General features: G+C 46.9%; 56 protein-coding genes (2 of these 56 cut by a window edge). 16 read left to right on the top strand and 40 right to left on the bottom strand.

Annotated elements, in window-relative coordinates:
• Together nifB and nifH are read right to left on the bottom strand one after the other, a co-directional pair.
• Window positions 1-1,037, bottom strand: the 5' portion of a protein-coding gene (nifB, locus tag SPSPH_RS04985) for a nitrogenase cofactor biosynthesis protein NifB (RefSeq protein ID WP_075753808.1). 247 nt of this gene lie to the left of the window's left edge; 1,037 of the gene's 1,284 nt are visible here — the first part of the coding sequence; the start codon lies at window positions 1,035-1,037; the stop codon falls past the left edge of the window.
• A gap of 84 nt (window positions 1,038-1,121) precedes the next feature.
• Window positions 1,122-1,997, bottom strand: a complete 876-nt coding sequence (gene nifH / locus SPSPH_RS04980) for a nitrogenase iron protein (RefSeq protein ID WP_075753806.1) — start codon at window positions 1,995-1,997, stop codon at window positions 1,122-1,124.
• 422 nt (window positions 1,998-2,419) lie between these two features.
• Here nifH and SPSPH_RS04975 point away from each other — a divergent pair, with 422 nt between their 5' ends.
• Entirely contained in the window at window positions 2,420-3,592 is a 1,173-nt protein-coding gene (locus SPSPH_RS04975) for a MalY/PatB family protein (RefSeq protein WP_075753804.1), read from the top strand.
• 107 nt (window positions 3,593-3,699) lie between these two features.
• On the top strand, window positions 3,700-4,482 hold the full coding sequence (locus tag SPSPH_RS04970; protein ID WP_075753802.1) for an alpha/beta hydrolase: 783 nt from the start codon (window positions 3,700-3,702) through the stop codon (window positions 4,480-4,482).
• A gap of 110 nt (window positions 4,483-4,592) precedes the next feature.
• On the opposite strand, the gene SPSPH_RS04965 is transcribed toward SPSPH_RS04970, so the two are convergent.
• The 3 genes from SPSPH_RS04965 to SPSPH_RS04955 all read right to left on the bottom strand — a co-directional run bounded on the left by SPSPH_RS04965 (window position 4,593) and on the right by SPSPH_RS04955 (window position 8,109).
• Window positions 4,593-5,261 carry an ABC transporter ATP-binding protein gene (locus tag SPSPH_RS04965; protein ID WP_075753800.1) on the bottom strand — a complete coding sequence of 223 codons (669 nt, stop codon included), beginning with the start codon at window positions 5,259-5,261 and terminating at the stop codon, window positions 4,593-4,595.
• Window positions 5,262-5,279: 18 nt separating this feature from the next.
• Window positions 5,280-6,479, bottom strand: a complete 1,200-nt coding sequence (locus SPSPH_RS04960; protein WP_075753798.1) for an ABC transporter permease — start codon at window positions 6,477-6,479, stop codon at window positions 5,280-5,282.
• A 205-nt stretch (window positions 6,480-6,684) separates the two neighbouring features.
• The gene (locus SPSPH_RS04955; protein WP_075753796.1) at window positions 6,685-8,109 is read right to left on the bottom strand and encodes a HesA/MoeB/ThiF family protein; all 1,425 of its coding nucleotides are present in this window, start codon (window positions 8,107-8,109) and stop codon (window positions 6,685-6,687) included.
• A 485-nt stretch (window positions 8,110-8,594) separates the two neighbouring features.
• Between SPSPH_RS04955 and SPSPH_RS04950 the strand changes: the two genes are divergently transcribed.
• The 4 genes from SPSPH_RS04950 (at window position 8,595) to SPSPH_RS04935 (ending at window position 12,801) form a co-directional block, all read left to right on the top strand.
• The gene (locus tag SPSPH_RS04950; protein ID WP_075753794.1) at window positions 8,595-9,512 is read left to right on the top strand and encodes a cation diffusion facilitator family transporter; all 918 of its coding nucleotides are present in this window, start codon (window positions 8,595-8,597) and stop codon (window positions 9,510-9,512) included.
• 113 nt (window positions 9,513-9,625) lie between these two features.
• Window positions 9,626-10,090, top strand: a complete 465-nt coding sequence (locus SPSPH_RS04945; protein WP_075753792.1) for an MOSC domain-containing protein — start codon at window positions 9,626-9,628, stop codon at window positions 10,088-10,090.
• Window positions 10,091-10,236: 146 nt separating this feature from the next.
• Entirely contained in the window at window positions 10,237-11,922 is a 1,686-nt protein-coding gene (locus SPSPH_RS04940; RefSeq protein ID WP_075753790.1) for an FAD-dependent oxidoreductase, read from the top strand.
• Window positions 11,923-12,069: 147 nt separating this feature from the next.
• A complete protein-coding gene (locus SPSPH_RS04935) occupies window positions 12,070-12,801 on the top strand; it encodes a Rossmann-like domain-containing protein (protein ID WP_075753788.1) in 732 nt (243 codons plus the stop codon).
• Between the two features lie 31 nt (window positions 12,802-12,832).
• Here SPSPH_RS04935 and SPSPH_RS04930 read toward each other — a convergent pair whose 3' ends face one another.
• The 7 genes from SPSPH_RS04930 to SPSPH_RS04900 all read right to left on the bottom strand — a co-directional run bounded on the left by SPSPH_RS04930 (window position 12,833) and on the right by SPSPH_RS04900 (window position 21,060).
• Entirely contained in the window at window positions 12,833-13,837 is a 1,005-nt protein-coding gene (locus SPSPH_RS04930; RefSeq protein ID WP_075753786.1) for an NADH:flavin oxidoreductase, read from the bottom strand.
• Between the two features lie 163 nt (window positions 13,838-14,000).
• A complete protein-coding gene (locus tag SPSPH_RS04925) occupies window positions 14,001-15,539 on the bottom strand; it encodes a nitrogenase component 1 (RefSeq protein WP_075753784.1) in 1,539 nt (512 codons plus the stop codon).
• Between the two features lie 14 nt (window positions 15,540-15,553).
• Complete coding sequence (locus SPSPH_RS04920) at window positions 15,554-16,894, bottom strand: nitrogenase component 1 (protein WP_075753782.1); 1,341 nt, start codon at window positions 16,892-16,894, stop codon at window positions 15,554-15,556.
• Window positions 16,895-16,923: 29 nt separating this feature from the next.
• A complete protein-coding gene (locus tag SPSPH_RS04915; RefSeq protein ID WP_075753780.1) occupies window positions 16,924-18,195 on the bottom strand; it encodes an MFS transporter in 1,272 nt (423 codons plus the stop codon).
• Window positions 18,196-18,320: 125 nt separating this feature from the next.
• A complete protein-coding gene (locus SPSPH_RS04910) occupies window positions 18,321-19,328 on the bottom strand; it encodes an ABC transporter substrate-binding protein (protein ID WP_075753778.1) in 1,008 nt (335 codons plus the stop codon).
• Between the two features lie 11 nt (window positions 19,329-19,339).
• Entirely contained in the window at window positions 19,340-20,119 is a 780-nt protein-coding gene (locus tag SPSPH_RS04905; protein ID WP_075753776.1) for an ABC transporter ATP-binding protein, read from the bottom strand.
• The gene (locus SPSPH_RS04900) at window positions 20,113-21,060 is read right to left on the bottom strand and encodes an ABC transporter permease (RefSeq protein ID WP_075753774.1); all 948 of its coding nucleotides are present in this window, start codon (window positions 21,058-21,060) and stop codon (window positions 20,113-20,115) included. Before SPSPH_RS04900 ends, SPSPH_RS04905 begins: the two co-directional genes overlap by 7 nt.
• Window positions 21,061-21,429: 369 nt before the next feature.
• Here SPSPH_RS04900 and murI point away from each other — a divergent pair, with 369 nt between their 5' ends.
• Both murI and SPSPH_RS04890 read left to right on the top strand, forming a co-directional pair.
• Entirely contained in the window at window positions 21,430-22,203 is a 774-nt protein-coding gene (murI, locus tag SPSPH_RS04895; RefSeq protein WP_075753772.1) for a glutamate racemase, read from the top strand.
• A gap of 163 nt (window positions 22,204-22,366) precedes the next feature.
• Window positions 22,367-22,663: a hypothetical protein gene (locus tag SPSPH_RS04890; RefSeq protein ID WP_075753770.1), complete on the top strand. Its 297-nt coding sequence runs from the start codon at window positions 22,367-22,369 to the stop codon at window positions 22,661-22,663.
• 70 nt (window positions 22,664-22,733) lie between these two features.
• Here the strand turns inward: SPSPH_RS04890 and SPSPH_RS04885 are convergent, their stop codons facing one another.
• From SPSPH_RS04885 to SPSPH_RS04845, 9 genes are all read right to left on the bottom strand, one after another.
• The gene (locus tag SPSPH_RS04885; protein ID WP_075753768.1) at window positions 22,734-23,198 is read right to left on the bottom strand and encodes a chemotaxis protein CheX; all 465 of its coding nucleotides are present in this window, start codon (window positions 23,196-23,198) and stop codon (window positions 22,734-22,736) included.
• Window positions 23,189-24,046, bottom strand: a complete 858-nt coding sequence (locus tag SPSPH_RS04880) for a response regulator (RefSeq protein ID WP_198930889.1) — start codon at window positions 24,044-24,046, stop codon at window positions 23,189-23,191. The genes SPSPH_RS04885 and SPSPH_RS04880 overlap by 10 nt, the downstream gene beginning before the upstream one ends.
• Window positions 24,047-24,347: 301 nt before the next feature.
• Window positions 24,348-24,782, bottom strand: coding sequence for a DUF3887 domain-containing protein (locus SPSPH_RS04875; protein ID WP_075753766.1), 435 nt, complete (start codon window positions 24,780-24,782; stop codon window positions 24,348-24,350).
• Between the two features lie 164 nt (window positions 24,783-24,946).
• A complete protein-coding gene (locus tag SPSPH_RS04870; RefSeq protein ID WP_075753764.1) occupies window positions 24,947-26,185 on the bottom strand; it encodes an HAD-IIA family hydrolase in 1,239 nt (412 codons plus the stop codon).
• A gap of 240 nt (window positions 26,186-26,425) precedes the next feature.
• A complete protein-coding gene (locus SPSPH_RS04865; protein ID WP_075753762.1) occupies window positions 26,426-26,713 on the bottom strand; it encodes a Dabb family protein in 288 nt (95 codons plus the stop codon).
• Between the two features lie 58 nt (window positions 26,714-26,771).
• Window positions 26,772-27,011, bottom strand: a complete 240-nt coding sequence (locus SPSPH_RS04860; RefSeq protein ID WP_075753760.1) for a hypothetical protein — start codon at window positions 27,009-27,011, stop codon at window positions 26,772-26,774.
• A 64-nt stretch (window positions 27,012-27,075) separates the two neighbouring features.
• Window positions 27,076-27,987, bottom strand: coding sequence for a helix-turn-helix transcriptional regulator (locus SPSPH_RS04855; RefSeq protein WP_075755962.1), 912 nt, complete (start codon window positions 27,985-27,987; stop codon window positions 27,076-27,078).
• A 225-nt stretch (window positions 27,988-28,212) separates the two neighbouring features.
• The gene (locus SPSPH_RS04850; protein ID WP_075753758.1) at window positions 28,213-28,548 is read right to left on the bottom strand and encodes a pyridoxamine 5'-phosphate oxidase family protein; all 336 of its coding nucleotides are present in this window, start codon (window positions 28,546-28,548) and stop codon (window positions 28,213-28,215) included.
• 94 nt (window positions 28,549-28,642) lie between these two features.
• Window positions 28,643-29,314, bottom strand: a complete 672-nt coding sequence (locus tag SPSPH_RS04845; RefSeq protein WP_075753756.1) for a Crp/Fnr family transcriptional regulator — start codon at window positions 29,312-29,314, stop codon at window positions 28,643-28,645.
• 182 nt (window positions 29,315-29,496) lie between these two features.
• Here SPSPH_RS04845 and SPSPH_RS04840 point away from each other — a divergent pair, with 182 nt between their 5' ends.
• Both SPSPH_RS04840 and SPSPH_RS04835 read left to right on the top strand, forming a co-directional pair.
• Window positions 29,497-30,054 carry a DUF1638 domain-containing protein gene (locus SPSPH_RS04840; RefSeq protein ID WP_075753754.1) on the top strand — a complete coding sequence of 186 codons (558 nt, stop codon included), beginning with the start codon at window positions 29,497-29,499 and terminating at the stop codon, window positions 30,052-30,054.
• A 169-nt stretch (window positions 30,055-30,223) separates the two neighbouring features.
• Window positions 30,224-30,883, top strand: a complete 660-nt coding sequence (locus SPSPH_RS04835) for a flavodoxin family protein (protein ID WP_075753752.1) — start codon at window positions 30,224-30,226, stop codon at window positions 30,881-30,883.
• Window positions 30,884-30,925: 42 nt separating this feature from the next.
• Here SPSPH_RS04835 and SPSPH_RS04830 read toward each other — a convergent pair whose 3' ends face one another.
• The 11 genes from SPSPH_RS04830 to SPSPH_RS04780 all read right to left on the bottom strand — a co-directional run bounded on the left by SPSPH_RS04830 (window position 30,926) and on the right by SPSPH_RS04780 (window position 43,756).
• On the bottom strand, window positions 30,926-32,023 hold the full coding sequence (locus SPSPH_RS04830) for a GGDEF domain-containing protein (protein ID WP_075753750.1): 1,098 nt from the start codon (window positions 32,021-32,023) through the stop codon (window positions 30,926-30,928).
• A 371-nt stretch (window positions 32,024-32,394) separates the two neighbouring features.
• Window positions 32,395-33,405, bottom strand: a complete 1,011-nt coding sequence (locus SPSPH_RS04825) for an ABC transporter substrate-binding protein (protein ID WP_075753748.1) — start codon at window positions 33,403-33,405, stop codon at window positions 32,395-32,397.
• Between the two features lie 36 nt (window positions 33,406-33,441).
• A complete protein-coding gene (locus SPSPH_RS04820) occupies window positions 33,442-34,653 on the bottom strand; it encodes a 2-hydroxyacyl-CoA dehydratase subunit D (protein WP_158027046.1) in 1,212 nt (403 codons plus the stop codon).
• A 40-nt stretch (window positions 34,654-34,693) separates the two neighbouring features.
• The gene (locus SPSPH_RS04815) at window positions 34,694-35,902 is read right to left on the bottom strand and encodes a 2-hydroxyacyl-CoA dehydratase family protein (protein WP_075753744.1); all 1,209 of its coding nucleotides are present in this window, start codon (window positions 35,900-35,902) and stop codon (window positions 34,694-34,696) included.
• 38 nt (window positions 35,903-35,940) lie between these two features.
• Entirely contained in the window at window positions 35,941-36,960 is a 1,020-nt protein-coding gene (locus SPSPH_RS04810) for an ABC transporter substrate-binding protein (protein ID WP_075753742.1), read from the bottom strand.
• Between the two features lie 37 nt (window positions 36,961-36,997).
• Window positions 36,998-37,879 (bottom strand): acyl-CoA dehydratase activase, encoded by an 882-nt coding sequence (locus SPSPH_RS04805; RefSeq protein ID WP_075753740.1) that lies wholly within the window; start codon window positions 37,877-37,879, stop codon window positions 36,998-37,000.
• Window positions 37,880-37,912: 33 nt separating this feature from the next.
• Window positions 37,913-39,961: a 2-hydroxyacyl-CoA dehydratase gene (locus SPSPH_RS04800; RefSeq protein ID WP_075753738.1), complete on the bottom strand. Its 2,049-nt coding sequence runs from the start codon at window positions 39,959-39,961 to the stop codon at window positions 37,913-37,915.
• A 57-nt stretch (window positions 39,962-40,018) separates the two neighbouring features.
• The gene (locus SPSPH_RS04795) at window positions 40,019-40,903 is read right to left on the bottom strand and encodes an ABC transporter permease (protein WP_083945405.1); all 885 of its coding nucleotides are present in this window, start codon (window positions 40,901-40,903) and stop codon (window positions 40,019-40,021) included.
• Window positions 40,900-41,757 (bottom strand): ABC transporter permease, encoded by an 858-nt coding sequence (locus tag SPSPH_RS04790; RefSeq protein ID WP_083945404.1) that lies wholly within the window; start codon window positions 41,755-41,757, stop codon window positions 40,900-40,902. Before SPSPH_RS04790 ends, SPSPH_RS04795 begins: the two co-directional genes overlap by 4 nt.
• A gap of 397 nt (window positions 41,758-42,154) precedes the next feature.
• On the bottom strand, window positions 42,155-43,357 hold the full coding sequence (locus SPSPH_RS04785; RefSeq protein ID WP_075753736.1) for a threonine synthase: 1,203 nt from the start codon (window positions 43,355-43,357) through the stop codon (window positions 42,155-42,157).
• Window positions 43,358-43,390: 33 nt separating this feature from the next.
• Entirely contained in the window at window positions 43,391-43,756 is a 366-nt protein-coding gene (locus tag SPSPH_RS04780) for a NifB/NifX family molybdenum-iron cluster-binding protein (RefSeq protein ID WP_075753734.1), read from the bottom strand.
• A gap of 322 nt (window positions 43,757-44,078) precedes the next feature.
• On the opposite strand from SPSPH_RS04780, the gene SPSPH_RS04775 reads away from it, so the two are divergent.
• The 4 genes from SPSPH_RS04775 to SPSPH_RS04760 are packed head-to-tail and all read left to right on the top strand — an operon-like array spanning window position 44,079 to window position 47,069.
• Window positions 44,079-44,744: an amino acid ABC transporter permease gene (locus SPSPH_RS04775; RefSeq protein WP_075753732.1), complete on the top strand. Its 666-nt coding sequence runs from the start codon at window positions 44,079-44,081 to the stop codon at window positions 44,742-44,744.
• On the top strand, window positions 44,725-45,402 hold the full coding sequence (locus SPSPH_RS04770) for an amino acid ABC transporter permease (protein ID WP_075753730.1): 678 nt from the start codon (window positions 44,725-44,727) through the stop codon (window positions 45,400-45,402). Before SPSPH_RS04775 ends, SPSPH_RS04770 begins: the two co-directional genes overlap by 20 nt.
• Window positions 45,403-45,435: 33 nt before the next feature.
• Window positions 45,436-46,164 carry an amino acid ABC transporter ATP-binding protein gene (locus SPSPH_RS04765; RefSeq protein WP_181382912.1) on the top strand — a complete coding sequence of 243 codons (729 nt, stop codon included), beginning with the start codon at window positions 45,436-45,438 and terminating at the stop codon, window positions 46,162-46,164.
• Between the two features lie 29 nt (window positions 46,165-46,193).
• Window positions 46,194-47,069: a cysteine ABC transporter substrate-binding protein gene (locus SPSPH_RS04760; RefSeq protein ID WP_269147921.1), complete on the top strand. Its 876-nt coding sequence runs from the start codon at window positions 46,194-46,196 to the stop codon at window positions 47,067-47,069.
• A gap of 250 nt (window positions 47,070-47,319) precedes the next feature.
• Here the strand turns inward: SPSPH_RS04760 and SPSPH_RS04755 are convergent, their stop codons facing one another.
• The 8 genes from SPSPH_RS04755 to SPSPH_RS04720 all read right to left on the bottom strand — a co-directional run bounded on the left by SPSPH_RS04755 (window position 47,320) and on the right by SPSPH_RS04720 (window position 55,506).
• The gene (locus tag SPSPH_RS04755; protein ID WP_075753724.1) at window positions 47,320-49,350 is read right to left on the bottom strand and encodes a methyl-accepting chemotaxis protein; all 2,031 of its coding nucleotides are present in this window, start codon (window positions 49,348-49,350) and stop codon (window positions 47,320-47,322) included.
• Between the two features lie 510 nt (window positions 49,351-49,860).
• Window positions 49,861-50,292, bottom strand: a complete 432-nt coding sequence (locus SPSPH_RS04750; RefSeq protein ID WP_075753722.1) for a DUF4418 family protein — start codon at window positions 50,290-50,292, stop codon at window positions 49,861-49,863.
• Between the two features lie 25 nt (window positions 50,293-50,317).
• Window positions 50,318-50,488: a hypothetical protein gene (locus SPSPH_RS04745; RefSeq protein ID WP_158027045.1), complete on the bottom strand. Its 171-nt coding sequence runs from the start codon at window positions 50,486-50,488 to the stop codon at window positions 50,318-50,320.
• A 114-nt stretch (window positions 50,489-50,602) separates the two neighbouring features.
• A complete protein-coding gene (locus tag SPSPH_RS04740) occupies window positions 50,603-51,259 on the bottom strand; it encodes a corrinoid protein (RefSeq protein WP_075753720.1) in 657 nt (218 codons plus the stop codon).
• Between the two features lies 1 nt (window position 51,260).
• The gene (locus SPSPH_RS04735) at window positions 51,261-52,343 is read right to left on the bottom strand and encodes a uroporphyrinogen decarboxylase family protein (RefSeq protein ID WP_075753718.1); all 1,083 of its coding nucleotides are present in this window, start codon (window positions 52,341-52,343) and stop codon (window positions 51,261-51,263) included.
• A gap of 26 nt (window positions 52,344-52,369) precedes the next feature.
• Window positions 52,370-53,722: a nitrogenase component 1 gene (locus tag SPSPH_RS04730; RefSeq protein ID WP_075753716.1), complete on the bottom strand. Its 1,353-nt coding sequence runs from the start codon at window positions 53,720-53,722 to the stop codon at window positions 52,370-52,372.
• Window positions 53,719-55,206 (bottom strand): nitrogenase component 1, encoded by a 1,488-nt coding sequence (locus SPSPH_RS04725; RefSeq protein WP_075753714.1) that lies wholly within the window; start codon window positions 55,204-55,206, stop codon window positions 53,719-53,721. The genes SPSPH_RS04730 and SPSPH_RS04725 overlap by 4 nt, the downstream gene beginning before the upstream one ends.
• Before the next feature lie 15 nt (window positions 55,207-55,221).
• A complete protein-coding gene (locus SPSPH_RS04720; protein ID WP_075753712.1) occupies window positions 55,222-55,506 on the bottom strand; it encodes a DUF2325 domain-containing protein in 285 nt (94 codons plus the stop codon).
• 581 nt (window positions 55,507-56,087) lie between these two features.
• Here SPSPH_RS04720 and SPSPH_RS04715 point away from each other — a divergent pair.
• On the top strand, window positions 56,088-57,170 hold the full coding sequence (locus SPSPH_RS04715; protein WP_075753710.1) for a uroporphyrinogen decarboxylase family protein: 1,083 nt from the start codon (window positions 56,088-56,090) through the stop codon (window positions 57,168-57,170).
• Window positions 57,167-57,671, top strand: the 5' end (the start) of a protein-coding gene (locus SPSPH_RS04710; protein ID WP_075753708.1) for a uroporphyrinogen decarboxylase family protein. 536 nt of this gene lie beyond the right edge of the window; only the first 505 of its 1,041 coding nucleotides appear in the window; its start codon is at window positions 57,167-57,169; the stop codon falls past the right edge of the window. Before SPSPH_RS04715 ends, SPSPH_RS04710 begins: the two co-directional genes overlap by 4 nt.

Below are 57,671 nucleotides of genomic sequence, written 5' to 3'. Positions count from 1 at the left end.
CGGGTCTCACGGAGCTGAAACTGGAGTCCATCGCCCTGGTAAATAAGCAGTTTAGTGGCATGACCAAAATGCTGATCCACTAGTTTTCCATATTTTGAGGTAACAGCAATCCGGTAAAGCTTCCGGTTCCCGTTGTTTACCGTTACGCCGTCCTGAGGCCGGTCGCACATCCGGAATTCCTGCGAACGGTCTTCATACAGCAAGCCGATGGCATCGGCCCGGCATTGCTGGCAGTGGCGCATCTGGCGAATATCAAGCTGACAAACATCCCTTAAGGTATTCAGGTCTTTCATGCTGGTCTGGGGTAAGTGCTCAAAGGCACTGCCCGGCGCGGGAATGAGCGGCATAATATTGGTAACAAACACTCCCAGTTCCTTTACCTTTTTGACAACCGCCGGTATGTGTCTGTCATTAAGCCCTTTAATCATAACTATATTGATTTTAACCATAACACCATGTTTAACTAAATACGCTATGCCTGCCAACTGATTATGCAGCAACAGTCCTGCTGCTGCGACACCTGTGTACCATTTACCCTGATAGGATACAAACTGATAAATTTCTGCCCCGATCGCCGGATCCAGCGCATTAACCGTTACTGTAACATGACGGATACCTAAAGCCACAATTTCAGGCGCATATTCTGGCAGCAGCAATCCATTTGTCGATAAGCAGAAGGTAATCTCCGGATCCAGGGCTTGAATGTGTTTAATTGTCTGTTTGGTGAACAGCCAGTCAGCCAGCGCATCACCCGGTCCGGCAATGCCAACAACACTGAGGTGTTCCATTTTTTCTTTAACCCAGGCAAATTTATCTTTAGCATGCTCTGGTGTCAATACCTCGCTGGTGACTCCCGGACGGCTTTCATTGACACAGTCAAACTTACGATTACAATAATTACATTGAATATTACACCGGGGAGCCACCGGCAAATGCATCCGGGCATATTTATGATGAGCATCTGCCGAGTAGCAAGGATGCTTACTTGTTTTTTCCAGAACATCAGCATGTAGCGTACTGAAGCATACGCTGCCCATACAATTCACCTCGCTTTTTTTGCCCCCGTTTAAAGCAACATGTCAGCAGCGGCAGGGGAGGGCTTAACTTCCGGATAATCCCTCTTAGATACCAGCCGCCGCACTGCGAACCTCACCTGTTTCCATGGCCAGCAGGTGATCGGCCCATGTGGCGGCCCACTTGCGTAATTCGGCTGTTTCCAGCGGGGATGGAACTTTGGATTCTGTGGTTTCTATTACCTTTTGGGCTAAGCGGCTGTAAATTTTCGCCTGCTCAGAACCTGGCGACGCTTCCACTGTCGTTTTTCCCTGAAGCTCGGCCTGGGTTACGGTTACTGAACGGGGAATATACTCCACCACCCGGGTTTGCGTCCGCTGTACAAAATCATCCACAATCTCTTTTGCATAGGGAACATTGATTGAATTGGCAATCAGCCCTCCCAGCAGTGCACCACCGGAATTAGAGTATTTCTGAATTCCTTTGAATAAGTTATTGGCCGCATAAATTGCCATAAAATCGGCTGAAGATACGGTAAATACATGCTCAGCAATACCTTCACGGATAGGTACGGCAAAACCGCCGCATACCACGTCGCCTAAAACATCATAAATAACAACATCCAGTTCCAGTTCTTCATATACTTTTAATTGCTTAAGCAGCTGAACTGCCGTAATAATGCCCCGCCCGGCGCAGCCGACACCGGGAGCCGGCCCGCCTGCTTCCACACAATACACACCATTAAAACCCTTATAAATTACATCTTCGGCCTGCACCTTGTTTTTCTCACGCAGTGTATCAAGCACTGTAGGAATGTACGTACCGCCGCGCAGCGTATTGGTTGAGTCAGCCTTCGGATCGCAGCCAAACTGCATTACCTTATAACCCAATTTTGACAACGCTGCACTGATGTTGGAAGTTGTTGTCGATTTGCCAATTCCGCCTTTGCCATAAATGGCAATTTGCTTGATTTTTTTGCTCATGTGTTACCCCTCCCAGCTTGTTAGAGAATCCTGTTTTTAAGAATTTTTTTCTTTTAGAACAAAAAAAGGCCAGAATGACAGTCCTGCAGAACTGTTATCCTGACCTTTGGTTGATCCACCAATCAGTCTCATTTGTATTTTTTTATTAACTTGTAATTTATTATACTGACCACTTGCCAAAAATACAAGGTTTTTTTGTGGAATTTTTCATGAGTTTTTCTCTCAAATTCTTGACAATTCCCCGCACTAATGGTAGCCTATATTTATATATTATTTACTTCCATCTAGCTGATCAGAGAGACTGAAGGCTAAAGTATTGTCTGTCCCGGACGTACTTTAGCCTTTTTTGCATACCCTGATCCTGCTTCATAACCGGTATTTCTTAACTAATAGCTTATATTCTATGAATAAGGGTGATTACTATGACTACTCGATTTGATACTGTAATTGCGCGTCAAAACAGCGGCAGTACCAAGTGGGATGACGCTGCCACACTGTTTGGTTCAAAAGATGTGCTCCCCTTTTGGGTTGCCGATATGGATTTTGCTGCGCCGCCAGCGGTAACGGAGGCATTAGCTGCCCGCGTTGAGCATGGCATTTTTGGTTATCCTTCGCCCCATTCCTATGCCTATGATGCCGTAACTGCCTGGCTGGAGAATCGTCATAACTGGCAAGCCAATCCCGATTGGATGCTAAGTACCCCCGGCGTAGTAACGGCCATAACACTGGCGGTACAAACATTCACCAATCCCAATGATAAGGTTATCATCCAACCGCCTGTGTATCCGCCCTTTTTCTCCTGTGTGGAAAGTCAGGGCCGCACCGTGCTGGAAAACCCTTTAGTCTATGAAGACGGCGAATACCGCATGGACTTTGCGGACTTAGCCGCCAAAGCCAAGGAAGCTAAAATGCTAATCCTGTGCAGTCCGCACAATCCTGTTGGCCGGGTTTGGTCGCAGTCAGAACTAACCCAGTTGATAAATATCTGTCTGGAAAATAACGTATTAATTGTGGCAGATGAAATCCACGGTGATCTCGTATATAGCGGCCATCAGTATATACCGCTGGCCTCCCTGCAAACCGGCAATGAAGACAAAATCATTACCCTTACCGCTCCCAGCAAGACCTTTAACACCGCCGGCCTGTATACCTCGATTGCCATAATTCCGGATAGCAAATTACGCCGGCAATTTTCACAAGTTCTCCAGCAGCTAGGCATAAGCAAAAGCAACGTATTCGGCATCACCGCGCTGGAAGCCGCTTACCGCCATGGCGGTCCGTGGCTTGATGAGCTGTTAGTCTACCTTGAAGGCAACACCGAGTATCTGACAGAGTTTATTACCGGCAACATTCCGGCAATTAAGGTCAGTAAACCGCAAGGCACCTATTTAGCCTGGCTTGATTGCCGCAACCTCAATCTCCCACAGCAAGAGCTGGCAAAATTCTTTGCCAGCAACGCCAAAGTGGGACTAAATGACGGTGCGACTTTCGGCCGGCAAGGCAGCGGCTTTATGCGCCTAAACTTTGGCTGCCCGCGTCCGGTGTTGGCAGAAGGACTTAACCGAATCGCCCAGGCCGTCAATCAGTTGGGCTAACCAAAAAACCGGATAATATAATATGTAAAGCTGATTAGAAAAACTAAAGGCTCAAAAATGACTTAGGTCGCTTTTGAGCCTTATCTTAGTTAGGGAGGGATAGTACCATGAAACAACATGAATGGATTCTCAGTCAAGGCCGCAAATTATCTGCTATGATTCACGTCAACAGCTTCACTGTGACCCAGACACCGATCGTTATCTGCTGCCATGGCTTCACCAGCGAAAAAATCGGGGCAAATCAGCTAATGCTCCATGTAGCCAATGCTATTGAAGCTGCAGGGTTCATCGCCGTTCGTTTTGATTTTACCGGTTCAGGTGAAAGCGATGGTGAATTTGCCGTCGACACCACCATCAAAAACTGGCAGGCCGATTTACGCAATGTGATTGAATGGGTCAAAAACCTGCCGGAGTTTGATGGCTTACCCATCTATTTACTGGGACATAGTCTGGGCGGCCTTATTGTACTGAGTCATGAAGATCAGGCCATTGCCGGGCGGGTGGCTTTGGCTCCGGTAACTCAACCGATTGAAAATTTCCGGAACATTATATTAGGGCCTGACCTGTGGCAGCGTTCCCTACAAGGCGAGACAGTATCGAACTTTTTAGGTAAGGGGTTCAGCCTCACGCCCAACTTTGTCAACGACTTACTGGAAAATCGCTATGATCCTTTGGCCCGAACCCGGCATCACCGTTCACCACTGTTGCTTATTCATGGCAGCCAGGACATTGTTGTGCCACCGTCAGGGTCGGAAATTTTGTATGATGGCTACAGGGGCAAAAAAGAATTGATCCGTATGCAGGCAGACCACGTGTTTACAGGCAAACACGCCGAGCTTACATCCCAGGTAAGCAGATGGCTGAAAGCAGACTCGGTTCTGCAGGTCTGAAAGATACGGGGATTTTGCCTGGACTCATTGATTACTATTAGGGAGAGCTTGCCTTAAGACTTGATAAGGCAAGCTCTCCTTTGCTTCTGCCGTTATACGCTCAAACTAGTTTACTGGCAGGCAACAGAATGCAATGCCCCGTCTGCCAGACGGAAAGTTTGATCCGCTTGTGCCGCCAACCCCACGTCATGGGTGACAATAACTACACCACTGCCCGCCTGGCGCGCAGCAAGCAGGCAGGCAGCAACTTCTCCGGCCAACGCCGGATCCAGATCATTTGTCGGTTCATCGGCCAATAAGATTGGCGGTTTAAGCAGTAATGCCCTGGCCAGCGAAATCCGTCTCAATTGACCAAGACTCAGTTCCTGCGGCTTATGATGCAGGCGGTGGGACAAACCGAAATGCGCCAGCAAAGCCTGTGCCTGCTGTTCCAGATTTTCCCCGCGGCGAATAAACCAGGCCGGTGCGATGACATTTTCCAACGCAGTCAGCGAATTAATTAACCGGGCTCGTTGAAAGACAAAACTGATATATTGACCGCGCAGTTTAGCCAACATGGCAGAAGATAAACCGGCAATATCCAGACCGTCTATCCGTACCTGTCCGGAAGTCGCCTTTTGCAGCAGTCCCATTATCGATAATAGTGTAGTCTTACCGCCGCCAGAGTGTCCGATAATGGCTATCGCCATTCCCCTTGCCAGCGTAAAGGAAAGCCCTGATAAAATGATATCCTCGCCGTAACTTTTGCCAATGTCCCGCATTTCCAGCAGATTCTCCATATTTCCCCTTCTTTCTCCTTAATCAAATTCTCCTCTGGTCATAATAACACTGGGATCAATACGGCTGCCCCGATAGGCCGGCAGCCAGGCGGCCAGAGCACCCAGTCCGGTGAACAGTATGGTAATACCAATAGCCAGAACACCAATAAATGTCCAGGATGGCGGTACAAAGGGAAACGATTGGTAGGCTTCCAGTAACGTCAAGCTGCCTTGATACAAGCCGCCCCCCAATAGCAGGCCGGCAGCCGCTCCTGTTATGGCTACCGTGGCCGCTTCGCCAACAATCACGGCACCAATATCCCGCCCTGAGGCACCAAAAGCCAGATACAGCCCCCACTCTGCCTGCCGTTCCCAGGTCAGTGTATAAAACCGGGAAAAAAGCTGCAGCAAAGAGGTTAGTACTGCCAGGATACCGACAATGCCAATTAAAAGCAAAAATACCGTAAACTGATCGGCAATACGTTTTTTCACTTCTGCCGCCACAATTGGTTTCATGAGTCCGGCACTTTGGATAGCGGTTACCACTTCATTCATATCTGCCCCCTCATCCACCTGCACTAAAATAGTCGAAATAAGTTCAGCCGGGGGGCCTTGTTTCTCCCATATTCCCCGCAACGATTTATCTTTGGCAACCACCCGTCTGGCCTCATTCATACTGACCAACAGGGAATAGTCAAGCGTTGTCCCGGTTTCTTCCGCCACGGCGACAATATTGTACCACTGATCTAAAATCGATATTTTTCCCTGTGTCCAGGTAGGTACTTTGGCTCCTAAAATGACCTCATCATCCTTAAGCTCATCTTTATGAACCTTCTTCAGCCATGGAGCAATAATCCAGTCACTGGCCGCATCATACCCAATCATCCGGTTCTGGCTGCCAATATCATGACAATCTGCCGTTAGAGAATGAGTATAGAACTGCGGTGTAGCTGTACGAACACCCGGGACGGCGCGTACGCTGTCCACATATCCTTCCGGCATATAGGAATTGGCCGTCGCCCCGCCAAATAAGAGCAGGCTGGGCTCTAACGTCACCCCATACGGCACAATAACAATATCGGCTCCCATACGCTGCCGGGAAAGCGCCATGCCTGCTGCCACCCCTTTATACATGGCGGCAACGCTAAAAATGATGGCTGCGCCAACAGCAATCGAAACAATCATGGCGATACTCTGCAGCCGTCGGTGCAGCAGGCTTCTCCAGATAAGAAATGTCATACTCCTATCTCCCTTCTTTTTCAACATGCCTAAGGGTAAAGAAAACACGACTTGCGCCGAGCCTTTGGCCAAAGGCATGCTTTCTGTCAGGATAATGAAAAGGCTTGGCGCTACCCCTGACAGGGGTAGCACCAAGCCTCCAGTATTTCTGGTCAACTTCGCATAACTATTCACCTTATTAAATTAGTCTCAGGCTACTATGCGGTTACTCCTGGTGAGTATCCTCCTCATCAGAACATACGAATTTATATTCCTGGAGTTCGTGGATTGCAGGATTTGTACCGCATAGCCGGCAACCGCTCTGCTTGCGCAACTGTATGGTGCCAAAATGAGAAAACATTCCATCCAGGAATAATACTCTATCGTGTAAGGTATTCCCCTGACCGGATAATAATTTAACGGCTTCGGCTGCTTGGAGAAAGCCCATGATTCCCGGCAACGGGCCAAGCACCCCGGATTCAGCGCATGTCGGCGTACTGCCGCCGGAAGGAATGTCCGGCAGCGTACAGCGATAGCAGTGGCTTTGGGGTGTTATAATACTCATACAGGTGCCATCAAATCTAAGTACACCGGCATCGAGCATTGGCTTTTTCGTGAAAAAGCAGGCATCATTCAGCAGAAAGCGGTCAGGAAAATTGTCAACTGCCGCAATAACAAGATCATAATTTTCAAGGATACTATAAATATTTTCTTTGCTCAGAGCTGTATGATATGTATCAATACTAAGTTGCGGGTTTATGTCATGTAAAAACAGGGCCGCCGATTCCACCTTCGGCATCCCGATTCTTGACCCGGAATGAAGAATTTGACGGTTAAGGTTGCTGATTTCAACCGCATCATAATCTACCAGACCGATTGTGCCAACACCGGCTGATGCCAGTGCATAAGCGGCAGGTGATCCCAGTCCGCCGGTTCCGACAATCAGCACTTTACTGTCGGTCAGGTCAAAATTCAGGGCGGTGGTTGCTTGTACCGAAGCTAACCCGGCCAGGGTCTGTTCCAGTTCTGCCTGGCCAACCTTAGAAAACTCCATGGAGAAAAGATTGCAATATAAGAAATCACCTGCGGTTTCGCCAATATCCAGGATCAGTTTAATTGCCTCCATAGCACACAACGCCCCCAGGAAGCAGGTTGAAAAGACTTCGGCAGTTATCTTTGTATCAGCAGCGGCAGCTGCGGCTGGTTGTAAATCAGGCAGTTTTGCCAGGAATACATCCAGATCATCCTCGGCTTTAAACACCTGGATACCGCCCAGCCAACCGTAATAAAGAGCCACTACGGCAGGAAGAAAGTGTGCAAAAGCCAACTTGGATTTTTTGATAAACTCCGGTCCACCCAGAAAAATTCGCAAACCGCTATCCTGTCCGTCTGCCAAACTGATTGAGACATCGCCGTTTAAGTCACGAATACAGGCAGCAAGCTTGTCAAAGCCTGCTGTATCGGCGAACTGACAGTGTATGGAACCGATACCGGATGCAGCCAGGTAATATATCGCCGGCGCTGCGGCGCTTACACTTTCTCCATAGATAAAAACCGACGACTCTAAAAGTTTTTTCTGTCCCGGACCACTAATTTCAGGCATGATAATATGCCGTAAATATCTATTTATCTGTTCCTTGGCCAGAATCACCCAGGTTACCTCCTCATATATCTTATTAAGATAAGTTATTACGATATTCCATCTAATTCCTGTTTGTATTTATCGTAGTATCATCTGTTTCCATTGTCAAGGCCTGCCGCAAACTCATTGCAGCCGGTTATTCCATATAGTGTTCTTTAAATCTTATTTCATTTCTTGACATTCTCCATTGAGTATTATATATTTATTATGAAACATAGTTCAAAACATAGCAAAGAACCATACACGCTAGGTAGCAGTTGGCGGTAATTTTCTCATTGCCTATCGTTGTCAAACTGGCTTGCGCCATTTTATTTGACCTGGATACTCAAGCTACTACTGTTCGTCGTAACGAAATATAAATTTTTTTTGATTATATTATGAAATATATTTCATAATATCTCACAAGAATCCCACGCTTTCCGTAGTAAGTCCCCTTTGGCATAACGTACTGCCCTTGTTTTACCTATTATAACGTTTACGAAGGAGGTCTCCTTATGACCGAAAGCATGAACTCCTTAAAACAGAATACGGCTAAACTCTCAATCATCGCCACTTCTCTGCTGTTAATATTAAAGCTACTTGTCGGCATGTTTACCGGCACCATCAGTATCATTTCCGAGGCCATTCATTCGGCCGTCGATTTGCTGGCAACCCTGATCGCTTATTACGCCATACGAAAGGCTGCTGCCTCTCCCGATGACAATCACCACTACGGTCACGGCAAATTCGAAAATGTATCTGGCACCATAGAAGCATTGCTCATTGTCGCAGCGGCTTTCTGGATTATATATGAAGCCTATGAAAACTATATTCACACCCATTCGCCCGCGTTTCTGGCATACGGAATGATCGTCATGATCATTTCTGTCATAGTCAACTATTTTGTTTCTCATAAAATGCTGACAGTCGCTAAACAAACTAATTCCCCAGCCCTAGAAGCCGACGCACTCCATTTGCAAACCGATATGTGGACATCCGGCGGCATATTGGTCGGCTTATTCTGGCTTTACATCACCGGTTGGACATGGATCGATCCGGTGATTGCCATGGTGGTGGCCATAATCATTTTGAAAACAGGCTACACAATGATCAAAAAAAATATCGCGGAACTAACCGACATCAGTCTGCCTAAAGAAGAAGAACAACTAATTTCTCAGATCATTAACCAGCATGATCAAGTAATATCCCTGAGCCAGCTACGCACCAGATATTCGGGAAGTTATCGCCTAATCGACATGCATCTCATCTTAGATAAGCACATGCCGTTGGATGAGGCTCATGCCATCTGCGATCAAATTGAAGCAGCCATCAGACATCATTGGGGTACCTGCGATGTAATGATTCACTTAGAGCCTGAAGGAAACAAAGCATCGCCGCTTATTTCTAACAGCGATTTCTCTCTCCTGCAATGACTGAATCGAATCCTGCTTGCCGGTGTCAAATATGAGCGCTTGCTATAAAAAGGAATAGCACTGTTTCGACTAGAATAACTTCAATAATAAGTTTTCGAAAGGAGGTATCTAAAGTGGGAACTGTTCTATCTATTCACATAAGCTCAAGCAAAGGTATCGAAAAAAATAGCATAAATAGGGTAAAGGTGATTGAACATTGGGGGTTGGAAAATGATGCCCATGGTGGTAACTGGGATCGGCAAGTAAGCTTATTTCCAATAGAGACTATGAACAAAGTACCCGCCGAAAAATATGATGAGGTAATAAACGGCGGCTATACTGAAAATATCACCGTTTCCGGGATTCCGCTTGAGCAGTTTTCTGCCAACAGTTTCGTACAAATTGGCAATGAAGTTTTAATACAAATTAAACATGTCGGTAAAGAACAATACAAAGAGCAGGGTAGGCCTTATATAGTTAGCAGAGAAGGCCGGTTTGGCATCATCTTAAAAGGCGGTTATATTAATATAGGGGACCCTGTCTTCTTAACTGACGAGACGGTAATATCCCCCAAATTACCAAAAAAACATATCCAGTGATATATTTTTTAACACAATTGTGAAATATAGTTCATTTTCTACAAGAGGGAGGCGAAGCAATCTTTGTCCTAACCAGACTTCCTACACCGACCAGTTGGCACAAGACTTGGAAAAATTAAAAAAATCATAGTGAGGAGGATTTTGTTATGCAAAACATTGTGGTAATCGGCGGAGTGGCTGCTGGCCTGAAAGCCGCAGCTAAAGCCAGACGGTGCGACCCGGCGGCACACATCACCGTCATCGAAAAAGGCGACCTCATTTCTTATGGTGCCTGCGGCATGCCCTATTACATAGCCGGTGATGTGGAAGACATTGAAGATTTAATGAAAACACCGGTTGGCATCCTGCGTAGTCCCGGCTATTTTAAAAATGTCAAAGACATTGTTGTACGACCCCAGACTCTAGCCACAGCCATTGACCGCCAATCCAAGACGGTAACCATTAAAAATCTAGCTTCCGGCACCGAAGAGCAACTTATCTATGACAAACTGGTCATTGCCACCGGCGCGTCAGCCATCAAACCACCGCTGCCGGGCGTAGACCTGGCCAATATCTATCAACTCTGGCATCCGGCTGACGCCAAAGCAATCCGGCAAGGGCTGGAAGAAAAACGGTTTAAAAATGCCGTCATCATCGGAGCCGGACTGGTCGGCATGGAAATGGCCGAAGCCCTGTCCAACTGGAGCATTCCGATCACAATCGTAGAAATGAAAGACCAGGTGTTTCCGGCCTTTCTGGATGCGGAAATAGCCGGTATCGTGAGCAAATATGTGCAGGATAAAGGCCTTACCCTGTTGACAGCAGAAAAAGTGGTACGCTTCACCGGCGGCAATGCCGTAGAGGCAGTGGAAACCGACAAGCACACTCTCCCTGCCGATCTGGTCATCCTGGCCATGGGCGCCCGCCCCAATGTAGAGCTTGCCAAGGCGGCCGGATTATTGCTAGGCTCAACCGGCGCCATCGCCGTAGATGAAGAACTCCGCACCAGCGACCCGGCAATCTATGCCGGCGGCGACTGCGTGGAAAATACAAATCTGCTATCAGGCCGGAAAGTATTTGCCCCTATGGGATCGACGGCCAATAAGCATGGAAGAATTATCGGTGAGAATCTGTGCGGTGGTCATGCAAAATTCAAGGGTATTCTCAGTACTGTTGTCGTCAAAATTCATAACCTAAACGTTGGCAAAACCGGCCTGACAGAACAAGAAGCCAAACAACTGGGCTATGAATATATCACCGCCATGGTAGCCGGCCACGACAAACCGCATTACATGCCGGGAGCCAAACCAATTACCGTAAAATTGATTGCCGATGCCGCTACCGGCAAAGTACTGGGCCTGCAGGCCGTAGGGGAAGGCGAAGTGGCTAAACGGGTGGATGTTGCGGCCACAGTCCTGACATTCGGCGGTACCATTAATGACTTATTTGATATTGATTTATCGTATGCCCCGCCGTATAACTCGCCTATCGACAATATTGCCGTAGCGGCCAACGCGGTCATGAATAAACTAGCTGGTAAATTAAAAGGCATTTCCTCCCTTGAGGCTAAAGAAAAAATGACATCCGCACAAACTGTTTTCCTCGATGTGCGCACCCCGGATGAATGCCGTCAAATTCGTCTGGCTGACTGCAAAAACATCCAATATATTCCCTTGGGGCAGTTACGCAGCCGCCTGGACGAATTAAACAAAAGCGATGAAATTGTAGCCTTCTGCAAAATCAGCCTGCGCGGCTATGAGGCTGAAGGCATTTTGGAAAGCGCAGGCTTCGACAATGTTAAGGTTATGGAGGGCGGCATTGTATCCTGGCCATTCGCTTGTGAAAAAAATTAACCAAATGAAACTTTGCCGCCGGTCTTTGCATAGGACGGCGGTCACTAAGTAAGCGCCAAGGCGCATCGGGAAGAACATTGCATCACCCTGAATGCGCCTTTATCTATGCCAAAGCAACACGACCCGTAGGATAAGGAGGATGATGGTATGACACTACTCCAAGAAGCCAGAACAAAACTTCGCCAACTAGCGGCAACCTACAAATGGAATGAGAACGAAAAGGTTCATATTGTGTCCGCACACGATCTCACTCCCGCAGAAGCGATTGGAAAGCCGGACCGGGACGATTATCCCCTTCTCACCGGAAAAGAAGTCATGATGGAGGCCCGCTTTCGCGGTAGCGCCGGCCAAGCCTTTACCGACCGGCCAGGGCGGTTTGAAGGCACGTTCGGCGAAGTGCTGCAGTTGCCGCTGGACACCAATTTTCGCCGAGCGGTATTTGTCGCAACGTTGAACGCTGTCCTGCGTAATTTGCAGCAAATAAAGGCAACCGTCCACTGCAAAGATAGCGAACCAGCGCTTTGCGCTCAGAAACTGCCGTCCTATATTCAGCTGCGGTATGGCCAGCCCAAGATCGCGTTTATTGGGCTGCAGCCCGGCCTTATCCAGGCTCTGAAGAGCGCCGGCTTTGACATGCGCGTAACCGATCTTAACCCGGATAATATCGGCCAAATTCGCTGTGGCGTACAGATTGAAGATGCGGCCCGCAATGTCGAACATGTCCGTTGGGCGGATATTGTCCTGGCCACAGGCAGCGTCCTGGTCAATGACACTTACCAGGAACTGCAGCAAGGAAAGCCTGTCATTTATTATGGGGTGACTGCAGCAGGTCTGGCAAAATTATTTGATCTTCCCAGAATTTGTTTTTGCGGACGCTAAAGGAGCAGTCTTGCGGGGTAATTACACTTGCCTATAAAGCCGATTGCGCTTGACTTTCCACCGCTTTTTTCGCCCACAGCGAGTCCTGCAATACCGCCCGGCCAATACCGAGGAGATCGGCCTTTCCCTGAGCTAAAAGTTGTTCGGCGGCCTGTACGTCAGTAATGCCGCCGGTAAGAATAACCGGAATGGCAACAGCTTCCTTAACTGCCGTACTAAGTGGGGCAAAATATCCCTGTTCATTATTTCCCGGAATGGTATAGCCGGAAAAACCGCCGGAAATATCAATGATATTGACTCCGGCTTTTTCAAATTCTTTGGCGGCAATCTGGCTGTCGTCGGCGGTGGTTCCCCCTTCTGCATAGTCGGAAGCTCCCAGCCGCAGGAGAACGGGGAAGTCTTCCCCTACAGCGGCCCGTACGGCAGCAATAACCTCTTTATGGATCCGGATTCTTCCCGGCAAATCACCACCATATTCATCAGTGCGCCGGTTGGTCAGCGGTGATAAGAATTGATTCAAAAAATAGCCATGCGCGGAATGAATTTCCACGCCGTCAAAACCGGCCTGTTTTGTGCGATAGGCAGCGGCACCGAAGGCGGCAACAATTTCACCAATTTCTTGCCGGGTAAGCTCATGAGGAACGCCGCCCTTACGGGGATTTTTTACGGCAGAGGGCCCAACCGGTATACTACCGGTGATTTCCTGAGAAGCGGCACTCCCGGCATGGTTGATTTGCAGCACCGCTTTCGTGCCATTTGCCTGAATAACAGCCGCCAGCCTTTTTAAGCCGTCAATCACACTGTCATCGGCGACAGAAAGCTGATTTTCACTGGCCTTGCCTGCCTGCTGGATAAAACTATGTTCAACGATAATCAAAGAAAAATAACCACCTGCTGATTTCTCCCGGTAGTAATCCAGGACGGCTGAACTCACCTTGCCGTCAGGTTCGGCTTTGGCAGTAGCCATCGGCGGCATAACCAGGCGGTTGTTCAATAATAAAGAACCTGCCTGTAATGGTTTTAATAGATAAGGCACGGTAAATCATCCTCCTTTAGTGTTTGGTGAATATTTATTACTATAATCTTACAATTTATACGTCTTATCGGCAAGTACCTTATTATATTGATTGTGCTATGGCTCATTTCTTGGAGTACCCTTTATTTTCTGCGGTAAAACCGTTTGGCCTTTTGCCTGTTACTTAACCTTGCTGTGCTTCTTTGATGTTGTCAAACGGATTACTGGCATACCATTCAGGCCGGAACGGCAGGGCTACATTGGCCGCTATTTTTTTTGCAAAAGCGGTATTCTGCAGCCTTCTCGCCGCTTTTCTCGCCAGTTCAAAGGCTCCTGAATAACCCATATAGTTAAATGACTGGCCAAAAAGCGGTGTGGTGGGAATACCCAGTTTGGTTACCCAGGCGTTGGCTCCCGTATGGCCGACATAAAGATCAGGCCTGAGGCGGTTGAGTACAACCAGTTCTTCGGCCGGCTGCCCTGGCGCCACATCAACAACAGCCTCCGGATCATCAATATCATCAATCATCGGTACGGCAAAACGATCAAAATTATGCGGTTTCAACCCCAGAACCTTCATCCCTAAAAACTGATAAAATTCGGCAGTTGTAAAAATACGGGTCTCGCCGCCGCCGACAAAAACAGTTTTGCCGTTAAGCACTTTTTTAAAGGGTTCGAGAGCGGCTTCAATCTGGAGAGTTTCCATGGCGATTAGTTCTTCTGCTTCATTTTCGAGCTTAAAGAATGCTGCAATAGCCCGCAGCCATTGATTGGTATTCTTAATACCGATCGGCAGGGTATCGATTATATATTCTGTACCAAAACGCTCTTTCAAGTGACCAATCAGGTAATCGTCATGGGTGGCGCAAATGCTGACATTGAGTGCAGCTTCCCCCATACGGGAAATTTCCTCAATACTTGCATACAGCGGCATTACACGCACTGTCAGGCCAAGAGCTTTAAGCAGCCTTGATAACTCCACTTCATCGCCGTAGCTGGTGGAGCCCACGTTCAGAAGATTGACAGTCTTACTGTGAATATATTGTTCCACTGCAGTTGTCCCGGCACTGTCACCTGGATTTGTTTTTTTAGCTTTTTTTACAGGATCAATCAGTTTTTTCAATACCCCATGGTAAGCCGAATCATAGCCGGTGGCAACAAACTTGCTTTTAAACCCTTCGCAGTGAACAGGCACTATCCGGGCCGAAAGCTGTCCGTCCAGTTCGTCGATTAAAGCATCAATATCATCGCCGATAATTCCAGGTACGCAGCTATTGCCAATGACAATAGCATCAGGACGGTATTCTTGCTCTGCATATACTATTGCCTCACGCAATTTGTCAATGCCGCCGGAAATAACATCATTTTCATCCAAATTGGTGTGTAACCAGATATTATCGGTAACCGGTTTATGCTTTAGCACCCTGAAGGTCTTACTATAGCCGGCCACCCCCAGGTTATTGGAAGCGCAGCCCAGCGGCCCGTGGATGATGACCACGGTATTCTGAAAGGTTCTGACAATGCCCAAGGCTAAGGTTAACTGGCAGCCGCCGCCTTGCGCAAACTTCCGGCAATTATACTTAGTGCAGCCCTTTCCCATGCCAAGTTTCAGACTTGAGCAAGAGCCACCAAAGGCATAGGTTGCTTCAATCCGTTCTTCTCTGGTAGGCGCGGCCTCGGCGGCTAAATAATCATAAGTAAGGTTTTCGGTTAATTTGGACATGATTCTGCCTCCTTCTATCGATTACTGACAAGCGCTGAAAATAGATCTTCGGCAAGTGATAACCCGCCCCGGTAACCGGTGTAGCCTTTATTCAAAACAGCCCGGTTAGTGACCGGAAAGGAAACCGGCAGGAATGCGGCTCCGATCTTCTGGGCGGTAGAGCCTTCCAGGCTGCTGCCTACAAGGAAAGCCGGACTGAGTGCATCATAATACTTATCATTGCTGTTATGAGGCCAGCTTTGCCGGATATGGTTCAGCAGCTGTCCGGCATGCTGTTCAAAAACGACTTTGGGTTTGGCCTCTGAAGTCAGTTGATTAAATTTCTGGTCATAGCGCTTTTTGCCAAGCTCATCCACCTCTTCATTGATAACAACAAGATGCGGTACCCAACCCAAATCGTCAGCCAAAAAACTGATTAACGGAAAAGCATAATTAATATCGGCCGAAACGATGGCATACCGCTGCAAATCGATATCGCCGTAAATATCCAAAAACCGTTCGAGATAGCTGTAATAATAGCGCCTTTCCTCAGCAATAAGCGCTTCAATGGCCGCCGGCTCAATTCCCAGATGTCTGCCAATTGTGTGTAAAAAAGCATCTGTCCTGGTCTCGCCAATGGGAAGGTCTGCAGTAATATACGGAATGTTATGCTTTTCCTCAAAAACCTTGGCGGTATCGATGCCATATCTGTCGGAAAAAACAATTGTCAGCGCTGCGTCTCCGTAATTTTTGATGGTTTCGATGGTTTCCCCATCGCCAAAAAAGGTATTGGCTTTGATGCCCAGCTTGTTTAATAAGTTTTGGATACCGCTGATATTTCCCCGGTAAAAGACATCCTGTCCCGGCATTATGCCTAAGATATTGACGGTCTTTGCCGCCTTGACTGCCTTGGGTTCGATAAATTCGGCAGCCAGAGTACTCAGCACCACATCATAGCCCTTAAAGCCATTACCCAAAAAGCCGGGGGTATTGGCTGCCAGCACAGGCAGTTTACCGTCCTGGAAGCGCCGGGTCACACCGACGGCATCATCACCGATGATTTCTACCTGGCAGCCGGTCACAACAAAATATAGATCTCCATCAATTATTTTGATCGTGTGGGTAATTTGCTCCTCCAGCCGCTCCTCGCCGCCAAAAACAATGTCTTTTTCAACAACATTGGAGGTAGGTGTCATATGGCCGCTGCAATAGCCTGAACCTTTGTAACCGCTTGCCTGGTTATAGGTGCCTGACAGCATGGTGGCGCACCCGCCTGATGCATGAACAATGGGAATAGCCCGCGGTAATGAAGCTATGGTAACAATAGCACCACCCAGAGCACATGTCGATTTTGCCCGTTCAATAAAAGTACCCATATAATAACCTCCTGCTATCCTTTTATATGTTAATTGTAAATAACACTCATATGTGCTTTCATTTTTGGCAGACAGTTATAAAACACCATGGCGCCAATTACGCAAACACTGCCAAAAATACATTCTGTCGCCGGAGCGCCAATCTGTTGCGCCAAAAAGCCTGCCAGGAGACTGCCTAGCGGTGTCAAGCCCTGGAACGCCATCGAGTACATACTCATAATCCGTCCCCGCTTGCCATCGTCGACCACGGTTTGCAGCAGTGTATTTGTTGCTATGCTGTGCATGATCATGCCAATACCGGCAAAAAACATAATACCCAAAGCCAGCCAAACCGAGGTATTTTGCGAGAATACCACCAGTGCCAAACCAAATAAGCCTGCCGCCGCCGGTGTAATATTCTCCAGCCCGGCGACCTGGGAACGCGCCGCCAGAAAGGAAGCGCCACAGATGGCCCCCAGCCCTGTAGCCGAAAACAAGAAACCTAACATGGTAGAACCGCCGCCCAAAACCTGATCGGCAAAAATTGGCATAAGCACAATATACGGCATTCCTAGCAAACAGATAATCCACAGTAAAAAAAACAAATAGCGGATGGGAAGAAAGTGATAAGCATAGGAAAATCCTTCCCGTAATTCATGACCAATTGCCCAGTGGCGGCTAGGTTCCTCGGGTCCGGTATTGATCCGCATAGCCATTAAAGCCATGATGACCGCGATAAAACTGCCTGCATTCAACAAAAAGCAAATGCCTTCTCCCACAATGGCAATTAAAATGCCGGCAACAGACGGGCCGACAAGCCGCGCTGTGTTAATAATAATCGAGTTTAAGGCAATGGCATTATTCATATCGTCCCGGTCATCCACCATATCAACAATGAATGCGTGACGCGCAGGCAGATCAAAGGCCTGGATACAGCCAAGCAAAGTTCCCAATGCCATAACATGCCAGACCTCGACCCGGCCAGTCAATACCAGTATGGCCATAGTCAACGCCTGCAGCATTGACATGATTTGAGTAAAAATTATGATTCTACGTCTATTAAATCGGTCCACAATCAGACCGGCAAACGGTCCTAACATAAACCCGGGAATTTTGCCGCAAAAATTAACCATCCCGATCATCAAAGGCGATCCGGTTAACTCGTAAATCAGCCAGTTTATAGCGATATCCTGCATCCAGGTCCCAATCATGGAAATCGTCTGACCGGTAAAAAACAAACGGTAATTGCGATGGCGCAAAGCGCGCACTATCAGCTTGCTGTTGGCAGTAAGTTTAGCTTGTAGCTCCCATTTGCTCCCCATAAGGCGTAACGATCTCCTCTTTCATACTTAAACAGAACCTGACTAACTGAAAAATGCCGAAGGCTAAAGTATTGCTACCTTAGCCTTCAGCATCCTGCCAATCAGCCAACTTGCCGTATTATATACTATTGAACAGTATCCTGCACATCTTTGAAAAAGATAAAGCTGTTTTTGTGCAAGGCTTCCACATCCACACTACTATTCAGCATACCCACCTGCTGCAACTGTTTTGCTGTTATGCCAAAGGCATCGTAAGCCCCTTTAACCGAAGGAATATAGTTATAGGTTTTTAATACTTCGGCATTAAAAGCAGCGTCGCCGGCAACCCACTTTTTCTCAACCTGAATTTTTGCGGTTTCATCCTGATTCTTCTGGATCCAGGCACTGGACTTCTGCATAGCCCGGGTATATTTTGCCGCAATTTCCGGATAATCGCTGGCTATATTATCCCGGACAAATGCCGAGCAGCAATACTGATGTTTATAGGGTTCGGTCAATGCCGAGTCAACCAGAGTAAACAGTCCATATTCTTTTTGGGCTACGGCTGCCGTCGGGTCATTCATCGCCAGTGCATCCACCGAGCCGTTTTTCAAAGCAATGGGAAGATCACTGGCATTAAATACAGCAAACTCTACTTCCATGTTTTTTTCACTTACGCCCACACCGGCATCAGCTAACGCCCGTTTGGCAAAAATAATCGGGCTGCTGGTCATACTGGGAACCCCTATCCTTTTACCTTTTAAATCTGTCAGGGTCTTAATCCCGGAGTCGCTGGCCACAAGCACCTTGTCGCAGCCGGTATGCAAACCGGTGGTAACCTTAATCGGCAATCCGTTGGAAAGCGGCTGCATCAGGCTGGCCAGCAAACCAAAAGCAGCATCTATCTTACCGGCGGTAACGGCTTCAAATGTTGTACCAGGGGCCAGCTTAATCAGTTCAACCTTCAAACCTTCCTCGGCAAAAAAGCCCTTTTCCACAGCCATATGCACCGGAGCTTCACACAAGCTGCCGGAGTAACCGATTTTCAGCACAAACTCGTCCGCCTTGGTCACCGGTTTTTGGCCGCAGGCCGTTAATATCAGTGCAAAAATTACTGTTAAGGCAATCACACTCATCTGTTTTTTCCTGTTCATACCTTCACCTCTTATAAATAATAACCGGGCTCTTTTTCATTGCCGGCGTAATTCAGTATCCCTAAAATTTTTGAGCGCAAATGTAAAAATTCCGGATTGCTGCGGGCTCTGGGTCTTGACAGCTTTACCTTAATGCAGCTTTCTATCTTGGCCGGTCTTGGGGTCATAACAATGATGCGGTCTGACAGATATATTGCTTCGTCTACATCATGTGTCACCATAATCATGGTGGTTTTCCGTTCCTGCCAAATGCGGAGCAATTCATCCTGCATGTTCATGCGGGTAAATGCATCAAGCGCACCAAGCGGTTCATCAAGCAGCAGCACCTTGGGATAATTCACTAAAGCTCTTGCCAGGGATGCCCGCTGTGCCATACCGCCGGAAAGCTGATGAGGGTATGATTTATGGAAAGTTGATAATCCCACCAAATCAATAAATTTATGAACTTCCTGTTTACTTTCTTTATAGACGCTGCGGGCTTTCAAACCGAAGGCCACATTATCATAGACATTCAACCAGGGAAACAGCATGGGATTTTGAAACACCAGCCCGCGTTCATAAGATGGTTGGCTGATTGCCTCATTATCAATATACAGCTTCCCTTCATCAGCGCCGTTTAGTCCGGCAATCAGCCGCAGCAGCGTTGATTTGCCGCAGCCGGAAGGTCCAATGAGCGATACAAATTCACCGGCTTCAATGGTTAGATCAATACCGCTGAGGGCAACAACATCCTCTGCATCCTGCTGTGGAAAGCGTTTAACAACTCCTTCTATCTTTATTTCCCCTACCATTTTATGACTCCCTTCTGCCATACAAGTACATAATCGCGTACTTTGAATAATAGTGTAATAAGAATGGAAAAAGTAATGGCAATTAAGATAAGTCCTGCATAGACATTCGCATAAGCCATCATCTCCTTCTGCCAGTTAATATACCAGCCAATACCATTTTTGACCCCCAGCATTTCTGCCGTCATCAACGTGATGAACGAGGCGCAAGTCCCGTTAAACAGCCCGATAAACATGTGGGGCATGGAGGCAGGAACACCTACTTTGAATATTTGATAATATTTTCCGGCTCCCAGTGTACTGGATACTTCGAAATACGCATTTTGCACATTTAAAATCCCGCTGCTGGTCATTACAGTTGTCGGAAACCAAACGGCAAGCGCAATCAAAAAGGCACTGGCGGAAAATGTAGTGGGAAAGCTGATTAGCACCAGCGGAATCCAGGCGGTTGATGGAATAGGTCCCAGAACACGAATCAGCGGGTTTATCCAATAGCCGGCCCCTTTGCTGAACCCTACGGCAATACCGGTAGCGAACCCGGCAATGGCTCCAAAAAAATATCCGGTAAAAAGCAGCTTGCCGGAAGAGGCAAGACAAAGGGCGAGAAAATCCCGGTCTTCGATAATAACGCCCAGGATTTTATCCAGGGACGGAAAGTAGATAACCGGCAATAATCCCAGTTTTTGGGTTACAATATTAAGTACATTTAAAAATAAAATCGTTGCGGCAACAAACAAAGCCTGTTCTTCAATCCATGCTTTTGCTTTCATATTAAAATAGGAAGCCACCGTAACGGTTGCAAAACCCAGGAGAAAACATAGCAGCAAGTAGCTAAAATAAGGATGTTGTACCGGTGTGTGCCTGCCGCCATTTGCCACGAAGCTTTCCACAATAATTGCTAAAACAATCGATAAAACCGGAAGCCATATGGTTGCTTTTTTCATCTGTTACCCTTCTTTCTGAACATAAAATGCGTATTTGCTGAAAATACGAAAAGGCCGGGAAAATGCTTTTTAAAAAGCATTTTCCCGGCCTCTAGTGTGTTAACTAGTCAGCCGCCACCAGATAATTGGTTGGCTTACACTTACAGGTTATGATGGTATTATACGGCATATGCCTCCTGCTGTAAAGAGTTTCTCATTATATTTTGGAACATAGCTTTATGCAGTGTCGGGGGAGCAGGATTTCTACCGGCAGGTAGTTTATGATATTATAAGTATACAGGTACTATTATTGCACATCGGCGTTCCGTACTTTGACAGAGTTGTTCATGATAGTATAAGTACAATAATTGAAACTAGGAAGGGATTAAAATGAAGATCGGCTTTTTTGACTCTGGTATTGGCGGTTTAACGGTTCTTGGTCACGCTTTAAAAATACTACCGTTTGCTGATTACACTTACTATGCTGATATCGAGCATTTGCCTTATGGGGAAAAGACGAAAGGCGAAGTAAAACAATATGTCCAAAACGGTATGGATTATATGGATAAAATCAACGTAGATGCCGTGGTGATCGCTTGTAATACGTCAACAAATGTTGCTGTCGGGAAATTGCGAAAGAAATATAGTTTTCCGATCATTGGAATGGAACCTGCTGTAAAACCAGCTGTTGCTTATTGTAAAGAAAAAGGCAAAAAGGTATTGGTACTGGCAACCAGCCTTACTTTACGTGAGGAAAAATTTCATCAATTAATTCATAGACTTGGTGCGACAGACATGGTTGATACGATGGCATTAGGCCGCTTGGTGGATTTTGCCAGACAGTTTGAGTTTGACACTTCAGCTGTATATCAGTATTTGCAACGGGAATTTGCACCATTAGCAATAGCTGATTATGGTGCCGTTGTTCTTGGCTGTACACATTTCCCATTATTTAATAAAGCTTTGCAAAAATCGTTTACAACAGAAACTGTCTTTTTTAACGGAACTGTTGGCACCATAAATCACTTGGCAGATATATTAAATAAAAAAGGAGTAGTTCCGAGTACCGATGATAAAATTAAATTCGTAATTACCGATGGCAAGCTTCCACCAAATGACGTTGATTATAAAAAAATATTGCAAACTTATTTGCATAGCATATAAACAAAAGCAAAGCCCCAGCCCGTACCCTGCCGCCACGCTTCAGCTATCCAGCATTAGGCTGCTATTTATGGACATAATAGCAATAGGCTACCGCTGATCTCATGCAGTTAGTTCCTCAGAAAGGCAAAACTATACCGGAATATTAAAAATAGAGGTGACAACTATGCATCATACCACTCGTGTTATTTGTCCGGTTTGCAGCGCTGACCATTTTACCCTAAAATACCAGGCTACTTATGAGTATTCCTATAGGATAGACGGGAATGCCCCCGGACTTAATAACACCAACGAGCTTCTGCCCTATATGTATGATCAACGGGAACAAAAGGATGCTAAGCAATCTATAGAATGCAAAACCTGTGGAACCAGCTATCCCTGCTATTTTGATAAATGGACAGAAGGGATTACCCCCAAAATGATACAAGAGGCTATTGCCTCAGCCTATAAGTCACAACAGTAACTCAGAGAAAAATAACGCGCTGTGTATAGCCTCAATCACTGCCCTATTATTGGTTTAAATCCGAATGCTTTTACTTGTATAACCCGCAATAAACATTTACAGGTATGCCGTCCACAGTCAAATTAACAACAAGGACTTCAGACACCGCCAATCGTACTTGCCCATCATTGCCAATCAACAAAGTAGGCGGTGATATATCCAGCCCGTCAATGCCTGCCTTGGCAAAATTTGTGCAAGCATTAGCACAAACCATGTTCCCCATTTCAGAAATAGCGCTTTGAGCCAGGCTGTCTAATTCAGGCACTTCCATTCCCATCATCATCTTGGAAGCGAACTGTTTAGCTGAATCAAGCTCCATGCCAATGAGGACTGCGCCTTTTAGCGGACCAACAACACCAATATTAATAAGAACCCCTTGATAAGTTAAAATGGAGCCTTTCAAAGAAATCCCTTTCTTTTCTACTGTTTGAAAGCCAAGTTGCGGTACTATACTGACAAAGGCCTCCAGTATAGGATTAATCATAGTTACATCCACAATACCGACCCCTTCTTAAAGCCGATTCCCAGATAGATTCTGCCAAAATCACTGTCCGCATACAAACAGTGAAGCCGAATACCCGGACTGGCGATTTCGGTCTGTGCTCCATAAAACACACTGGGGGGAGATACCCTGAGGCTAAAAGCTTTATCCTTTTTATTCAACATTGAGCAGGCAATCCCACCCACTACATTAGCAAATTCCGCCCCCATTGCCACAACCTCATCTTGGCCTTTTGCCGGCCGCCGGAGAATGACTTCTGCCATTTTCTCTGCCGCTTCCTTTGATATGTCTAAAATCATCGACCCTGGATAATGTCCAATTATGCCAATAACCACGGTAATCCCTTGTGATATGTTTTTTTCCGAACACTCTGCTTCGACAAAAGTTGCCGTGGTTTTTGTCATACGAGTTATGCTCTGTCCGAGAGCTTCTTTAAAAATGTCGATACTCCAGCTTTGCAGATTATTATATAAAACGTCCGGAGACATAACTCCTTCAATAACCTTCTTTAACACTTCGCCCTCGACAGGTTTTTGCAGATAGCCAACTACGCCGCAACGACGGGCCTCGGCTTCAGTCTCCTCATCCTTCATTGAACTGACCAGAATTATTTTTGCCTTCGGGTCATGCGCAAGCAATGCCCTGCTGCATTCGAAACCGTCAGCCCCAGGCATGGCAATATCCATTGTCACAATATCCGGTTCACATTGCCTGTACGTCTCAATCAAGCATTCAATGGAATCTGCTTCGCCAACGACCTCACAGCCTTCCTGCTGTAGGCTGTCTGCCAAAAGAGTGCGAGAAAACGGTGAATCATCAACAACCATAACTCTAATACTCACATTTTAACCCTACCTTCGTATAAAATTAATTTGTCTGAATCCAACTGCATAATGTCTTCAACCCAAAAAGCACCTAAAATACCATAAAATGCGACTATATATGCCAATAATAAACTAAACTTACTAAGAAAACAACTCCTCAAAAAAACGCATCCTGAGCTGCCAAAACTATCCGCCTGTTAATTACTAAAGGACTCCTGATGATTTCAGGAGTCCTTTAATGACACGCATCCTATGTTTTATTTACCGCTTCCGGTTCCCTCATTGGCAGCTTATTATTCGGCAGATACCTCATCTTATGTTAATTGCTGCGTAATTTGGGAGAATCTAACCAAAATCCAGATATATACTTCTTCCCATTTTTATCGCTAAACACACTTCTTACAATTACATCACCAGGCTCCTGAGAAAATCTGGCCTTATACAGCACTACCGTATATCCGTCTTTATTCTCTGTCGAAATAAATTCCTTTGATAAATAACTTCCAATTTTAGCTTTAATTGGTCCGATAGTGTTCTTATATTGTGCTTCATTTAAAGAAGTTTTCATTTGCTCATCAAAATCCCGGGAAAACCGAGGGTAATCATCTTCATTCATCGCTAACAGCATATTTTCGGTTATAGGGTTAGCAAACTTTTGCACCTCATCTGCCGAAAGTTGCTGTGCGGAGCAGCCGGATAGTATGACAAGACTAACCAAGAGTATAACCAAAGTAAGATATTTGCTTAATTTCATTATATTACCTCCCCTCGTTACAAAATGTAAAATTCGCTTAAGAAACCTGAATTCCTTTTTAAATCAAATTAAAGTTATTTAACGTACATATAGGGAACCGGCAGACTGTATGGAAAGCCAGTAAATATTCAAAAATCCAGCTAAAAATGGTGGACTACAGCCTGCTATCTGATTACGGCTGCAGCCGCTTTGTCCAAGGCATCATTCAGCCATTGGGGGTGCATTGGCAGCAGGTTTGCAGGCAATTCATCAACAGCAAAAAAGGCTGCCCTGCTGATCTCATTTTTATCGGCCCGCAGGTGGCCGCCTGTTATAGTGCAGCGGAAACACAATGTGATAAAATGAGTGCGTTTGCCTGACGGGTAGCTGAAAACCTGTGTTGCAGGTTCTGAATAGACCCCCACTAATTTTTCGACAGCCACAGCCAATCCTGTTTCCTCGCAGATCTCCCTGACAATGGCCTGAGTAACCGTCTCAGCCTTTTCCACATGACCTGACGGCAAACCCCAGAGTCCGTTATCCACACGTTCAACCAGAAGAACCTCACCCTGACTGTTAAGAATTACCGCAGTGACTCCGGGCTCAATCGTATCCGGCCAGGGAAAGCCGGGATTGCGCCACTCCCGGAAATCAGAACTGTGTTGAAACAGTTCCAGCAGAGTGGTGATCCTGGCATTGGGCAGCCGGTAATCGTTCGCTGCCGGATAACGGCAGGCAATCCGCTCTACCAAGATGGCATCAAGACCGCACTGATGCGCTCCCAGAATATCGGTGTCCGGACTGTCGCCAATCATGACTGTCCGGCTGCTGTTGCCGGTCTTGTACAATGCCTGTTGAAACATGGGCGGATACGGTTTGCCGATGATAACAGGAATCCGACGGCAGGCCGCCTGTATCGCCTGCACGATAGCTCCCGTAGCCAACTGCCGTCCGTCCTTGCCGGGAAACGACAAATCAGAGTTGGTAGCGATAAACCAGGCGCCATTTTCAATTTGCCGGACCGCCTGCTCAACCTCAGCCAAAGTCGTACACTCATCATAGCCGACAACCACGGCCTGACATTCACCGGTTGTCACTGCCTGAATACCCTGGTTGGCAAATTCCGCCCGCAGGCTCGCAGTACCAATCACCTGGACACGCCGGATACTGTGCTGAGCAAGATAATGAGCGGCCGTCCAGCCGGGCGTAATGAATTCCTCCTCCTGTGAACTAACCCCCAGCCGCAGTAACTTTTCACAGAACTCCCGGCGTAAGTAACGCGGATCATTGGTGAGAAAATAGATTTGTTTGCCCATTCTCCGCAGCGCTTCAACGGCTTCCCCGCTGCCTGGCAGAAGTTCATCGCCAACATACATGACTCCGTCCAGGTCAATTAAAAACACATCATATCTTTCGGCCAGCATAAAATCACCCCTTATAAAATTAAAAAACCCGCAGGAGATATCCTGACGCACACCAAGTACGCCAAGCTATCCCCCTCGGGCTTTTTGTGCCAATAGGTGCCCCTGTCCGGTTGGAACAGGGCTGCAGCGCTCGGTCGCGGCCCCTGCTCGCGCAGGCGGAACCCTAGCTGCCTATTCCCAGCTTATTGAGTTTATTATAGCATATATAAGGGAAAACCGTAATGTGTGAATACTTTCCGCTCAGGATTCATAACAGACCGATGCGCTTGCAGCCAGTACACTGGCGATATATTGGCTTACTTCGACATGAACCGGATGCACCAGATACGCCTCAAAACCGGCCATCGAGTCATATTGGGCAATCATTATGATATCATAGGCCGCCGCCCCCTGCCGGATGTTCACTTCCACCTTGAGATCGCGCAGAAACTCAATTTTCCCGCGCATACTTAAAAGTGCAGACCGCACCTGTTCAATATTGGCACTGCTTCTGTCCTCTAACTTAAGAAGTAGATTGTTTGTAATCATTTCTTCACTCCTTTATATAACATCAATACCGCACCTTAACACTAGTAGCGTGCCAACCTTAAAACTGTAGAAAATATCCCGTCAGTGTCCACAGGATTAGGGTTATCATCCTACTAGGCTTGATTGCCGGTAAAATCAATGGCCAACCGGCTAATTTACCGGCCTGGATGGCGAAATGAAAGTCAAGTGAAACCGGACTGCCCACAAAATTACCGGCTACCTGCGCGGTAAGAACAGTCTCATCACTGAGTGGGACAAGGGGACAGGTCCCTTGTCCCACTCGATATTCATTCAGCACATCACCTCGTTATTTTTCTTTATTGTACACGAGGCAATAAGACAACAGTATGTCATATTTGAACTTATATTTCGTAAATTTTTACAGCTTGCTTTAAGCGGTTTGCTATAATTTGGCGGACATGTTCCGGCTCCTGCACCTCAACAAAACTGCCGAGTGAGAGAATATAGTCATACAGCCATTCACCCTCCGGCAGTACCGCTTCTAAGGTAAAACTGCCGTCGGCATTATGAGTAATAAGTGAGTCGTCAAAATAATCATAAAGCCGGTTTAAGACCTTGGCCTGAAAACGCAGCCTCAATGAAACCTGCGACTGTTTACCAGTCTTGCTTTCTGCCTGTTGCGGCTGTGGCAATACTTGGGGCATAAATGTTTCTAGCAGGGTTTTTATATTCTTCATGCGTGAAAGCCGGAAGGTTCTTTGCGCCTGGCGCTGCCGGCAGTAAGCTACTAAATACCAGGCATTGTCTTTAAAAAGCAGTTTTGCCGGTTCTGCTAAGCGGCGGCTTTTGTGCCCTTCACCGTTAACGTAATCAAAACACAGGACCTGCCGCTGCAGCATAGCCTGTTTTATATCGTTAAATTTGTTCTTGTCATTAGGTGCACTGCCCCACGGTGAAAAGTCGACTTCCACCCAGTCATGATCTGCCGCATGTTTGAATATGGCTCCCATTTTTTCCAATACCATATCCAATTCCGGATATTGCGTGGCCTGCAGCGTTTTAATGGCCAGCAGCAAATTCTCGCTTTCCTGCGCGGAAATCAGCGTCCGGTTTATTGCATAGTCTTCCAGGAGGTGTATGCCTCCGCCATTGCCCTTGTTTGTGTACACCGGCACGCCGGTAGCGGAAAGCACCTCAATATCCCGGTAAATTGTCCTGGTGGAAACGCCAAAACGGCCGGCCAGTTCCTTAGCCGTAACCGATCCCTTATTAAGCAATATGATGGTTATTTCAAACAGCCTGTTCATTTTCATTTTTTTATCACCGCCACTATTATACTGCAAATAAGACATATTTTGTCCTATTTGCAGTATAAGCTCTGGGCATATTGATATAGCAGCTTTTTCTTTGGGGACAAGAAGCCCTGTCCCAAGAATTGATTGGCAGTGTCCGCCGCCGGAGTAAACATAAGATAAGGACAGTCAGAGGTATTCTGACTGTCCTTATCTTATGTCAATATCAAATTCATTATTAGACGCTTATAACAAAGCAGCAACTTGCTCAATGGAAAGTATAACTTCGTCGTTCTGAACCACTGCCTTGCCAGTAAAACGGTAACCTACCTTTCCTGAAACCACTGCAGCTTGCAAGCAGCCGGTTTCAGCCAAGTTCTGGCGAGTTGTTTCCATTTTGTATACACCAAAAACTAACTGGCTGTCATTAACTATATTCTTAGCTTGACCAACTACAATCAAATGGGGGACGCCGGCTTTAGAGACAGATGTTAGGGCAATGAAAGGAGATGCCAAAATAGCCTCCTTCATTTCCTTGGTAAGTGTAACAAGATTATTACTGGTTTTTAGCTCTTGATTCATGATTACCACTCCTCATTTTGTCGTTATTGGGCTATATCACTATCATACCCGGTGATATGAGGATAAGCTGTCAAGTATTTAACAATTCTCAGAGCTAAAAACATTTATTTTTTAGAATATAATATCTTTTTTCCCGATAAAGATAATTTTTTTCTGTCAATTCTTTGATAGATTGCGAAACCATGACTCTCGATGAACCAACCAGTGCCGCAATTTCCTGCTGGGTTAATGGAATTGTAATCCGGATTCCGTTAGCGCAGGCCTCACCATGCTCCCGCGCCAAGCGCAGCATTAAACTCAATATTTTTTCCAGGGTTGACTGTCTATTGGTTTCAGATACTTGCTCCCAAATAGTATATAGCCGGTTACCCAGATTTTTTATCATTTCCCAAGCTAAATCGGGTTGGTTTTTTATGATCTTCTCAAAAGTCCAACGATCAATACTGCAAACTTTAGCTTCTTCCAATGCAATTGCTGTTGCCAATTGAACGGCACCGGGTCTAAATAATGCTGTTTCTCCCAACAGCTCGCCTGTACCCATAATATGCAGGATTGATTCATTTCCGTCTTCTGTTATACGCGTTAATTTAAACCGGCCTTCTTTGATAACATAAATATGATCTGCCTCATCTCCTTGCTGAAACAGAACTTGACCTTTCTTAATCTGCTGCTTATTGGTGGCAAAACAGATATGCTTAAAAAATTCTAAACTTAAACCGGAAAACAGTTCAATGTCACGTAAACATAAACATGGTTTGGTATTCATATTCGTTTTCCAACCCTCAGCATCAATTTATTTGTCATAATCTTCCCATTTTGTTAAATGGTTTACATCTTTTCACCGGGTTATAAGTATATAATTAAAGTCGTCAAGAGACCTTATGCCACTACGGTCAATCGTCCGTATCCAACGATCCCAAATAATGAAAATAAGGGGGACTACCGCCAATGACGAAACTATTGTGCTGTGAAATATTGCGTGCTGAAATCGAGCAACTGCTAAAAACAAAGCAAGATGTTGAAATTCAGTATCTCGAAGCAGGCTTGCACGCAGACTTAAAAAAAATGGAGAATGCTATAAAAACTGCCTTAGATGGTATCGGCAATAGCAATGATGTGCTACTGGGCTTCGGCAGCATGTGCCATCCGGAAATGGAGAGCATCGCCGCTAACTATGGTGTGAATGTTCTGGCAGGGAAAAACTGTATTGAAATCCTGCTGGGCGATAAATTAAAAGAGCTTGATGCTGAAGCCCGAACGTTCTATATAACAAGCGGCTGGCTGGAAAACTGGCGCAAAATATTTATCGAACAACTCAAATGGGATAAGATTGATGCACGTCAGAACTTTGGTTTCTACGAACGTATTGTTCTGCTTGATACCGGTCTTATTCCCGTAGAAGACGAAGCCATATTGGAATTCTTCGAATACACCGAAGTGCCTATTGAGATTGTGCCAGTCGATCTTGATAATCTCAAAAAACTGCTTGGCACCTATCTCAGGTAACGCCTGAAAACAGTTGCCTGTTTCTGCTGATTTTTTACTGTACCTATCATTTTACCTTAGACAAGCGTAAAAGTCTGTAAACTGTTTTACAATTATTCAAATATTTACGCCCTATCGCCTTCATGTTAAAATATCTAAATTACTATTCATTGCAGAGGAGAATACTCATATGAAAATACTAGGCATATCCGGAAGTCCTGTCCCCAACAGCAATACCGACCGTTTAATCCTGCAGGTGCTGCGTTCAACTAATCTGGATTTCGAATTTATAAAACTAAGCAATGTACATGTCCGGCCCTGTTTAGCCTGTAAGGCATGCGTTGAAGACAACCTTTGTAAAGTTAATGATGATTTTCCTGCTATAGCCCAAAAACTGCGGGAAGCACAAGCTGTGGTAATTGGCGGCTATACGCCTTACAGACTGCTTGATGCCTTTACCAAAGCTTTTCTGGAAAGGCTCTGGTCAATGAGACACATACATAGCCTAAACGAAAAAAAATATGCTGTCACTATTGTTTCAGGTCTTTTTAAAGAAATTAGAACTGCAGCCCTTAACGCCATGGCGACAGAACTGCAGATGGAAAGAATGCATCATGTAGCTGAATTTGAGATTGAAGGCAATGTGCCCTGTCTTACCTGTGGCTATGGCGATGACTGTAAGAACAGTGGCATACCCCACATATTTTCCCGGGAAATTAAGGCCTCCAAAGACCACTGTGTTGCCGTTGAAACACAGCCGGTGTGGGAAGAGGCCACAAAAACCGGTCAGTTACTCGGCCAGTTTCTCACAGGCAAAACTAATGATATCCCCTGTATTAGGCAGAATTAGTGGGACAAGGGACCTGTCCCCTCGTCCCATTATTATGGTTCATTAAAATTGAACAATTTGGTTGCGTCCGTTTCTTTTGGCTTGTAACAGGGCCTGGTCAGCCCGTTTAATTAACTTTTCCATATCGGCAAGTGCCTCCGGAATCATAGTGGCCGTCCCGATACTGATAGTATACTTAGGAATAGTTAAGTCACCGGCAGCACTTAGCAGTATTGCTGATTGGATCTTTTTCCCCATGATAAGTGCATCGCTGTCCGTGGTGTTGGGAGAAAAGATAATAAATTCTTCACCGCCGTATCTGCCGAATAAATCCTCCTTACGCAGGATGGCCTGCGTATCTTGGCTAAAATTAACCAATACGCTATCACCAACAGCATGTCCGTACGTATCATTGATAGCCTTGAAATTATCACAGTCGATCATAAATACTGTGACCGGCCTTTGCTGACGGATCATTAATGATAGCAATTTTTCCGACATTTGCATGAACTGCGCCCGGTTATAAATGCCTGTTAGAAAATCTTTGGTAGCCGCTTCCTGCAATCTTATGTCAATAACTTCACGGCTCATTAGCAAAAATGACATTGTGCTTATCAACATATGTAAGTATATACTGATGAACGCAAACATTTGTGATAAAGAAAGGGAAAATGGCGCATGATTGGGTCCCAGCGAGAATGCATACAAAGCCCGTACAACCTGACAGGCGGCTAAAATCAAAAAAAACAATGCCACTACTCTGCGTAAGTTAGTACTATTGCTGCGAAAAAAAAGTCCGGCAGCCGCCACTAACGAATACACGGCTATGGACATAGCACTAATAAAAGCTCTGATGCCGATGTTAGCTCCTGCTAGATAAAGCAGCGCAAATCCCACAGCCAATCCGGCTGCCACTTGCAGCCAGCGTTTCACCACACTTTTCAGCGGCACTCTGTCGATATGAACAATACAACAGACTTCTAAGGCAATACCGAGAAAAACAAGCCCATTGCCCACAATAACAGAGAAGTCAACCGGCACTATCCCTCTAAAAAGTAATACGCCCGCACCTGAAGTTTGCAGCAGCTTTGCGTAGGTATAATACCGCATTAAGACTTCAAAACCGGTAGTCTTGGCGAATATAAGCAGCATCAAACACATAACGAGATTTCCCATAAATATCAAGAAATAAATTGTATATGTATCCAGTATAGGCAACTAACTCACCTCAGTCACTTAGTCATACTGCACTTTTTAATAGGCTATCTCCTTACACATAATACAATATTATTATGACTATTACCATACCGAAGGAACAAAGTTATCTGCGTTTATTTTATGTAAAATTATGCTTCCTAATTAGGGTAAAAAAAATAAAATGCCGGCGTTCCCTGCCAGGGGCTACGCCAGCATTTAGTCAATAGTAATCAACCAGTCAACATCATTTATAATTGCCTGTTACTTTCCAGGTATCCCGTACAGCTGCCTGTTTCCAGTATGTCGACCAGCGCTTTGGATAAGTTAAAAATACCCTATTTTTTTACCTGTTGATTAAATTCATTAGTATAAATTTGTTCCGGCTTAATACCGGCCTTGATCTCATTGAAGTCGGTAAGCAAATCAATCCAGACAGTAACTGTTTCTTCCAAAATCACAGCATCTTTAGCATAATAACCAGGTTTAATTGTCTTAGGATCAACCTTGGCTCTTTTAGCGGTAATTTCAATAGCTTTGTCCGGATTGGCATTGGCCCAGTTGTTGGTTTTTGCCACTGCGGCAACAAAGCGTTTAACCACATCGGGTTTTTCTTTAATAAAGTTCTCGGAAAAATATGCCGGTGTCGCGCCGCCAATGGCTTCCCATACATCAAAATCGCTGAATAGAACGGTAAACTCGCCTCGCTCCTGGATGAAATCGGCGGTTTTGTGCATCATGGCCAAATCAATGTTTCCTTGGCGCAAAGCCTGATCCAGCTGCGCTTCAGGCATAACAATGACCTCCACCTTGCTTTTAGGATCAGCAATTCCTTGTTTTTTCATATAGGCATAGGGAGTGTATTCATTGCAGCCCCCGATAGTGGGTATGCCAATTTTTTTACCGACCATGTCCTGCGCGCTCTTTATCGGGCTGTTTTTAGTAACTACACCAACCATATGCGGGATGGCTTGGCTGGTCTCGGTATTTGCCGCAACCGCCTTAATTTTTGCCCCGGCGGAAATCCCGGCAATGGTTCTGTTGACATGAGCACCGCCCACATCCAGTTTTCCCGCCACAACGGCGGCCACCAATTGCGGGGAAGGCACAACACCGGCGTATTCAAGTTTTATCCCTTGCTCGGCAAAAAAGCCAAGTTCATCCCCCACATAATAAATTGACGGGCTTGTCGGCGCATTAGGAGTGGCCACCCGAATAACATCAACTTGTTTTCCGCCGCTTTCCGTATTGGTATTTGCCTGCTTTTTGGCACATCCGGTCAATGCCAGCATGAAAATAACCAATACCATCGCAGCAAGCCGCAAACGATTCCTGTGTTTTTGTTGCAAACTGCATCACATCCTTCTTCTGCCCTGCTGGTGCTATTAAGCAAGCATTTCCACGAAGGCTTTTACTCTGGTCAATACCTGGCCGCTGGGTGATCCGGTCTGGAAGGACCCCTCCAGGTTAATGCTTGGTATGCCTTTTTCATGAAAATATTTGCGCCACATTTCCCTGTCAACACTGGCGAACGAACAACCGATATAGCCGTACAGGATTATTCCCCGGGCATTTAGTTTGTCAACTTCATGTTCCAGTACATTACGCGCATACACGCCGGCACCGGCGCCGGCATTGTCATATACCCATCTGGCCAGCGACTCTACCGGCGCAACATCTTCCCGGTACAGCTTGAAAGGAACGCTGCGCAAGCCTAAGAGCGCACCGCCTGCCTGGTCGATAGCCTCATAGATGCCAAATTCCTGACCGGTTCCGCCGGCCCAGACCAGTGGGATAACCTTCTTTAGATCGTCTTGATTAACCGGCTTATTTTGCAGTTCTGCGATTAATAAATCAATGGCCGCCTCATATTCTTCCGGTTTGCCAAAATAGTTGTTCAGGCCGATGTTAAGCATCAGGATGGTTGCCAGACTGCGTACATAAAATGGATGCTGCCGCCGTAATTCCAAAACCGTCCTTAGCTTATTCAGCAGGCGATTTTTGCGCTGAATTTCAAATCTGAGCTTATCTTCGTCAATTTTCCGGCTGCCGGTAAGCCATTCGGCCACATCATAGATCTGCTCAATGAAAAACTGCACCAAATCCTCCAGACGTTTGCCTGCCACCGTAGGTCCGCGGTAGACCACGTCATTGTTATACACATCATAGCCTTCCCGTTTCATGATCTCCCAGGCCAGATTGTAGGGTTCGCAGGCCGAGCTATTGCCGAGAATGCGGTTGATGGTACTGGTGTTGCGCCGCAGATGCCACTGCCCTACCGTACATTTCACCATAGAGCAGGTTTCTGCCGGAAACTGGTAATAGTCTTCAGCAATCAGCATAACCTCTTTATCGCTCAACCGCCCCATCTCACTAAAGGCTACCGGGATGGTATCGCAGGCATAAATCACCGGTACTTCCCAGCCATAGGCGTTGCTCCAAACGGCTTTCTTCCGTCCCTCCCGGTACGCCTTTTCCGCATCAGGCACATATGCCTCAGACAGATCCAATAGCTTGTTGACAGCCGGCGAATAGCTATGCACCTTTTTACAATAATCAACATACTCACGCTGGCTTTGAATGTCTTCTATCTCCACAACCATCCTCCTTGATCAAGGTATTTTATAATCTTCCCGTCTAGGCCAGCATTTCGACGAAGGCTCTGATTCTTGTCAGAATTTGCCCTGTAGGTGGCCCTACCTGGAAGGTGCCTTCAATGTTGATACTAGGGAAGCCCTTTTTATGAAAATAGTCCCGCCACATTTCCCTGGCAACACTGCCATAAGAGCAGCCAAGATAACCGTAGAGAACCAGCCCTCTGGCTTTCACTTTTTTCAGTTCCTGTTCAATAACTTTTTGTACATAAATGGAAGCTCCGGCTTCCTGATTTCCCAGCACATGGCGGGCTAATGCCTCTACCGGCGGCAATGTTTCATCATAATTGTTAAAAGGATAGCCCCGGAAACCGAGCAATGCACCGCCGGCCTGATCAATGGCTTCATAAATGCCAAATTCCTGTCCGGCACTGCCGACCCAAACCAGGGGAATGACTTTATCCAGGTCGCGCTGATTAACAGGCGCTGTCTCCAGTTCCCTGATCAAGTCATCCAGCACGGCCTCGTATTCGGCCGGTTTGCCAAAATAGGTATTTAAGCCTGTGAGCAGATAGATGGAAGGAAGGCTGCGCATATAATAAGGGTGTTTTAGCCTGAGTTCCAGCACTTTCCGGACTTTGGCAATCAAGCGGTTCTTGCGCAGAATCTCAATTTTTAATTTGTCTTCATTGATCTCTTTACTGCCTGTCAGCCACTGGGCTGTTTCGTAAATTTGTTCAATCAGGAACTGTACTAACTGTTCCAGCCGCTCCCCTTTTACGCCAGGGGCCCGGTAAACCACATCAATGGCATGAACATCATAGTCCTCCTTTCTCATTAGTTCCCAGGCCAGATTATAAGGTTCGCAGGCCACACTGGCGCCAATAATCCTTTTGATACCAGTGCCACGGCGTTTGTGCCACTGACCAACCGTGCACTTTACCATTGAGCAGGTTTCTTGTGGAAACTGATAGTAGTCTTCAGCAATTGTGACTGATTCCAGGTCACTTAACCGGCCCATCTCACTATAAGCCACGGGAATAATATCGGAAGCATAGGCCAGCGGAATCTCCCAGCCGCTCGCCCGGGACCAAACGGCGTTAATTTTTCCCTCCGCATAGGCCTTCTCGGCATCATAAACATAAGAGGTGGACAAGTCTAACAGCTTGCCGATAGCCGGTGAATAGTGATGAACTTCCTCTTTACTGTAGATGAGATAATCTCTTGGACTTTGAATGTCCTCAATATCCATGATGTATTCCTCGCTTTCCCAAGCATCTGTTGTTAAAACTATTTCTGGGCGTATGGATTAAATTCGTTGGTAAAAATCTGCTCCGGTTTCACATCATTTTTTATTTCACCGAATTCTTTCAATAAATCAATCCAGATACCGGCCGTTTCCGGTTGAATGAGACCTTTAGGAGCAAAATAACCGGTGCGCAGTAATTTGGGATCAACCTTGGCTCTTTTTACCGTAATATCAATAGCCTGTTGTTGATTGGTGTCAGCCCAGTCATTGGCCTTAGCCACCGCCTTGACAAAACGCCTGACCACATCAGGTTTTTCTTTGATGAATTTTTCCGAGAAATAGAAAGGCGTGTTACCGCCAACTGTGCCAAAAACATCATAGTCGGTAAACAGTACTTTGAGACCGCCGCGTGCTAATAAAAAACCGGGGTTTTTGTGAAAACCGGCTACATCAATGTTACCTTGCCGCAAGGCTTGCTCAAGATTTGCTTCCGGCATAACAATGACTTCAATCTTGCCTTTCGGTGAGTCTATGCCGTTTTGTTTCAGATAGGCATAGGGGGTGTACTCGTTGCAGCCGCCAATGGTGGGAATACCGACTTTTTTGCCTACCATATCCTGAGCACTTTTCACCGGACTATTGTCTAAAGTCACATACACCATATGCGGTATTTCCCGGGTAGTCTCGGTGCCGGCTACCACGGCTTTGATCTTGGCACCTGCCGAAATACCGGCAATCGTTCTGTTAATATGCGCGGCACCGACATCAATCTTGCCGGCGACTACTGATGCAACTAACTGTGGCGACGGTACCTTCCCCACGTATTCAAGCTGAATGCCTTCTTCGGCAAAATAGCCTAGTTCTTCCGCAATCATATAGATATCCGGCCGGGTTATATCGCCGGGGCTGGGAACTCTTATGATATCAGGCTGCTTACCTGAGCCGGCGGTCGGTTGCGTCTCCTGCTTGTTCGAGCAGCCAAACACAGATAGTGACAGTGCCAAAAGTACGATAGTAATAATCATCCTTGTTTGCCGATTGCTTTTTAACTGAGTATTCATTTCAACGCCCCCATATGTGTTTGCTTGCCTGCTGTTGTTAACTGGCCGAAGCTGATAATTCTTCTTTTTCAGCACTTGCCAGTGCCAGATTTTTTTGCGCAATAACGGCTCCGCCCAGCGCCCCGGCATAAATGGTATCTAACCTGACTTCACTAATGGCATGGCCTAATACTTCCTCTACCGCCTTTTTCATGCCGGCATTATTGGATACCCCGCCGGTAAATACTAAATCCGGCTCCAGCCCAATCCGGTTAAATAGGTTGCGAATGCGTCGGGCGGTGGCAATATGAATACCGGCGGCAATATCGGCCCGCTTTTCGCCTTTGGCTTTCAGCGAGATAACTTCCGATTCGGCAAATACTACACACTGGCTGCTGATATCTGACGGTTTGGTGGCTTTGAGCGCTTCATGCCCCAATTCTTCTGTTGTCAGATCCAGCAACTGGGCTACTTTTTCCAAAAACCGTCCGGTACCGGCGGCACATTTGTCATTCATAATGAACTCCACTACTTTGCCGTTTTTGGGGTCTACCCGAATCGCCTTTGAGTCTTGTCCGCCAATGTCGACAATAGACCTTACATTGGCATTGAGCACATGAGCCCCCATGGCATGGCAAGAGATTTCTGTCACAATTTTGTTGGGAATATCACCAAAATTAAGCGATATCCGGCCATACCCCGTACCGACAATATACTGAATATCCGAATGTTTCAAGCCGGTCTGTTTCAGTAGGACAGCAAACAGTTTGTCGGCAGTTTGCTGGGTAAATACAGCAGTTGGTGTAATGGCGGTGTACAGCTTGCCTTCAGCAAGCAAGACGGCTTTGCCGGTACGGGAACCAATGTCCATACCAATAACTACATCATTGGTAAAAGTAGAAACCAGTTTTTTATCAATAACATCCACTATTTTTGTCATTTTTGTTCACTCCTTCTATTTCCGGCATTATCCTTACGCCGACTGGAAATTTTTCCGTCCTGCCCCGGTGGTAACGCCTCCTCTTTCGCCCAACACCTCGATAAAGGCTTCCAGTCTGGTTTTGAGCTGTCCCTGATCACTGGCCGAATAGTCTATCGGCACTTCCAAAACCGGTATGCCGAGTTTTTGATAATGCCGGAAAAACTCATGCTTGATCTGACCATAGCACGGGCAGAATTTGAGATACACATACAGAATCCCGTCTGCCTTATACTCCTGTGCCAAATCACCGGAAATGATAACCCTTTCCTGCAGCGGTTTCATCCGGGTGCAAGGTGATTGGTCCAGATACCCTTCGGCTAAGGCCTGATAGGGGTCCCCTGCCTCGCTAATCTGGAAACTTACATTGCGGGAGCCGGTGCAATGGTCTTCGATGACTACCCTGGCCCCTACAGTATCTTCGATGAGTTCCAGGAGGCGCCGGTCGCCGTCGGCTACAATCCCCCCCGCCATCATCAGCCTGATGGGTTTCGCCCCTTGGTCAGGCACGGCAGACAGGGTGTCATACAGCTCCTGGTACAAAATCAGCAGTTCTTCAGGCGGTAAGTAGTAATAGGCTTTAATCAGATCCAGGAAATCCTTGCCTTTGAGCGGCGGGTTATCCCGTTTGCGCAAATCCGAAATTTGCTTTAATACCGCCCGTACTTGGTTATAGATTTTAATTTGTTCCCGCACTTCTTCCTCGGTTATGGTATGGCCGGACAGTTTTTCCAGGTCTTCCTTGAAATTTAAAATCTCAGTCCGGTAATATCCCCGCGAGGACTCTTTATGCCGCAGGCGGGGCAGGATGTAGATATCGGCCGGTGTAAAGAAGTCCCCGATGGCTTCGCCTACCTTCTTTATGCAGTCGCAGGTATAGAAGGTATACACTTTATCCAGGGATTTATATAAAGGATCCCCTTCTTTGAATGCTCCCAGAATGCTCTTGGTGAAATCGCAGAATACGCTTTGGGTGATTTGCTCGCCACTGGCAACCACTTCGGTGTTGCCCATCTTAAACAGTCTTACTTGATTCACACCAGCCGCATTAATGAGTTCCAGCGGTGTATAAGTGCACAGATAACCCACTTTCTTTTTCCCGTCGGCACCGGTAATAATGGTCTCCTGCTGCTTGGCTATCCGGTTTTCCAGTTCAGTCAGCTCCAGCGAAAAACCACTGCCGCTTTCCTGGCTGTCGCGCCCTCCTGCCGCCAGATAATGCTGCGCATGTACAGCGGCCCCCAGGGCACCGGCATATATGGCGTCCAGTTTAAATTCGCTGATAGGATGTTCCAGCAGATCTTCAATGGCTTTTTTCATGCCGACATTGTTAGAAACACCACCGGAGAAAGCCAGCCCCGGTTCAAGTCCGATACGGCTTAACAGGTTGCGCACCCGCCGGGCGGTAGCCAGGTGAATACCGGCGGCAATGTCTTCCTGCGTAGCGCCTTTGGCTCTGAGCGAGATTACTTCCGATTCGGCAAACACCACGCACTGGCTGCTGATTTCTGACGGCTTAGTGGCTTCAAGTGCAACCTTTCCCAGCTCACTTAAATCCAGGTCTAAGAGCTGAGCTACTTTTTCCAGGAAGCGGCCGGTACCGGCGGCACATTTGTCGTTCATGACGAATTCTACCACCCGGCCTGTTTCTGGATCGACTTTAATGCCCTTGGAGTCCTGGCCGCCAATATCAATAATGGTTTTAATCCCGGCATTAAGGTAATGCGCTCCCATGGCATGGCAGGAAATTTCGGTCACAATCTGGTGGGGTATTTCCGGGAAATGCATAGCTACCCGGCCATAGCCGGTACCGACGATATAGCTGATATCCGCCCGTTTCAGGCCGGATACCTCCAGCAATTCTGCCAATAGTTCATCCGAGGTTTCCTGCATGTCGATGCCGGTGGGGGTTTGGGCAGTAAATAATTCACCGCCGGTGAATAATACCGCTTTACCTGTCCTTGAGCCAATATCGATTCCCACCACCGTGGCTCCGGTAATAGCAGGAATTAGGGTTTGATCAATTACTTCCTCTATTTTCATAGGTATTCGCTCCTTCGTTTGATTGGTTTGCTGTCCAAGGCCGGCATTTCTCCGCCATTAGGCAGTTTCCGCCGTGCCTTTCCAGCGGGTAAGATAGCTTTCCAGGGTTACAATCAGATAGTTGACCGACATCCCCAGCATCATTAGTACCAAAATGCCGGCATACATTTTTTCCGGCTGATATTTGTGCTGGGCATCAAAGATTAAAAAACCCAGTCCGGCGCTGGCACCCAGCATTTCTGCCGCCACTAATATAATGAGCGAGCGGGTGGCGCTAATTCTGAGTCCGGTAAGAATGGACGGTACGGCTGCCGGTAATATAACATGAATAAACAAACCCAGCCGGGACATAGCCATGGAGCGTGCCGCCTTTACCAGCAAAGGGTCAACGGTTTTAACTCCCTCGATGGTATTAATCAAAATCGGCCAGATAGAGCCCCAAAATATAATGCCGATTTTAGATACTTCGCCTAATCCAAAAACCAGGATAAATACTGGATACAACGCCAGTGTCGCCGTATTCCGGCAGATTTGCATCAACGGGTCGACAATTTTTTCTACCCGTTTAAACCATCCCATAAAAATCCCCAGCGGAATGGCCAGGCTAACTGCCACAAAAAATCCCATAAGCGAACGTTGAAAACTTGCCAGCGCATGGGTAAGCAATTCACCTGACAAGATAAGTTCCAGCAGTCCTTGAATAACAGCACTAAAGGCGGGTAAGCTGCGGGGATCAATCACTCCTGTTGATGGCAATACCTGCCATATCGCAACAATAAAGCCAATAGCAATTACCCTTTTCAGGATTTTCCACCCTTTTTCCCGGTATGCATTTACCACGATTTCACCTCCTTTTTTCTCTGCAACCGCTGGCTTAACTTGCGCTTTCGCCAACACACCACCTGTCTGCCAAAAGCGCTGACAGGTTGCAGCCAGCCTCATTCATTAGCCACTTTTTCTTTCCAGCCTGTCAGGCGTTTCTCTAAGGCGACCAGCAAATAATTGACGGTAACACCGAAAAGCGACATGGTAATGATACCCGCATACATCTCGGGTACCGCATACCGTTCTTCAAAGTAAAAAATCATGAATCCCAGGCCTGCATTAGCGCCAATCATTTCGGCGGCCACCAATACTAAAATCGAACTGGCCGCACTCAGTCTGACACCGGTTAATATTGAGGGCAGCGCTGCCGGTGCAATTACCTTATATAGCAGCGTCAGCTTAGATACGCCCATAGAACGGGCTGCCTTGATCAAAAGCGGATCGGTATTTTTTACGCCGGAAATAGTATTAAGCAGAGACGGCCAAATGGTTCCCCAGATAATAATGGCCATTTTAGAAACCTCCCCAATGCCAAAGAGCAATAAAAAGACCGGATATAGAGCCAATACAGAAGAATTACGGCAAGCCTGCACCAAAGGATCTACCACTTCCTCCAGCTTGGTATACCATCCCATGAAAATTCCCAGGGGAATGGCTATCCCGATGCCAATAAAAAAACCGGCAGCCGAGCGGGTAATACTAATGGAAAAATGTTTAAAGATTTCTCCGGTCATAACTAAATTAAACAAACTATGGATTACCTCACTAAAGGGCGGCAGAAGAAATGGATCAATAAGTTCCAGGCGAGGGGTAAGTTCCCAGATAAGCACCACCAGGATAATACCAATGGTTTTTTCCAATATATTTACTACTGGCGCAAGCGGTATTCTGGAAAACCGGCCTGGCTTGGGCTTCGCCTCCCATTTAGCCCGATACGCTCTGCGGAAATTACTGACTACATATTCAATCATCTAAACCACACCTCCTTAAAATGAACTTTACCTGCTATTTGCTATAGCAATAGCATAAATAAAAAGCTGAAAACGCGTATGTGCGTCTCCAGCTTATTAACCGGTCAACTTATCCATGTGTTTCCTTATACTATTGTCAACCCCATACCGGATTTGCCAGCCTAATGCTATCAGGCATTCGGTTACCCGCCTCTTTGCTGAAATATAAAAGGCCAAAGTTCATGTTATGAACTTTGGCCTTCAGTTTGCTATCTGATCAGCGCCAAACTTATAATGGCTCCAGAAACGAGGAGTGCCATATCTGTGGAACCAATACTAACATATTGTTCCAGCTGTGTCAATAGATAAAATGTTATCTTTGTAATTATTTGTTCTTCTCAAAAAGAAGCTCATCTGTTCATACTGGAATGTCTTGCTCCGGCTCAAGCACAGGCACAGCCACCTGAACGGTATCAGGATACTTCAAACCGGCACCGGTATTGAGCAGAACCACCTTCTCACCAGGTTTAATCCAGCCGCTCTCACGCAGCTTTTTTGCGGCGGTATAGTTTGCCGCACCTTCCGGGCAAACAAACGCCCCTTCCGCCGCTGCCAATTCGGCCTGATCTTTGAGTATGGCTTCATCAGTAACCGCAACAGCACAGCCGTTGGTCTGATAGATGGCGTCAAGAACCAGAAAATCCCCCAGGGCTTTGGGTACTGTAATACCGAAAGCAACGGTTGACGCGTTGTTCCAGAATTCGGATGCCGTCTTTTTCTCTTCCCAGGCTTTAACGATAGGCGCACAACCCTCTGCCTGAACAGCCACCATCCGGGGCATTTTGTCGCCAATCCAGCCAAGCTGCTGCAATTCGCGGAAGGCTTTATAGATGCCAATCAGACCAACACCGCCACCGGTTGGGTACAAGATAACGTCAGGCACTTCCCAGTTTAGCTGCTCGGCAATCTCCAGGCCCATGGTCTTTTTGCCCTCAATACGATACGGTTCTTTCAGGGTGGAAGCATCCATACAGCCTAATTTCGCCACAGCCCGGCCGACAATTTTACCGGCATCACTGATTAATCCGTTTACTAAATATAACTTGGCACCGGCAATTGCACATTCATTGCGGGTAATCGCAGGGGCATCCACCGGCATAACGATATACGCATCAATATCCGCCTTTGCCGAATAGATTGCCCAGGAAGCGCCGGCATTGCCATTTGTCGGCATCGCCAGAGATTTTACTCCCAATTCTTTGGCCCTTGAAACACCTACTGCTGCACCGCGTGATTTGAAGGTGCCGCTGGGGATAATACCCTCATCTTTCAAATAGAGTTCAACGCCCAGCTTGTTGCCCAGCTTATCAAGCGCAAGCAGCGGGGTCATTCCCTCACCGAGAGTCACTTTATACTTATCGTCAACAAGCGGCAGCAATTCACGATACCGCCATAAATCCGGCTTACGGCTGACTAAGTCTTCTTTTTTCAAATTCGCTTTTACCTTGTTTAAATCATATCTAACTAATAGCGGTGCGCCGCATTCAGGGCACAACTGAGTAATTTTATGGGGATCATGTTTAGCGCTACATTTAGGGCATTCCAGATGAGACATATACATTACTACACCAACTCCTTCTAAATTTTAAGACAATTAACTGCCTTCAACCGGGCTGCGGACAAGCTTGCTGCGAATATACTTGCCTCTTTTACCATACGATACCAATGCTTTATCAACCGGCCCGGTAATTTCCAAAGCAAACACTCCTTTTGCCAGCAGTTCCACTTCGGCCTGCGGGCCAATGCGGGCGATGAGTACCGCCTCAATATCGGCAAGCAGCTCAACAGCATAACCGGCAGTATGCTTATGATCAGTTTGTATTGCCGGCAAAACCTCCCGGCGTTCAAGCAAATGGTATGTTCCTTGCTCATTTACCTCATAAATCCAAAACTCTTTTGCCCTGCCAAAATGCTCATTGATGCTTACCCCATCGGTACTGGCAACCGCTACTTTGGCCATGTTTTATCACCTCGCACTTTATTTGGCAGTAAGTCTAAGAAACATAAAAAGACAGATCTTTCCTCAAAGGAAAAATCTGTCTCCGGTTTATCCAGTCAACAAATAGTCACTTATATTTTGTATTTATTGTAGACCCAAATGCAAAGGATGTCAATGTAAAAATACCCTTGACATACACTTTTAGTTGGGCTATACTTTTAAAAAAATACATATATGTGCTGATCAGATATACTGAAGGCCAAAGTTTCTTTATTTTTAAAGGAACTTGGTCTTTTTTTGTTTGGCAGACAAGTAACGCGAAACAGAAAAGAGTGGTACATTCATGAATATTAATTGGGAATTCATCATCAGCAGTTTGCCGTTATATGAAAAGGCAGCCTGGCTAACCCTAAAGCTGGCTTTCGCCGGGATAGCCGCCTCTTTATTCATTGGGCTGCTTTGCAGTATTGTCTTATATTATAAGACCAAAGGACTGGAACCATTGGTGCGGGCTTATATAGAGGTTTCCCGTAATACTCCATTGCTCATTCAGTTATTTTTCTTGTACTACGGAGTGACAAAACTAGGGTTTATGCTGAGCGAACAGACTTGCGCCATTGTCGGCTTGTCGTTTTTGGGTGGCAGTTATATGGCAGAAGCATTTCGCGCCGGCATCCAATCGGTAAGCAAGTCACAAATTGAATCAGGCCTTAGTATCGGGCTTTCCAATATGCAGCTCATCCGCTATGTCATTTTACCGCAGGCATTTTCGGTAACCCTGCCCTCCTTGGGCGCAAACTGTATATTTTTATTAAAAGAAACCTCGATTGTCGGCGTCATCGCTATACCGGAGCTTATGCACTTAACGCAGGATCTGATCGGAATGTATTATCAGACCTTCGAATCACTGCTAATGCTGATCGTAGCTTATCTCATTCTGCTGCTGCCGTTATCTGTCTTTTTGTCCTGGCTGGAAAGGAGAGTACGTTATGCTGAATTCGGGAATTGAAGTTCTGTTTGAAGGAATTAATATGCAACGCTTGTTCGGCGGTTTATTAATAACAGCCCGGATCGCGTTTATCTCCATTATCCTTGGCTCGTTTTTCGGGATAATCCTTGGTTTAGTCAGGACATCAAAATCAAATATTATCCGCTGGCTATGCCGGCTGTATCTGGAAGTCTTTCGGATCATACCCATTCTGGTCTGGCTGTTCATCGTTTATTTTGGCGTTACCGTTTTACTGGATATCCATTTAGATGGTGAGCTGGTTGCCGTTCTGGTATTCAGCCTGTGGGGCGCTGCCGAAATGAGTGACATCGTGCGAGGCGCTTTAGAATCTTTGCCAAAACATCAAATCGAATCAGGCAAGGCGCTTGGCCTTAGTTTCTGGGGACTTTACCGCTATGTGCTAATACCGCAAGCCGTACGGCGTCTGCTGCCTGGTGCGATGAATTTATCGACAAGAATGATCAAAACCACTTCGCTGGTCGTTATGATTGGTGTTATTGATGTCGTGAAAGTTGGGCAGCAGATTATTGAAAGGTCACTTTTACAAGCACCTACCGCTTCCTTCTGGGTATATGGTTTCATCTTCTTGCTGTACTTCATTATTTGCTATCCTCTGTCAAGATTATCCAAAAAATTAGAAACCAAATGGGAAAGTTAGGGGTGCATTATTATCAAAGAAACTACTCAGGCTTTGCTTGAAATAAAGGGATTGCATAAGACCTACGACAACCAGGTAACGGTATTGGACAATATTGATCTTACCATTCATAAAGGCGAAGTTGTTGTCATTTTAGGACCGTCAGGCTGTGGCAAGAGTACCCTGCTTAGATGTCTTAACGGCCTCGAAGCTATTCAAGGAGGTGAAATCAAGCTTTCAGGTAAGAACATTGCCGGCAAAGATGCAAATTGGCAGGAAATCCGCCAGCAAATCGGCATGGTTTTCCAAAATTATGATTTGTTTCCCCATATGACAGTTTTGGAAAACATTCTTCTCGGTCCTTTAAAAGTGCAAAAAAGAGAAAAAAAGGAGGCGGTGGAACAAGCCCGGCAATTATTGGACAGGGTGGGCTTGCTTGACCGGCAGGATTCCTATCCCCGTCAGCTTTCCGGCGGACAGAAGCAGCGAATTGCCATTGTGCGCGCCTTGTGCATGAATCCCGAAATTATGCTCTTTGATGAAGTTACCGCTGCCCTTGACCCTGAGATGGTACGCGAGGTGCTGGATGTTATCTTAGGCCTTGCCAGACAGGGAATGACTATGGTCATTGTGACCCACGAAATGGGGTTTGCCAAAGCGGTAGCTGACCGGATCGTATTTATCGATGCCGGGAAAATATGTGAAACCGCCACGCCGGATGAATTCTTTTCTAATCCCAGGACTGAGCGTGCCCGGCAATTTTTAAATATATTCCAGTATTAAAATAAGGTAAAATGAAAGGATGATCTATCGTGAACGTAAGGAAAATTATTGCGTTAGTCTTCGGTACCCTATTCTTAGTCGGAATCCTGGCCGGATGCGGCTCATCTACCTCAACAGACGCTAAACAGGAAGGTACACAAACAGCAAATAAGAGCAGTGTTGAGGAAATCAAAAAACGCGGTACCATTAAAATCGGCATCTTCGGCGACAAACCTCCTTTCGGTTTTGTCGATGCCAATGGCAAAAATCAGGGCTTTGATGTATACATCGCCAAGAGACTTGCCAAGGACCTGCTAGGTGATGAAAATAAAATCGAGTTCGTATTGCTTGAGCCGGCCAGCAGAGTGGAGTATTTGCAAACCAACAAGGTTGACATTGTTTTAGCTAACTTTACCGTCACGGAAGAAAGAAAGCAAAAGGTTGATTTTGCCCACCCGTACATGAAAGTTGCCATTGGTGTAGTTTCAGCAAAAGACGCACCCATTACCTCTGTTGAGCAATTAAAAGGCAAAAAGCTGATTATTATCAAAGGTACCACTGCTGAAACCTATTTCACCAAACATCACCCGGAGGTTGAACTGTTAAAATTCGACCAGATCACCCAAGCCTTTGAAGCACTAAAAGATAAACGCGGTGTTGCGTTGTCACAGGATAATACCTTATTATTCGCCTGGGCCAAAGAAAACGCCGGTTTTACGGTAGGCATTTCAACACTGGGCAGTCTTGATACCATTGCTCCGGCAGTTAAGAAAGGTAACAAAGACCTGCTTGACTGGATTAATAAAGACATCGAAGCCCTTGCTAAAGAAAACTTTATCCACAAAGCTTATGAGGCAACCTTAAAACCTGTTTACGGTGATTCCATTAATCCGGAAGACATTGTCATCGAAGGTGGAAAACTGTAATCCTTGTCAGCCGAAAAATAGGGGCATGTTGAAATGAAAGTTTCAACATGCCCCTTTCTATGCCTTGAAAGGCCCTGTTTATCCGGTACTAACCCGCTCTAAGTGCCTGGATAAGAACGGCAGTTGCTTTAAGCTGGATTTAAACTCCACCTAAGCAACTGCCTTACTTCATTGGCTGCCACTTATTCTTTCCTGACCACCCTGCAGCTGCTGCTCATGTTTTAAAGCTGCAGCAGGAACTCAGCTGAATCTATATTTTAAATTTACTAACCGCAAGCTGCAGTTCTTGAGCCATTGCCGTAAGCGTCTGGCTGGAAACGGCCAATTCCTCCAGTACTGCCGATTGTTCTTCTATTGAGGCGGAGACGGTTTGCGCCTGACTTGCCGCTTCGTTACTTACCTGATTTATTTGATTGGTGGATTGTACTATTTGTTGACTGCCATTGACCATTTGCTGACTGGCAGCAGCTATTTGATTAACCTGACCGGCTACCTCTGTAACTAACACTAAGATATCGTTAAATACCTGCCCTGCCGAAGCCACAACCCCGGCTCCTACCTTGACTTCGTGCGTGCTGTTATTCATAGCTGCCACGGTTTTATCCGTATCCCTTTGAATCTCCCCAATTAAAGCGGCAATCTGTTTGGCGGCTTCCTGGGACTGTTCGGCAAGTTTCCGCACTTCCTCTGCCACAACTGCGAAACCACGGCCCTGCTCTCCCGCTCTGGCCGCCTCGATAGCAGCGTTCAAAGCTAATAAGTTTGTCTGTCCGGCAATTCCGGAGATGGCATCAACGATACTTCCTATTTCTGTAGACCTTTCACCAAGTTTAGCAAGCTCTGCGGCCGAATTAACAACCGATATTTCAATAGCATTCATCTGATTTAGCGCATCGGCAACAGCTTTACTGCCTTGCTGCGCCGCGTCAGTAGTTTTGCTCGACCTTACCGCTGCGTCATTTGCATTGGCCGCTACCTGTTGCAGGGCAATTACAAGCTGTTCTATGACGCTGGCAGTTTCCTCAACCGCTGCACGCTGTTCCTCTGCACCACGCGCCATATCATCAATAGTGGCTGCCACCTGATTAACGGCTTGTGCAGACTGCTCGCCATTTTCTTTAAGTGTATGCGACGCTGCGGTCAATATCCCGGCTGAAGAATTAACGTTGGCAATAAGTGATTTCAGGCGTTCGATCATTTGGTTAAAGCCTTGCGCCAATGTACCGATTTCATCTTTGGAAGCTACCTCGACAAAATTCGTCAGATTCCCGCCGGCTACCCGTTCGGTCGCCAAAACCAAATTCCGGATGGGGCTTGTCATTTTATTAGAGATAACAACAGCAATAATACTCACGCTAATCAGTACCAGCAGGGAAATTCCACCAACAAACAGGACAACTTTATCTCTGGCTGCATTAAGTGTTTCCATGTTTTTGCCGACAAACAATGCTCCCATCGGCTTATCTTCCGGCCCCATTAGCGGTTTATAAGCTGTAATATAAGGAATGCCGGCCACCGCAACTGTACCAACATACTCTTGCCTGTCCTTAAGTACCTTACTGGCAATTTCTTCATCTAATTTACTCCCTAACATTCGCTGACCGTCTCTCATAATGGTAGTGGCCACCCGCTCATCTCCTAAGAAGAGAGTTACATCTGTACCAAACGCCTCCTTGATTCGATCGACAACAAGATCATTACTAATATAATATCCTGCCGAAATGACCCCAACAATCCGGCCAGCTTCATCTTTTACCGGAGTTCCTGCCCGGGCGGAAAACTTCACTACTGTTCCCGATTCAATAGCAGCATAGGCCACGCCTTTAAGAGCATTCTTAATATTATCCTGAGTTACTACACTATCACCTCTTTTCTGGTCATGAGTCCGGACAATAACCGTTCCTGTCTCATCAGTTATTGTGGCAAAGTCAATATTGGCCCGCGATAGCAGCGGCCCCAGCTGCTCTAAAATCGTAAGTGCATCTTTGTCTTTAATGCCTTTGATAACACCCGGATGACTGGCCATAACAGCACCAAAATTCAACGCGTTTTTCTGATAATCTTTTAGTGTGATGGTAAGTCCTTTCATTCCTGCCTGCACCTGTTCAGCAGCAATCGTATTATTATATTGAGTAAATAAAAAAAGTGCAGGTACCAAGGTAGCCACTACAGCAAACAGAGTAAGTAATACTGCAATCAAAATTAATTTTAACTTAATCCCGGCTTTACCCGCCTTACTAAAAAAGCTGACAATATTTCTTGTTTGAAAAAATATTTTCATATGCTTACAACCTCCTTTTATAGATAACTGTCTTCTCCGAAAGCAATATTTTTTTACAGTTCAGTATGGATATGGGTTAACTCGAAAATAAAGAAGGCTAAAGCATCGCAGCGATGGCTTCAGCCTTCAGTTTTCTGATTGGCTTTTAACATATTTTGATACGTTTTGGGGAAATACCAGATTAGTTTGTTGTTGCAATGCATAGTAACGCAATTTGTCCGGAAAACTCCATTTCATTGGCGGCCATATATAGACTCCTCCTCTTTTAAAAATAAAAAAAGACTGAAAGCAAGCGGATACTACCGCTCGGCCTTCAGTCTTCTGATCAACCTAACTTTTATAGTATATAGTATACCATGGTTTTCCAAAATATTCAACATGTACTTGCTACTGGTAAACGCTTGAAGTCTTTCTTTTATCTATGTAGATACCCCATCAGTCAGTAAATACACCAGGGAGAATCATACCGATTCTCCCTGTTCTGAGGTTACTCAATGGCCTTACACTTTGTTAGCTGTTAGGCTTCCCTTCGTCTGTTTGCTTAACTTCCTTGTTTTTGCGGGTAAGCCAGATAATTGCGGCCCCCGCCAGGCTGAGCAAGCTGCCGCCAATTGTTGTGAAAAAGGCTGTTTTAAGGCAAGCTCCGCCATGAGTGCAAATCCCGATGACCCAGGGCAGCGGCAGGATAACAATAATAATACCTGCCAATAAAATGACAAATCCGCTTAATGCCTGCGCCTCGGTTGTACGTAACACTAACAAGGAAACGGCCAGGATAAGTGCCAGCAGAGTCACGAGAAACTCAGCCTGGTAGGCGTAATGGCACCGCATCGGGCTGCCCGCTCCCGCTAATCCGGTGCAAATCGGTATACCTCTGGGCAGTACCAGCAGCACAAGGCTTATTAAAATAGCGCTCCAGGCCAGTGCTTTATAACCTTTCAATCTCCATCAACTCCTCTATTATTTTTCACACCCGGCAGCTGTCGCCGGCGGCAGCCGGCAGCACCGAATGGGTATGGGGGTGATGGCTGCCCGGATTATGGTCCCTGAATGGCGCTCTGTTTAACCCACTGTATAAAACTCCAAGGCCTAATAAAAATACAACCAGCGCACCAATAAAAAATCTTTCTAAGCTCATGCTTTAAGCCTCCTCTCTGCTATAAATAAAAGGCCGGAGTTCCCTGACGGACTACTCCGGCCTTTAGTCAATACTAATCAACCAATCAACATTATATTTATATATGATTACTTTTTACCCGGCCATTCCCAAAAGCCGCCGGGAAAGTCTTACCGCGTCGGCGGCGTTAACAGCATAGCCATCGGCCCCGATTTTATCGGCAAAGCTCTGTGAAATGGGTCCACCGCCAACAATGACTTTATAGCTGTCTTTAAGGTTCTGAGCCTGCAGAATCTCGACAACTGCGGCCATTCCCTCCATGGTAGTGGTCATGAGTGTTGCCATGGCAATAATGTCGGCATTCACTTCTTTGGCCTTTTCCACGAAAGCCAGCGGCGCAATATCTCTGCCCAGGTCATAGACTTCGAAGCCTGATGTCTCCAGCATGATTTTTACCAGGTTCTTGCCGATGTCATGGGTATCACCTTCTACCACCCCTATAACTATTTTTCGTTTCTCACCTTGCCCGGCAACTTTGATATGTCCTTTGAGCACATCAAGTCCGGCATACATGGCATCAGAGCATAGCAGCAATTCAGGGATAAAGTACTCCTCTTCCTCAAATAGTACTCCCGCCCGGTCCATCCCGTTTGACAGACCTTTTTCAACAGCTTCATAGGCATCAAATTTCTCTGCGATAATCTCCTGTGCCACACTTACCGCCAAATTCTCATCCATATCCACAACAGCATCTGATAGTTTTCTGAATAGGTCTTCCTTATTTGCCGCCATTTCAAGCCCTCCTATGATATTTAACATTACTTAATTCCACGCGCGAAGTGTCTTCCTCTCCCCGGCCGGCACCTAAAAATGCCACTGCATTAACTAAGGGAACGCCGGGCGGAATATCACATCCGGGCATGAGAATATAGTTAGCTCCCCGGCCGGCTTGCTGAATGCATTGTTTAGCGGCCTGCACCACTTCAGCCGCTGAGCCGTCTTTAAGCAGCAGAGGATTTACGTTGCCGGCTAACGCCGTTTGTCCTGCCAGCCGCTGTTGTGCCAGCGCCAAATCCACCTTATAGTCAACAGATAATACATCAACACCCATCAGAGGCGCCAGACTTACACGGTCTTTAATATTGCCGCAAATATGCAAAGCGGTATACGCTCCCCTGTTCTTCAATTCTTCGTTAACCTTCTTAATGTACGGGGCGGCGAACTCTTCAAAATGGCTGAGTGAAATAAGGTCTCCTGATGCAGTGGGTTCAGCAACCGATACTATGCCGGCTCCCCGGTCAATAGCCGGCGCCAGGTAGGCAATGCAAACCGCTGTCATGACTTCAAGCAAGGCATGTGTACCTGCTTTGTCTTTATATAAACCTGACATTAGCTTTTCTACGCCGTAAAACTGCCCAGCCAGCGTGAACGGCCCCCAACCGGAAGTTCCGACCAGCACAGAATTACCGATTTGTCTGTTAACCTGCGAAATTATCGTGCGGATAGCGCAAATCCACTCATGACTGTCGATGCGGCTCAAGTCAAGCCGGTATGCCTCCGTGACTTTGGCAAACGCCGGCTCAATCACATCAATATTTCCCTGCGGCCGGAATTTAATTCTGCCGCCAAAGATATGCGCAAGCAGGTTATGGTAGCCGGACCCTGGCCAAACAATGTCAGACTGAATGCATTGGTTAATGGTAATAATGGCGGATACACCCAGCTCCGGCTTTTCAAGCACTTCCTGCAATGTCAGACCCTTTTGTCTGAATGCCCAGGTTCCGCCGGACAGAAGTGCTGCCGGCAGCACTGGCTGCTCAGACGGTGCACTGCTTTTAACCTGTAACGCATAGAGGATTCTGTCCTTAGGCAACATAGTTCCCCTCATCTCCTCCCACATCATTACCTGCCGGCAATAATTGTGCTGATTAAATCCTCAATAAGAGTTAAACCACCATTATACCCGGTATATCCCCTGCCGATAACCGCCCGGTTAGCCACCGGAAAACTTACGCTCAGATGCCCGGCTCCCAGTTCCCTGGCTAATTCCCGGTCAAGGGCGCTGCCAATAACAAAGGACGGATTGAGGGGATTGGCATATTTGCCGGCCTGAGACTGACTCCCGGCCCAATGCTCGCGCACCGCTGCGGCAATAGCGCTGCCATCGGTATGAAAAATCAAGTTCGGGGACAAACCGCTGTCCAGCTTGCTCAACCGGCCGGTAATGCTCGCTTGTTGTTCTTCATCCAAAATATCTGTGATACCGACAACTTCCGGCAACCAGCCCAAATCGTCGCCCAGGAAGCGGGTGAGCGCCACCGCATAATTGGTATCGCCAATAATAACGGCATACCGCTGTAAATCCAGATCATTAAAACAATCGGCAAGTGGTTCCAATAAGCTGTAATAGCGTTTATTTTCATATTGGATAACCTCTTCCACCAGTGCCGGGTCTAAGTCCAACGCCTCTCCTACCTGCCGCAAAAATTCATTGGTAGCCGCAGGCCCTACCGGCAGCGGCGTGGACAAATAAGGGGTATCATGGACCTCCTGCGCCAGCCGGGCAGCACCTAAGCCAAAAACCTCCGACACCACGATATTCAAGGCTGCGCCGCCAGCTGCGCGGATTCCGTCTACACTGTCATCTACTGTAAAAAAGCTGTTTACCGTCAGTTCCAGCTTTTCCAGCAGCCGGCGAATGTTTTCGATATTGCCGCGCCAGAAAACATCGATAAACGGGGTAATTCCCCACAAATTTACTGATCGCGGCTGTTTTTTCCCGGTTTTCACGACAAAGTCTTTGAATAAGCTCTGCAGCACCAAATCATAGCCCTGGTAGGAATTGCCGCGAAATCCGCCGGTTTCAGCAAAGAAAATAGGAACACTTTGCTCCTGCAGAGGCCTGACTACCGAACCAATATCGTCGCCGATGACCTCAGTGACACAACTGGTCAAAATAACATACAAATCGCCCCGCATAAGCTCCAGGGTATGTCTGACCTCTTCTGCCAGCCGTTCCGCTCCGCCAAAGACAACCTCGCGTTCCTGAATATTAGAGCCGGGGATACTCAGTCCGCCGCAATAGCCACCAACCTGCAGGCCTGCTCCTCCTGCCTGCGTCCAGGCAAAATTGCCGGCACAGCCTGGCGGCGCATGCAATATCGGCACCGCCTTGGGCAAAGCGCTCACGGCAGCGATAGCACCGCCCAGAGCGCAGGTATAACGAGGCCGCTCAATAAAATTGTAGTCGCTCATTCGCTGTCACCACCTGCCGTTACAATATATTTAAAGGGATTTTGCCGGTACCAGGATTCCTGGTAAGGCAAACTGGTATAACGGCTGAGATTGGCGTTAAAACGGGGGTTTTTCAATTGACGGTATAACCGTCTGGCCAGTTCATAGGCTCCCCGGTAGCCAACATAATGCAAACCGGTATTATAAATGACATGGGTGGGAATGCCCAGTTTAGCCGCCGTACTGTTGCCGTTCATATGCCCGAGAAAGATATCAGGCTGTATTTTGCGTAACAGATTGGCTTCCTCAAAAGGCTGGCAATTGGCAATGTTTAACGGATACTCCTGCCCGGTTAACCGCACCAGCTTCTCGTATTCTACCTCGGCAAATTCATCATGGTGAAAAGCCCGGATACCCACGACCTCAAAACCCAGCTCAGCGAGCAGCAGCGCGGTGGAAAGAGCTCGAAACTCGCCGGCACTGCTAAACGCCTTCTTGCCGGCAAACATTGGCTTGAGCGGTTTGAGCGCTGCTGCAAGTTCTGCTTCTTCTTGCGCAATCAGTTCCTTCGCCTCCGGACCAAGGCCAAAAAAACCGGCCACATCCTGCAGCCATTTACCGGTATTATCAATGCCTATCGGCATATGTTTAAGAATGAACGGCACCTGATACTTTTCTTTTAAATGGTTAAGCATATAGTCGTCATGTGTTGGACAAGTACTAATGGATAAATCGGCTTCAGCCATACGCTGCATACCGGCGGGGTCAGCAAAAACGGGGAAAATGTTAACCGCCAGTCCTAAGGCCTTTAGCAAACGCTCCAGCTCAAGTTCATCTACCCGCCCCATGGAAGACATATTCATCAGGTTGACCGTCTTGCCCGGCTTTCCTGGCGCAATTTCTGCCTTGGTTTCAGGCAGCAGTGTCCGGCCAATGGCATGGTATACGGCATCATAAGCGGTAGCCCAGATTTTAGTTTTGAAACCCTCACAGTGTACCGGCAATAGTTTGGCCTTGACCTCAGGCTGCGTCTGTTCCACTACGCCGTCCACATCATCACCGATAATGCCTGGGACACAACTGGATACCACAAAAATAACCGCAGGCCGATACCGCCTGTCGGCCTCAACAATAGCCTCAGCCAGCTTGGGTTCGCCGCCGCTGATAACATCGGCTTCGGTCAAACCGGTAGACAGCCACGTACCATCTTTTACCACACCCCAGCGCTGCATATTGCCACCACGTACGGCGGCATTGCCGCCATGGCAGGAAGAGCCGCAGCCCAGGCCGCCATGCATCAGCACCACACTGTTTGGTATACTGTTCATAGTACCCAGGGCCGGCAATAGCAGGCAAATGGAGTTTTGGGTAAAACTGCGCTCACTGGCAGGCAAACAGCAGCGCTGCCGCCGGCCGGCGACTTCGCCAAGTGTCGCCCCGTGGGCAATGCAGGCATTCAGTCTGTCTTCCCGGCGCGGCGGCTCCTTTAATGCAAAATGACTCATTGTTTCACCTCTCCCTTATAGCCCAAGCCCGACCAGCTTGTGTTCAACAGCCGACCAGGACCGTTTGGCATAGACCAGCGGAACGGACTGAGCTTTAGCATGACTTTTAACCACCTTGGCCATATTGTGATTGATATAGTCGGTAAAAACCAGGACGAAAGCCGCTGCTTTGGGTATATGCATTCGTTTTACCTCTCCGGGGTTTCGTCCGGTAATATGAGCGATTTCAGTTATTCCCATATCCCGCATTTTTTGTTCCATGCCACCCAAATAATCTGCGCCAATAACCAAAGCCGTCATATTCTCATCTCCTTCAAAAAAATTAAAGAGACAACCTATTTCGCTACAAGCGGAAAATCGGTTGCCTCCGGCTGCTCCCAGTCAGCAATTGCGCGCCTATTGAATTGGCTTTCATAACGAACCGTTCAAAAACAAAAAGAGGCAATCCTAAGCTGGTTAAACAGCTAACGATTGCCTCCGGTGTTCCGGTCAGCGCATGAATACCACTCAAATATTAGGCTCATATTAGCATACCGCCTAAATAGGTGTCAATGCCTAAAAGGAAATTAATTGATTTTTTTATAAAATTAACCTTGACACTATTTTACTTTTCATCATATAATTGCCACAATACATGAATTGCACCGGCTGATCAGACATACTGAAGGCCAAAAGAAACCAGCGTTTCTTTTGGCCTTCTTTTATTTTGCCCGGCCTGACCCGCTGGTGCGGTTCTTGCCGCTGCCAACATTGCTGAGGCGCGGGCGGCCGTTATGCATAAGCGGACGGTAAGCGCCAGCGGCGCAGCGTGGTATGACGGGTCTGGTGCCGGCGCACAAAACTGATAACTGCTGTTAGACCAAAAAAAGGAGGTACAACTTATGATCCAAGATCAGATGACACCCATTGAGCGGCTGACGGCCTACAATCTGGGAAACCCTGTTGACCGTCTGCCGTGCGTCCCGATTGTCGGCAATACAGCGGCCCGGGTAATTGGGGTCAAAGTCGGTGAACTGCCGGCCAACGGAAAATTACTGGCACAAGCACAAATTACTGCTTACCGCCGGTTTGGCTATGATATTATCCGCATATTTACCGACCTGTATGGTCAGGCCGAAGCCATGGGCGCCCGCGTCCGTTATCCGGAGGATGAAACAGCCTATCTTGACCAGCCGGCCATTACCGATATAAGCCAGCTTGACCGCCTGACACCGGCCGACCCTTACCGGGACGGCAACCTTCCCCACCAGTTGGAAGCCATGAAAATCGCCATAGCCGAAGTAGGTAAAGAAGTGACAGTTACCGGAGCGCTCACCTGCCCGTTTACCAACGCTTCCTTTCTGATCGGGGCCGAAAACCTGGCCCGCCTTGTCGGCAAAAATCCCGACGCCGTGCATTATTTATGCCGCCTGTCACTGGAAACCTGCCTCAACTACGCCAAAGCCATCATCGATACCGGCTGTACCCCCAGCCTGACTGATCCCATGTCCTCTTCAACCATCATCAGCCCCCAGAAGTTCAGGGAATTTTCCTTTCCTTATCTGAAGCAATTGATTGATTATATTCATTCCCGCGGCAAGCCGGTAACGCTGCATATCTGCGGCAAAACCGCCAAGGTGTGGGAACAGATGGCCGAGGCCGGCGCCGATTGCATCAGTATCGACAATGCCGCCAGCTTATCTGAAGCCAAAACAAAAGTAGGGCACAAACTGCGTCTGATGGGGAATGTCCAGCCATCAGAAATCATGCTGCAGGGTTCCCCGGCTGCTGTTCGACTGGCTGTACTCAGCGGTGTCCGTGAGGCCTATGATAATCCTAAGGGTTATATTGTCGCTTCCGGCTGCAGTCTGCCTACAGAAACACCTTTCGCCAATATTGATGCCATGCTTGCCGCCACACGCGAAATCGGCTATCCCATCACCAAAGAAAAACTTGATCTTCTGGAACAGAGGTGGTCAAAATGACAGTTTTTACGGAAAAAGAGCGCTTGCTGGCCGTGTTAAACCGGCAATCAACAGACCGCCCTCCGGTCATCTGCCCCGGCGGCATGATGAATGCCGCCATTGTCGAGGTTATGAACAGCAGCGGCCAAACTTTGCCTGCCGCCCACTCTGCTGCGGCTTTAATGGCAAACCTGGCTTATGCCGTACACCAGCTTACGGGATTTGAAAACTTCGGTTTGCCCTTTTGCATGACCGTAGAAGCCGAGGTATTGGGAAGCGAAATTGATTTAGGTACGTTAGCGTGTGAACCTAAAATAAGCCGCGAGACCTTTGCCGCCGCCGCCCGGGTAGAGTACAAGGACATCCCTGCCATGCTCAATTCCGGCCGGATACCGGTAGTCTGCCAGGCAACCGCTATCCTAGCCGGACAATATCCGGACATTCCCGTTATCGGCAGCCTGACCGGCCCGGTAAGCACCGCGGCTTCCATTGTCGATCCCATACCGTTCCTGAAAGATTTAC

It is taken from the genome of Sporomusa sphaeroides DSM 2875 (assembly GCF_001941975.2).
In the GTDB taxonomy this organism is placed as follows: domain Bacteria; phylum Bacillota; class Negativicutes; order Sporomusales; family Sporomusaceae; genus Sporomusa; species Sporomusa sphaeroides.
This window is presented reverse-complemented; position numbering and strand designations above follow the sequence as displayed.

Excerpts from the sequence above, each read along its gene's own strand:
- SPSPH_RS04845 (WP_075753756.1), bottom strand. The coding sequence starts at position 29,314 with ATGAATACCAAACCATGTTTATGTTTACGTGACATTGAACTGTTTTCC.
- SPSPH_RS04910 (WP_075753778.1), bottom strand. The coding sequence starts at position 19,328 with ATGAACAGGAAAAAACAGATGAGTGTGATTGCCTTAACAGTAATTTTT.
- SPSPH_RS04755 (WP_075753724.1), bottom strand. The coding sequence starts at position 49,350 with ATGAAAATATTTTTTCAAACAAGAAATATTGTCAGCTTTTTTAGTAAG.
- SPSPH_RS04735 (WP_075753718.1), bottom strand. The coding sequence starts at position 52,343 with ATGTTGCCTAAGGACAGAATCCTCTATGCGTTACAGGTTAAAAGCAGT.
- SPSPH_RS04840 (WP_075753754.1), top strand. The coding sequence starts at position 29,497 with ATGACGAAACTATTGTGCTGTGAAATATTGCGTGCTGAAATCGAGCAA.
- nifH (WP_075753806.1), bottom strand. The coding sequence starts at position 1,997 with ATGAGCAAAAAAATCAAGCAAATTGCCATTTATGGCAAAGGCGGAATT.
- SPSPH_RS04940 (WP_075753790.1), top strand. The coding sequence starts at position 10,237 with ATGCAAAACATTGTGGTAATCGGCGGAGTGGCTGCTGGCCTGAAAGCC.
- SPSPH_RS04795 (WP_083945405.1), bottom strand. The coding sequence starts at position 40,903 with ATGAGGCTGGCTGCAACCTGTCAGCGCTTTTGGCAGACAGGTGGTGTG.
- SPSPH_RS04890 (WP_075753770.1), top strand. The coding sequence starts at position 22,367 with ATGCATCATACCACTCGTGTTATTTGTCCGGTTTGCAGCGCTGACCAT.
- SPSPH_RS04970 (WP_075753802.1), top strand. The coding sequence starts at position 3,700 with ATGAAACAACATGAATGGATTCTCAGTCAAGGCCGCAAATTATCTGCT.
- SPSPH_RS04810 (WP_075753742.1), bottom strand. The coding sequence starts at position 36,960 with ATGAATACTCAGTTAAAAAGCAATCGGCAAACAAGGATGATTATTACT.
- SPSPH_RS04900 (WP_075753774.1), bottom strand. The coding sequence starts at position 21,060 with ATGAAAAAAGCAACCATATGGCTTCCGGTTTTATCGATTGTTTTAGCA.
- SPSPH_RS04935 (WP_075753788.1), top strand. The coding sequence starts at position 12,070 with ATGACACTACTCCAAGAAGCCAGAACAAAACTTCGCCAACTAGCGGCA.
- SPSPH_RS04775 (WP_075753732.1), top strand. The coding sequence starts at position 44,079 with ATGAATATTAATTGGGAATTCATCATCAGCAGTTTGCCGTTATATGAA.
- SPSPH_RS04785 (WP_075753736.1), bottom strand. The coding sequence starts at position 43,357 with ATGTATATGTCTCATCTGGAATGCCCTAAATGTAGCGCTAAACATGAT.
- SPSPH_RS04965 (WP_075753800.1), bottom strand. The coding sequence starts at position 5,261 with ATGGAGAATCTGCTGGAAATGCGGGACATTGGCAAAAGTTACGGCGAG.
- SPSPH_RS04875 (WP_075753766.1), bottom strand. The coding sequence starts at position 24,782 with ATGAAATTAAGCAAATATCTTACTTTGGTTATACTCTTGGTTAGTCTT.
- murI (WP_075753772.1), top strand. The coding sequence starts at position 21,430 with ATGAAGATCGGCTTTTTTGACTCTGGTATTGGCGGTTTAACGGTTCTT.
- SPSPH_RS04725 (WP_075753714.1), bottom strand. The coding sequence starts at position 55,206 with ATGAGTCATTTTGCATTAAAGGAGCCGCCGCGCCGGGAAGACAGACTG.
- SPSPH_RS04720 (WP_075753712.1), bottom strand. The coding sequence starts at position 55,506 with ATGACGGCTTTGGTTATTGGCGCAGATTATTTGGGTGGCATGGAACAA.
- SPSPH_RS04830 (WP_075753750.1), bottom strand. The coding sequence starts at position 32,023 with ATGTGTTTGATGCTGCTTATATTCGCCAAGACTACCGGTTTTGAAGTC.
- SPSPH_RS04730 (WP_075753716.1), bottom strand. The coding sequence starts at position 53,722 with ATGAGCGACTACAATTTTATTGAGCGGCCTCGTTATACCTGCGCTCTG.
- SPSPH_RS04870 (WP_075753764.1), bottom strand. The coding sequence starts at position 26,185 with ATGCTGGCCGAAAGATATGATGTGTTTTTAATTGACCTGGACGGAGTC.
- SPSPH_RS04770 (WP_075753730.1), top strand. The coding sequence starts at position 44,725 with ATGCTGAATTCGGGAATTGAAGTTCTGTTTGAAGGAATTAATATGCAA.
- SPSPH_RS04855 (WP_075755962.1), bottom strand. The coding sequence starts at position 27,987 with ATGAAAATGAACAGGCTGTTTGAAATAACCATCATATTGCTTAATAAG.
- SPSPH_RS04975 (WP_075753804.1), top strand. The coding sequence starts at position 2,420 with ATGACTACTCGATTTGATACTGTAATTGCGCGTCAAAACAGCGGCAGT.
- SPSPH_RS04815 (WP_075753744.1), bottom strand. The coding sequence starts at position 35,902 with ATGGATATTGAGGACATTCAAAGTCCAAGAGATTATCTCATCTACAGT.
- SPSPH_RS04715 (WP_075753710.1), top strand. The coding sequence starts at position 56,088 with ATGATCCAAGATCAGATGACACCCATTGAGCGGCTGACGGCCTACAAT.
- SPSPH_RS04920 (WP_075753782.1), bottom strand. The coding sequence starts at position 16,894 with ATGGGTACTTTTATTGAACGGGCAAAATCGACATGTGCTCTGGGTGGT.
- SPSPH_RS04835 (WP_075753752.1), top strand. The coding sequence starts at position 30,224 with ATGAAAATACTAGGCATATCCGGAAGTCCTGTCCCCAACAGCAATACC.
- SPSPH_RS04740 (WP_075753720.1), bottom strand. The coding sequence starts at position 51,259 with ATGGCGGCAAATAAGGAAGACCTATTCAGAAAACTATCAGATGCTGTT.
- SPSPH_RS04850 (WP_075753758.1), bottom strand. The coding sequence starts at position 28,548 with ATGAATCAAGAGCTAAAAACCAGTAATAATCTTGTTACACTTACCAAG.
- SPSPH_RS04805 (WP_075753740.1), bottom strand. The coding sequence starts at position 37,879 with ATGACAAAAATAGTGGATGTTATTGATAAAAAACTGGTTTCTACTTTT.
- SPSPH_RS04790 (WP_083945404.1), bottom strand. The coding sequence starts at position 41,757 with ATGATTGAATATGTAGTCAGTAATTTCCGCAGAGCGTATCGGGCTAAA.
- SPSPH_RS04800 (WP_075753738.1), bottom strand. The coding sequence starts at position 39,961 with ATGAAAATAGAGGAAGTAATTGATCAAACCCTAATTCCTGCTATTACC.
- SPSPH_RS04905 (WP_075753776.1), bottom strand. The coding sequence starts at position 20,119 with ATGGTAGGGGAAATAAAGATAGAAGGAGTTGTTAAACGCTTTCCACAG.
- SPSPH_RS04960 (WP_075753798.1), bottom strand. The coding sequence starts at position 6,479 with ATGACATTTCTTATCTGGAGAAGCCTGCTGCACCGACGGCTGCAGAGT.
- SPSPH_RS04745 (WP_158027045.1), bottom strand. The coding sequence starts at position 50,488 with ATGAGCTTAGAAAGATTTTTTATTGGTGCGCTGGTTGTATTTTTATTA.
- SPSPH_RS04865 (WP_075753762.1), bottom strand. The coding sequence starts at position 26,713 with ATGATTACAAACAATCTACTTCTTAAGTTAGAGGACAGAAGCAGTGCC.
- SPSPH_RS04950 (WP_075753794.1), top strand. The coding sequence starts at position 8,595 with ATGACCGAAAGCATGAACTCCTTAAAACAGAATACGGCTAAACTCTCA.
- SPSPH_RS04925 (WP_075753784.1), bottom strand. The coding sequence starts at position 15,539 with ATGTCCAAATTAACCGAAAACCTTACTTATGATTATTTAGCCGCCGAG.
- SPSPH_RS04780 (WP_075753734.1), bottom strand. The coding sequence starts at position 43,756 with ATGGCCAAAGTAGCGGTTGCCAGTACCGATGGGGTAAGCATCAATGAG.
- SPSPH_RS04915 (WP_075753780.1), bottom strand. The coding sequence starts at position 18,195 with ATGGGGAGCAAATGGGAGCTACAAGCTAAACTTACTGCCAACAGCAAG.